54 protein-coding genes, 1 tRNA gene and 1 pseudogene (1 of these 56 only partly in view) are annotated in these 56319 nt (G+C 67.5%); 31 read left to right on the top strand and 25 right to left on the bottom strand.

The window, feature by feature from the left end:
• Positions 1 to 155, top strand: a pseudogene (locus CAL25_RS24485) (hydrolase); the annotation flags it as partial.
• Between the two features lie 111 nt (positions 156 to 266).
• Entirely contained in the window at positions 267 to 521 is a 255-nt protein-coding gene (locus CAL25_RS22695; protein WP_094804301.1) for a hypothetical protein, read from the top strand.
• Here CAL25_RS22695 and CAL25_RS22700 read toward each other — a convergent pair whose 3' ends face one another.
• Entirely contained in the window at positions 522 to 1328 is an 807-nt protein-coding gene (locus CAL25_RS22700; protein WP_094804303.1) for a putative hydro-lyase, read from the bottom strand.
• A 406-nt stretch (positions 1329 to 1734) separates the two neighbouring features.
• Positions 1735 to 3642 carry a molecular chaperone HtpG gene (htpG, locus tag CAL25_RS22705; protein WP_094804304.1) on the bottom strand — a complete coding sequence of 636 codons (1908 nt, stop codon included), beginning with the start codon at positions 3640 to 3642 and terminating at the stop codon, positions 1735 to 1737.
• Between the two features lie 212 nt (positions 3643 to 3854).
• On the opposite strand from htpG, the gene CAL25_RS22710 reads away from it, so the two are divergent.
• Positions 3855 to 5243 carry a uracil-xanthine permease family protein gene (locus CAL25_RS22710; protein WP_094804306.1) on the top strand — a complete coding sequence of 463 codons (1389 nt, stop codon included), beginning with the start codon at positions 3855 to 3857 and terminating at the stop codon, positions 5241 to 5243.
• 222 nt (positions 5244 to 5465) lie between these two features.
• Positions 5466 to 5550, top strand: a tRNA-Leu gene (locus CAL25_RS22715).
• Positions 5551 to 5741: 191 nt separating this feature from the next.
• Here the strand turns inward: CAL25_RS22715 and CAL25_RS22720 are convergent.
• Positions 5742 to 6530 carry a FadR/GntR family transcriptional regulator gene (locus CAL25_RS22720; RefSeq protein ID WP_094804308.1) on the bottom strand — a complete coding sequence of 263 codons (789 nt, stop codon included), beginning with the start codon at positions 6528 to 6530 and terminating at the stop codon, positions 5742 to 5744.
• 167 nt (positions 6531 to 6697) lie between these two features.
• On the opposite strand from CAL25_RS22720, the gene CAL25_RS22725 reads away from it, so the two are divergent.
• The 7 genes from CAL25_RS22725 (at position 6698) to CAL25_RS22755 (ending at position 12893) form a co-directional block, all read left to right on the top strand.
• Positions 6698 to 7486, top strand: a complete 789-nt coding sequence (locus CAL25_RS22725; RefSeq protein ID WP_094804310.1) for an SDR family oxidoreductase — start codon at positions 6698 to 6700, stop codon at positions 7484 to 7486.
• Positions 7487 to 7625: 139 nt separating this feature from the next.
• Complete coding sequence (locus CAL25_RS22730) at positions 7626 to 8588, top strand: Bug family tripartite tricarboxylate transporter substrate binding protein (protein ID WP_094804312.1); 963 nt, start codon at positions 7626 to 7628, stop codon at positions 8586 to 8588.
• Between the two features lie 133 nt (positions 8589 to 8721).
• Positions 8722 to 9348 (top strand): glutathione S-transferase family protein, encoded by a 627-nt coding sequence (locus CAL25_RS22735; protein WP_094804313.1) that lies wholly within the window; start codon positions 8722 to 8724, stop codon positions 9346 to 9348.
• Positions 9345 to 10898, top strand: coding sequence for an acetolactate synthase large subunit (locus CAL25_RS22740; RefSeq protein WP_249279209.1), 1554 nt, complete (start codon positions 9345 to 9347; stop codon positions 10896 to 10898). Before CAL25_RS22735 ends, CAL25_RS22740 begins: the two co-directional genes overlap by 4 nt.
• Before the next feature lie 33 nt (positions 10899 to 10931).
• On the top strand, positions 10932 to 12038 hold the full coding sequence (locus CAL25_RS22745; protein ID WP_094804316.1) for an enolase C-terminal domain-like protein: 1107 nt from the start codon (positions 10932 to 10934) through the stop codon (positions 12036 to 12038).
• Between the two features lie 206 nt (positions 12039 to 12244).
• Positions 12245 to 12418 (top strand): type II toxin-antitoxin system HicA family toxin, encoded by a 174-nt coding sequence (locus CAL25_RS22750; RefSeq protein WP_094804427.1) that lies wholly within the window; start codon positions 12245 to 12247, stop codon positions 12416 to 12418.
• Positions 12419 to 12476: 58 nt separating this feature from the next.
• Positions 12477 to 12893, top strand: a complete 417-nt coding sequence (locus CAL25_RS22755) for a type II toxin-antitoxin system HicB family antitoxin (RefSeq protein WP_094804318.1) — start codon at positions 12477 to 12479, stop codon at positions 12891 to 12893.
• 299 nt (positions 12894 to 13192) lie between these two features.
• Here CAL25_RS22755 and CAL25_RS22760 read toward each other — a convergent pair whose 3' ends face one another.
• The 11 genes from CAL25_RS22760 to CAL25_RS22810 all read right to left on the bottom strand — a co-directional run bounded on the left by CAL25_RS22760 (position 13193) and on the right by CAL25_RS22810 (position 22739).
• Positions 13193 to 14185, bottom strand: a complete 993-nt coding sequence (locus CAL25_RS22760; protein WP_170948582.1) for a Bug family tripartite tricarboxylate transporter substrate binding protein — start codon at positions 14183 to 14185, stop codon at positions 13193 to 13195.
• Positions 14186 to 14269: 84 nt separating this feature from the next.
• Positions 14270 to 15067, bottom strand: coding sequence for a 4-hydroxy-2-oxoheptanedioate aldolase (gene hpaI, locus CAL25_RS22765; protein WP_094804431.1), 798 nt, complete (start codon positions 15065 to 15067; stop codon positions 14270 to 14272).
• A gap of 5 nt (positions 15068 to 15072) precedes the next feature.
• Positions 15073 to 15879: a 2-oxo-hept-4-ene-1,7-dioate hydratase gene (gene hpaH, locus CAL25_RS22770; protein ID WP_094804320.1), complete on the bottom strand. Its 807-nt coding sequence runs from the start codon at positions 15877 to 15879 to the stop codon at positions 15073 to 15075.
• Positions 15880 to 15905: 26 nt separating this feature from the next.
• Positions 15906 to 16334 carry a nuclear transport factor 2 family protein gene (locus CAL25_RS22775; RefSeq protein WP_094804322.1) on the bottom strand — a complete coding sequence of 143 codons (429 nt, stop codon included), beginning with the start codon at positions 16332 to 16334 and terminating at the stop codon, positions 15906 to 15908.
• On the bottom strand, positions 16331 to 17581 hold the full coding sequence (locus CAL25_RS22780) for an FAD-dependent oxidoreductase (RefSeq protein ID WP_094804324.1): 1251 nt from the start codon (positions 17579 to 17581) through the stop codon (positions 16331 to 16333). The genes CAL25_RS22775 and CAL25_RS22780 overlap by 4 nt, the downstream gene beginning before the upstream one ends.
• Complete coding sequence (locus tag CAL25_RS22785; RefSeq protein ID WP_094804433.1) at positions 17578 to 17904, bottom strand: non-heme iron oxygenase ferredoxin subunit; 327 nt, start codon at positions 17902 to 17904, stop codon at positions 17578 to 17580. Before CAL25_RS22785 ends, CAL25_RS22780 begins: the two co-directional genes overlap by 4 nt.
• Positions 17905 to 17909: 5 nt before the next feature.
• On the bottom strand, positions 17910 to 19199 hold the full coding sequence (locus CAL25_RS22790) for an aromatic ring-hydroxylating dioxygenase subunit alpha (RefSeq protein ID WP_249279210.1): 1290 nt from the start codon (positions 19197 to 19199) through the stop codon (positions 17910 to 17912).
• 13 nt (positions 19200 to 19212) lie between these two features.
• Positions 19213 to 19704 (bottom strand): aromatic-ring-hydroxylating dioxygenase subunit beta, encoded by a 492-nt coding sequence (locus tag CAL25_RS22795; RefSeq protein WP_094804326.1) that lies wholly within the window; start codon positions 19702 to 19704, stop codon positions 19213 to 19215.
• Between the two features lie 25 nt (positions 19705 to 19729).
• The gene (locus tag CAL25_RS22800) at positions 19730 to 20830 is read right to left on the bottom strand and encodes a cupin domain-containing protein (protein WP_094804328.1); all 1101 of its coding nucleotides are present in this window, start codon (positions 20828 to 20830) and stop codon (positions 19730 to 19732) included.
• Positions 20831 to 20883: 53 nt separating this feature from the next.
• Positions 20884 to 21885 carry an ornithine cyclodeaminase family protein gene (locus tag CAL25_RS22805; RefSeq protein ID WP_094804330.1) on the bottom strand — a complete coding sequence of 334 codons (1002 nt, stop codon included), beginning with the start codon at positions 21883 to 21885 and terminating at the stop codon, positions 20884 to 20886.
• Positions 21885 to 22739, bottom strand: a complete 855-nt coding sequence (locus CAL25_RS22810) for a fumarylacetoacetate hydrolase family protein (RefSeq protein ID WP_094804332.1) — start codon at positions 22737 to 22739, stop codon at positions 21885 to 21887. The genes CAL25_RS22805 and CAL25_RS22810 overlap by 1 nt, the downstream gene beginning before the upstream one ends.
• Before the next feature lie 215 nt (positions 22740 to 22954).
• Here CAL25_RS22810 and CAL25_RS22815 point away from each other — a divergent pair, with 215 nt between their 5' ends.
• Positions 22955 to 23713, top strand: coding sequence for a GntR family transcriptional regulator (locus CAL25_RS22815; RefSeq protein WP_094804334.1), 759 nt, complete (start codon positions 22955 to 22957; stop codon positions 23711 to 23713).
• A gap of 48 nt (positions 23714 to 23761) precedes the next feature.
• On the opposite strand, the gene CAL25_RS22820 is transcribed toward CAL25_RS22815, so the two are convergent.
• On the bottom strand, positions 23762 to 24646 hold the full coding sequence (locus CAL25_RS22820) for a LysR substrate-binding domain-containing protein (RefSeq protein WP_094804336.1): 885 nt from the start codon (positions 24644 to 24646) through the stop codon (positions 23762 to 23764).
• A gap of 121 nt (positions 24647 to 24767) precedes the next feature.
• Between CAL25_RS22820 and CAL25_RS22825 the strand changes: the two genes are divergently transcribed.
• Positions 24768 to 25772, top strand: a complete 1005-nt coding sequence (locus CAL25_RS22825; protein ID WP_094804338.1) for a tripartite tricarboxylate transporter substrate binding protein — start codon at positions 24768 to 24770, stop codon at positions 25770 to 25772.
• 20 nt (positions 25773 to 25792) lie between these two features.
• Positions 25793 to 27163, top strand: coding sequence for an amidase (locus CAL25_RS22830; RefSeq protein WP_094804340.1), 1371 nt, complete (start codon positions 25793 to 25795; stop codon positions 27161 to 27163).
• Between the two features lie 76 nt (positions 27164 to 27239).
• Here the strand turns inward: CAL25_RS22830 and CAL25_RS22835 are convergent, their stop codons facing one another.
• On the bottom strand, positions 27240 to 28262 hold the full coding sequence (locus CAL25_RS22835) for a LacI family DNA-binding transcriptional regulator (RefSeq protein ID WP_094804342.1): 1023 nt from the start codon (positions 28260 to 28262) through the stop codon (positions 27240 to 27242).
• Between the two features lie 224 nt (positions 28263 to 28486).
• On the opposite strand from CAL25_RS22835, the gene CAL25_RS22840 reads away from it, so the two are divergent.
• The 10 genes from CAL25_RS22840 to CAL25_RS22885 all read left to right on the top strand — a co-directional run bounded on the left by CAL25_RS22840 (position 28487) and on the right by CAL25_RS22885 (position 39492).
• Complete coding sequence (locus CAL25_RS22840; protein ID WP_094804344.1) at positions 28487 to 29578, top strand: Gfo/Idh/MocA family protein; 1092 nt, start codon at positions 28487 to 28489, stop codon at positions 29576 to 29578.
• A 30-nt stretch (positions 29579 to 29608) separates the two neighbouring features.
• The gene (locus tag CAL25_RS22845) at positions 29609 to 30523 is read left to right on the top strand and encodes a sugar phosphate isomerase/epimerase family protein (RefSeq protein WP_094804346.1); all 915 of its coding nucleotides are present in this window, start codon (positions 29609 to 29611) and stop codon (positions 30521 to 30523) included.
• A 122-nt stretch (positions 30524 to 30645) separates the two neighbouring features.
• Positions 30646 to 31824, top strand: a complete 1179-nt coding sequence (locus CAL25_RS22850; RefSeq protein ID WP_094804348.1) for an aldose 1-epimerase family protein — start codon at positions 30646 to 30648, stop codon at positions 31822 to 31824.
• Complete coding sequence (locus CAL25_RS22855) at positions 31821 to 32582, top strand: SDR family NAD(P)-dependent oxidoreductase (RefSeq protein WP_094804350.1); 762 nt, start codon at positions 31821 to 31823, stop codon at positions 32580 to 32582. Before CAL25_RS22850 ends, CAL25_RS22855 begins: the two co-directional genes overlap by 4 nt.
• Positions 32583 to 32612: 30 nt before the next feature.
• Positions 32613 to 33809 carry a CaiB/BaiF CoA transferase family protein gene (locus tag CAL25_RS22860; protein ID WP_094804352.1) on the top strand — a complete coding sequence of 399 codons (1197 nt, stop codon included), beginning with the start codon at positions 32613 to 32615 and terminating at the stop codon, positions 33807 to 33809.
• Positions 33806 to 34954, top strand: a complete 1149-nt coding sequence (locus CAL25_RS22865) for a hypothetical protein (protein ID WP_212590932.1) — start codon at positions 33806 to 33808, stop codon at positions 34952 to 34954. Before CAL25_RS22860 ends, CAL25_RS22865 begins: the two co-directional genes overlap by 4 nt.
• Positions 34955 to 34963: 9 nt before the next feature.
• Positions 34964 to 35734: an enoyl-CoA hydratase/isomerase family protein gene (locus CAL25_RS22870; protein WP_094804354.1), complete on the top strand. Its 771-nt coding sequence runs from the start codon at positions 34964 to 34966 to the stop codon at positions 35732 to 35734.
• Between the two features lie 206 nt (positions 35735 to 35940).
• Positions 35941 to 38010 carry a PIG-L family deacetylase gene (locus CAL25_RS22875; protein WP_094804439.1) on the top strand — a complete coding sequence of 690 codons (2070 nt, stop codon included), beginning with the start codon at positions 35941 to 35943 and terminating at the stop codon, positions 38008 to 38010.
• A 113-nt stretch (positions 38011 to 38123) separates the two neighbouring features.
• Entirely contained in the window at positions 38124 to 38366 is a 243-nt protein-coding gene (locus tag CAL25_RS22880) for a hypothetical protein (protein WP_249279211.1), read from the top strand.
• Positions 38367 to 38475: 109 nt separating this feature from the next.
• Positions 38476 to 39492, top strand: a complete 1017-nt coding sequence (locus tag CAL25_RS22885; RefSeq protein ID WP_094804358.1) for an amino acid ABC transporter substrate-binding protein — start codon at positions 38476 to 38478, stop codon at positions 39490 to 39492.
• Between the two features lie 109 nt (positions 39493 to 39601).
• Here the strand turns inward: CAL25_RS22885 and CAL25_RS22890 are convergent, their stop codons facing one another.
• Genes CAL25_RS22890 through CAL25_RS22900 form a run of 3 tightly spaced genes read right to left on the bottom strand, consistent with a single transcriptional unit; the run spans position 39602 to position 40525 of the window.
• On the bottom strand, positions 39602 to 39985 hold the full coding sequence (locus CAL25_RS22890; RefSeq protein WP_249279212.1) for a helix-turn-helix domain-containing protein: 384 nt from the start codon (positions 39983 to 39985) through the stop codon (positions 39602 to 39604).
• A 22-nt stretch (positions 39986 to 40007) separates the two neighbouring features.
• Positions 40008 to 40244, bottom strand: a complete 237-nt coding sequence (locus CAL25_RS22895) for a hypothetical protein (RefSeq protein WP_094804362.1) — start codon at positions 40242 to 40244, stop codon at positions 40008 to 40010.
• 2 nt (positions 40245 to 40246) lie between these two features.
• Positions 40247 to 40525 (bottom strand): hypothetical protein, encoded by a 279-nt coding sequence (locus CAL25_RS22900; RefSeq protein WP_094804364.1) that lies wholly within the window; start codon positions 40523 to 40525, stop codon positions 40247 to 40249.
• A gap of 377 nt (positions 40526 to 40902) precedes the next feature.
• On the opposite strand from CAL25_RS22900, the gene CAL25_RS22905 reads away from it, so the two are divergent.
• On the top strand, positions 40903 to 41133 hold the full coding sequence (locus tag CAL25_RS22905; RefSeq protein ID WP_094804366.1) for an Arm DNA-binding domain-containing protein: 231 nt from the start codon (positions 40903 to 40905) through the stop codon (positions 41131 to 41133).
• A gap of 281 nt (positions 41134 to 41414) precedes the next feature.
• Here CAL25_RS22905 and CAL25_RS22910 read toward each other — a convergent pair whose 3' ends face one another.
• The 5 genes from CAL25_RS22910 to CAL25_RS22930 form a co-directional block, all read right to left on the bottom strand.
• Positions 41415 to 41894: a YbjN domain-containing protein gene (locus CAL25_RS22910; RefSeq protein WP_094804368.1), complete on the bottom strand. Its 480-nt coding sequence runs from the start codon at positions 41892 to 41894 to the stop codon at positions 41415 to 41417.
• Positions 41895 to 42125: 231 nt separating this feature from the next.
• Positions 42126 to 43409, bottom strand: a complete 1284-nt coding sequence (kch, locus tag CAL25_RS22915) for a voltage-gated potassium channel protein (protein ID WP_094804370.1) — start codon at positions 43407 to 43409, stop codon at positions 42126 to 42128.
• A gap of 63 nt (positions 43410 to 43472) precedes the next feature.
• Positions 43473 to 44240, bottom strand: a complete 768-nt coding sequence (locus CAL25_RS22920; protein WP_094804372.1) for a phytanoyl-CoA dioxygenase family protein — start codon at positions 44238 to 44240, stop codon at positions 43473 to 43475.
• A gap of 136 nt (positions 44241 to 44376) precedes the next feature.
• On the bottom strand, positions 44377 to 45501 hold the full coding sequence (locus tag CAL25_RS22925) for an AI-2E family transporter (protein WP_094804373.1): 1125 nt from the start codon (positions 45499 to 45501) through the stop codon (positions 44377 to 44379).
• Between the two features lie 113 nt (positions 45502 to 45614).
• Entirely contained in the window at positions 45615 to 46643 is a 1029-nt protein-coding gene (locus CAL25_RS22930; protein ID WP_094804375.1) for a LysR family transcriptional regulator, read from the bottom strand.
• Positions 46644 to 46879: 236 nt separating this feature from the next.
• Between CAL25_RS22930 and CAL25_RS22935 the strand changes: the two genes are divergently transcribed.
• The 6 genes from CAL25_RS22935 to CAL25_RS22960 all read left to right on the top strand — a co-directional run bounded on the left by CAL25_RS22935 (position 46880) and on the right by CAL25_RS22960 (position 55612).
• Positions 46880 to 48073, top strand: coding sequence for an efflux RND transporter periplasmic adaptor subunit (locus tag CAL25_RS22935; protein ID WP_094804377.1), 1194 nt, complete (start codon positions 46880 to 46882; stop codon positions 48071 to 48073).
• A 33-nt stretch (positions 48074 to 48106) separates the two neighbouring features.
• Positions 48107 to 51301, top strand: coding sequence for an efflux RND transporter permease subunit (locus CAL25_RS22940; protein ID WP_094804379.1), 3195 nt, complete (start codon positions 48107 to 48109; stop codon positions 51299 to 51301).
• Between the two features lie 16 nt (positions 51302 to 51317).
• Positions 51318 to 52895 carry an efflux transporter outer membrane subunit gene (locus tag CAL25_RS22945; RefSeq protein ID WP_094804381.1) on the top strand — a complete coding sequence of 526 codons (1578 nt, stop codon included), beginning with the start codon at positions 51318 to 51320 and terminating at the stop codon, positions 52893 to 52895.
• A gap of 135 nt (positions 52896 to 53030) precedes the next feature.
• Positions 53031 to 53564 (top strand): RNA 2',3'-cyclic phosphodiesterase, encoded by a 534-nt coding sequence (gene thpR / locus CAL25_RS22950; protein ID WP_094804383.1) that lies wholly within the window; start codon positions 53031 to 53033, stop codon positions 53562 to 53564.
• Positions 53565 to 53628: 64 nt separating this feature from the next.
• The gene (locus tag CAL25_RS22955; protein WP_094804385.1) at positions 53629 to 54189 is read left to right on the top strand and encodes a 5'-3'-deoxyribonucleotidase; all 561 of its coding nucleotides are present in this window, start codon (positions 53629 to 53631) and stop codon (positions 54187 to 54189) included.
• Positions 54190 to 54274: 85 nt separating this feature from the next.
• Complete coding sequence (locus tag CAL25_RS22960; protein ID WP_094804387.1) at positions 54275 to 55612, top strand: NAD(P)H-dependent oxidoreductase; 1338 nt, start codon at positions 54275 to 54277, stop codon at positions 55610 to 55612.
• 81 nt (positions 55613 to 55693) lie between these two features.
• On the opposite strand, the gene CAL25_RS22965 is transcribed toward CAL25_RS22960, so the two are convergent.
• A protein-coding gene (locus CAL25_RS22965; protein WP_094804389.1) for an argininosuccinate lyase crosses the window boundary here: on the bottom strand, positions 55694 to 56319 show its 3' portion. The gene runs 898 nt beyond the window's last position; only the last 626 of its 1524 coding nucleotides appear in the window; its start codon lies off the right edge, out of view — the gene reads right to left on this strand; its stop codon occupies positions 55694 to 55696.

Here is a 56319-nt window from a genome sequence, read left to right on the forward strand (position 1 = left end):
CCCAGCTAATGACCTGGTTCGGCGTGGCCTGCGAGCTGCACCGCGACTGGCGCAACGACATCGAGGGTCTGGGCACGCTGTTCGCCAACCACATCCCCGACTACCGCAACCTGATGGCCAGCTACTCGGCGATCCAGGCCGCCAGCAAGAAGTAAACGATGACGAGCATGGCCCGCGCGACGCGCCGGGCCATGACGATGCAGTTTTTAATCGGGCGGCGTTGTGCCTCGCGCCACCGCCGTCCGCCAGACACCCCGGACCCCGCCATGAGCACGCATTCGATCACCGCCGACGCCCTGGACCTGCCCAGCCATCCCTGGCTGGCGCGCGCGGTCCGTTACCTCGAAACGACGGGGCCGCTTGTGATCGCCGCGATGCTGTTGCTCGGGCTGATGTACACCCCGTTGCCGACGCCGTCCAGCGACACGCCGCAGCCGGCCGTCGCCAAGCGCGCCCCGGCCATCGAGGCGGCGCTGGCGCCCGAACTCATGATGGTGGTTTCGTTGCGCGCGCAACCCTGACTACAGGATCGCCATGCGGCTGTTCTGCAGATCCGTGACCAGCATGTGGCCGGGCGCGTGCGTGATGCAGAACTCCGGCCGTACCGCGGCGACCACCGACTGCGGCGTGACGCCGCAGGCCCAGAACACCGGCATCTCGCCGGGCCGGATCTCGACGGCATCGCCGTAGTCGGGCTGGTTGATATCCGCGATGCCGATCAAGGACGGATCGCCCAGGTGCACCGGCGCGCCGTGCACCGACGGAAAGCGCGACGTCACCTGCACCGCGCGGATCGCGTCTGCCGCCTTGAGCGGCCGCATCGACACCACCAACGGACCGCCGAACACGCCGGCACGGGCCGTCTGAATATTGGTGCGATACATCGGCACGTTGCTGCCCTGCTCGATATGCCGCACCGGCAAACCGTTGTCGAGCATGGCTTCTTCGAACGAAAACGAGCAGCCGATCAGAAACGACACCAGGTCGTCGCGCCAGTACTCGCTCACGTCGGTGGGCTCGGCCACCAGCTCACCATCCTTCCACACCCGATAACGCGGAATGTCCTTGCGGATATCGATGTCGTGGCCCAGCGTGGGAAGCGCGGGATCGCCCGGCTCCGACATGGCCAGCAGCGGACACGGCTTGGGGTTGAGCTGACAGAAGTGCAGAAAATCCGCGGCCAGCGCGCGCGGCAGGATGGCGAGGTTGGCCTGCACCTGGCCCGGCGCGAGATTGGCCGTGGGGCCGGTGAGCTTGCCCGACCGGGCATCGAGCCGTGCCTGGTACGCCAGGGCGGCTCCGTTTCGTGCATGCGCTTGCGTGGACATCGAATTCCCTTGTGAATGCCTGGCCGGCAGTCCGACCGCGATATCAGGCATTGCACCGCAGCCGCGCGCGCGGCGTCCAATCACAAGTTCCGATAGACCCCGATCAAAATTTCTTATTGCGGGTTTGCCCTAGGTCGCGGGGCCGCCCGTAGCGGGGGCCGCCCGTAGCGGGGGCCGCCCATCGCGGCGACACGCCTGCTCCGAAGCGCTCACAGACAGGAGATAGAAGGGTCGCGCGAAGCGCGAACTCGACCCGGCGATGAACGGCTGCCCGAGAGGCCTCGCGCCGACCGCAATGGCGCGCCCCCAATGCAAAACGCCTGCCCCGCTCCGCCCGGCATCAGGGCCGGGCGGGCGGAACAGGCGTTTTCCGGACGCGCCCGCTCGCGCGGGCGCAGTCAGTGCATTACACCTTCAGCAGCAGCGCGTTCAGGCGCTTCACGAAGGCGGCCGGATCGGCGATCTGCGCGCCTTCGGCGAGCAGGGCCTGATCGAGCAGCAGCTGGGCCCAGGCGCCGAAGTCTTCGTCGCTGGTGTCGCGGATGCGCGCGATCAGCGCATGCTCGGGATTGATCTCGAGCACGGGCTTCAGATCGGGCGCTTCCTGGCCGGCCGCCTTGAGCATGCGCAGGAGGTGCGGGCTGAGTTCGTTCTGGCCCACCACCACGCATGCCGGCGAGTCCACCAGACGCAGCGTGACGCGCACTTCCTTGACCTGACCTTCGAGCGTCTGCTGCAGACGTTCGACCAGCGGCTTGAACTGCTCGGTCACTTCGGCCTGATGCTTCTTTTCTTCGTCGTCGGCCAGCGCTTCGAGGTCGAGGCCGCCCTTGGCCACCGACACCAGCGACCTGCCGTCGAACTCGCGCAGGTGCGAGAGCATCCACTCGTCGACACGATCCCACAGCAGCAGCACTTCGATGCCCTTCTTGCGGAAGATCTCGAGATGCGGGCTGTTGGCCGCGGCGGAGTGGCTGTCGGCGGTGACGTAGTAGATCTTGTCCTGGCCTTCTTTCATGCGGCCGAGGTAGTCGGCGAACGACACTGTCTGCGCCGCGCCCTCGCCCTGCGTGGACGCAAAACGCAGCAGCTTGGCGATGCGCTCGCGGTTGGCCGGGTCTTCGCCCGCACCTTCCTTGAGCACCTGACCGAACTCGGTCCAGAACGCGGCGTAGTCATCCTGGCGGTTTTCGGCCAGATCCTCGAGCAGCGACAGCACACGCTTGGCCGAGCCCTCGCGGATCGCGCGCACGTCGCGGCTTTCCTGGAGGATCTCGCGCGAGACGTTGAGCGGCAGGTCGGCCGAGTCGATCACCCCGCGCACGAAGCGCAGGTACGACGGCAGCAGCTGCTCGGCATCGTCCATGATGAAAACGCGGCGCACATACAGCTTGACGCCACGGCGCGCATCGCGGTCCCACATATCGAAGGGCGCGTGCTTGGGCACATACAGCAGCTGCGTATATTCGCTGCGGCCTTCGACGCGGTTGTGGGTCCAGGCGAGCGGATCGTCGTAATCGTGCGAGACGGTCTTGTAGAACTCGCGGTACTGCTCTTCGGTCACGTCGCTCTTGGCGCGCGTCCAGAGCGCATTGGCCTGATTGACGGTTTCGTATTCGTCGCGCGCGACCTGCTCGCCCTTCTCGGCATCCCATTCTTCCTTGACCATGCGGATCGGCAGCGAGATGTGGTCGGAGTAGCGGCGCAGGATCTCGCGCAGCTTCCAGCCATTGAGCAGCTCGTCTTCGTCGGCACGCAGATGCAGCGTGACCGAGGTGCCGCGGGTGGTCTTGCCGGAGGCGCCGATCGAGAACTCGCCCTGGCCGTCGGACTCCCAGCGGATGGCCGCATCGGCCGGCGCACCCGCGCGCAGGCTCTCGACCGTGACCTTGTCTGCCACGATGAACGAGGAATAGAAGCCCACGCCGAACTGACCGATCAGCTGCGCGTCTTTTTGCTTGTCGCCGGTGAGCTGCGAGAAGAACTCTTTGGTGCCCGAGCGCGCGATCGTACCGAGGTTGGCGATCGCTTCGTCACGCGACAGGCCGATGCCGTTGTCGGTGATGGTGATCGTGCGGGCGGCCTTGTCGTAATCGACGCGGATGGCGAGCTCGCTGTCGCCGGCCAGCAGCCCCGGCTCGTCGATCGCCTCGAAGCGCAGCTTGTCGCAGGCGTCGGACGCGTTGGACACCAGCTCCCGCAAGAAGATCTCCTTGTTGCTGTAGAGCGAGTGGATCATCAGGTGCAGCAGCTGCTTCACCTCGGCCTGAAAGCCCAGGGTTTCGGATGCGGAAGGCGTGGCGGTTTGGCTCATGGTTCGAAGTGGCTAGGTAAATGAATGGGAGCCCCGAGGGCGACCCCGTCATCGGCCGGCGAGGCGTTCTGCCCCGCACAGCCGCCGGTAAACCCTAGGCATGTGGGGGTCTTGCCACGGTTTTCAAGGCCGGTGAGCGGCTTTATGACTGACTCCCGGCTGACACCGCTAAAATGCCGCACTTTTCCCGTACCCCTGCCGGCCCTCCGCCCATGCAACCCTCCTCCCTGACCCAACCCCTGCCCTCCGGCACGCCCGAGGCAGACGCCCGCCACGACCTGGTCTACGGCCACGACGATCGCCCGGCGCCCCCGGTGGCCTTCATTGCCGCCCTGCAACACCTGCTGGCCATCCTGGTGCCCATCGTCACCCCCGGCCTGCTGATCTGCCAGGCCCTGGGCGTGAGCAGCCGCGACACCACCCTGATCGTGTCCATGTCGCTGGTCATCTCTGGCATCGCCACCTACGTGCAGTGCAAGCGCTTCGGCCCGCTGGGCGCGGGGCTGCTGATCGTGCAGGGCACGAGCTTCAACTTCGTGGGTCCGCTGATCGCCGGCGGCTCGGTCATGGTGAAGCAGGGCACGCCGGTCGAGGCCGTCATGGCCGCGATCTTCGGCGTCGTCATCGCCGGCTCGTTCATCGAGATGGGCGTGAGCCGCATCCTGCCGTTCGTGAAGCGCCTGATTTCGCCGCTCGTGACCGGCATCGTCGTGCTGCTGATCGGCCTCACCCTGATCAAGGTCGGCCTCATCAGCATGGGCGGCGGCTACTCGGCCATGGGCAACGGCACCTTCGCCAGCGCGGAGAACCTGACCCTGTCCGGCCTGGTGCTCGGCACCATCATCCTGCTGAACCGCGTGCCAGTCGTGTGGGTGCGCAGCACCGCGCTCGTGCTGGCGCTGGCCGTGGGCTACATCGCCGCCGCCTTCATGGGCCGCCTGGACTTCACCGGCGCCCGCGAAGCCGCCCTGTTCCAGATCCCCACCCCGCTGCACTTCGGCCTGGGCTTCTCGTGGGCGCTGTTCGTGCCGATGCTGATCATCTATCTGGTCACCTCGCTCGAGGCCATCGGCGACGTCACCGCCACCAGCAAGGTCTCGAAGCAGCCCGTCGACGGCCCGCTGTGGATGCAGCGCATCAAGGGCGGCGTGCTGGTCAACGGCGCGAACTCGCTGCTGGCCGGTATCTTCAACACCTTCCCGAGCTCGGTCTTCGCCCAGAACAACGGCGTGATCCAGCTCACCGGCATCGCCAGCCGCCACGTCGGCGTCTGGATCGCCGGCATGCTGATCCTGCTGGGCCTGTTCCCGGCCGTGGCCGGCCTGCTGCAGGCCGTGCCCGAGCCCGTGCTGGGCGGCGCCGCCATGGTGATGTTCGGCGCGGTCGCCGCATCCGGCATCAACATCCTGGCCGGCGTCCAGCTCGACCGCCGCGCGCTACTCATCATCGCCGTGTCCCTGGCCCTGGGCCTGGGCGTCTCGCAAGTGCCGCAGATCCTGTCGCACCTGCCCGACGCGGTGAAGAACGTGTTCGAATCCGGCGTCGCCACCGGCGGCATCGCCGCCCTGGTGATGAACTGGTTCCTGCCCGAGAAGAAGTAAGGGCGGACGGCGCCAACCATTCCCGTGGACGGCGCGGCGCCTATGCCTGAGAAATAGTGGAAGTTGAGCGGCGCCGCTTCGTCGCGCCGCTCGACGCCTCGGGGCGCGGACCCTCCTCCGGCCTGCGCCCCGCACCTCGCCTGACAATCTTCTCCAGACCGCATATAATCGCGGTCTTCTCTTCTACCGCGATACGTCATCCGGACGCATCCGCGACCCTCGGCCCGAGTGGTGAAATTGGTAGACGCAGGGGACTCAAAATCCCCCGCCGCAAGGCGTGCCGGTTCGATTCCGGCCTCGGGCACCACCCTCCGCTTTCCCTGATTCTGCTTCCCTGCGCCGTCTCGTCGGCACGGCTGGCTTCCTGCGCGCGCGTCTGTTGCGTACGCAAGAACGGTTCGGAGGACTGCGCGTGCGCCTCTCCTCCCTCCCTGTCACCACGCGGCGGCCATTGGCTATCTCGATCTACGAAGGCTGGACCCGCGAATCAAACGCCCCTCACTTGCGCGGTGGCTTGCTGGCCGGCAGGAAGCTCTCGTCCAACGTGCGCATGCGCGAGTTGTAGATGTGGTCGCGCATCGCCTCGCGGGCCTCTTCGGGGTCCTGATCTTTGATGGCCTGAAAAATGCGCGCGTGCTCTTGCTGCACGCGCTCGCCGCGGGTCACGGCGCTGGCCAGGGCCAGGCTGCGCATGACGCGCATGTAGTCGAAGATCTGCTGCGATAACGACTGCAGCATGGTGACGAACAGGTCGTTGCCACAGGCTGCCGCGATCGCCTGATGGAAGCGGAAGTCGGCTTCGTTGCCCACCTGGCGTGCCTCGAAGGCGGCCTGCATGTCGTGAAGGGCTGCGGCCATGCTTTGCAAATCTTCATCGGTACGGCGCTGGGCCGCCATATAAGCCGCGTCGCCCTCCAGCGCACTGCGCAACTCCATGCATCGCACGAGCTCCGCGAGCCCGCCGATCGGCGCGAGGCGAACCAGTTCCGGGCTCGGACGCTTGCGGACATAGGAGCCGGCGCCCCGCTGCGACACGATGATGCCGTCGGCCTGCAGTCGAAACAGCGCTTCGCGCACCACGGGTCGCGATACACCGAAGGCCGCACAGAGGTCGTGCTCGGACGGCAACCGGCTTTCCTCCGGGTACTTGCCGTAGGTGATCTGCTGCAGCAGGCGGTCGTAGAGCTGGTCGGCAAGTCGCGGCGGACGCTGCGCGCGCAGGTCTTCCGTGTCGGAAGCCAGCGGCGCGGCGACGGGCGCGGTACGTTTCGCTTGGGTTCTGGGCATAGAAAATTCCGGAAACAGGTGCCAGTGTAAGTCCTCATACCGCCCCGGCCGCACGGCGGGGACGGCTGAGCGGAGTCCGTTAAAACACTAGTTGCCTTACAACTTAACAATCGTGTAATTTTAGCCAAACCACGCGCATACGCGCCGACGAAGATGAAGGAGACAGCATGGACTTGGGTATCGCTGGCAAATGGGCCCTGGTATGCGGGGGAAGCAAGGGCCTGGGCTGGGGATGCGCCCAGGCGCTCGCGAGCGAAGGCGTGAATGTCGTGCTCACGGCACGCGATGGCGTGCGGCTCGAGCAGGCGGCGAACGCGTTGCGCGCCGTCGCACCCCGCGCCGAGGTGCGGACAGCGGTCGGCGACATCACGACGCCGGAAGGCCGCCGAGCCGCGCTGGATGCCGCGCCGCGCGTGGACATTCTGATCAACAACGCGGGGGGACCGCCGGCCGGCGACATGCGCGCCTGGGCGCGCGACGACTGGATCCGCGCGCTCGACGCGAACATGCTCGCGCCCATCGCACTCATCCGCGAGACGGTCGACGCCATGGCCGAGCGCAATTACGGACGGGTGATCAACATCACATCGTCGGCGGTCAAAGCCCCCATCGCCGCGCTCGGCCTGTCCAACGGCGCGCGCACCGGGCTCACCGGTTTCGTGGCGGGACTGGCACGCCAGCCCGCGCTGGCCGGCCGCAATGTCACGTTCAACAACCTCCTGCCGGGCACCTTCGACACCGATCGTCTGCGCGCCAATCTCGCCGTCATGGCGGAGCGCGCCCAGCAGCCGCTGGACGATTACACCGGCATGCGTCGTCGCGCCATCCCGACGCAGCGCTTCGGCACGCCCGACGAGTTCGGCGCCCTGTGCGCGTTTCTGTGCAGCGTCCACGCCGGCTACATCACGGGGCAGAACCTGCTGCTCGATGGCGGCGCCTACCCCGGCACGTTCTAGACCTGGACACGCAAGGCGTGCAGTCCGACGTCTTCCGGCATGCCGCGCGCGCACTCACATGTCATCGCGAATGTGAGTACGGCGGCGGGATGCAGTTCATCGCTGTGAGTCGTACCTATAAAAACCATGGAGACAAACAATGTTGAAGATTCGGATACGGACGGCCTGCCTCGCGCTCGGCCTCTCCCTCGCCGTGCTCCCGAGCACGCACGCCTCGGCACCCGTGCGGATTGTCGTGCCCTACAACCCCGGCGGCGGTTCCGACCTGTTCGGCCGGCTCTTCGCCCCGGGCCTGGGCAAGGCGCTCAAGGAAACGGTCATCGTGGAAAACCGCTCGGGCGCGGGCGGCATCATCGGCACCGAGACCGTGGCGCGCTCCACGCCCGACCAGAAGATGCTGCTGGTGTCCGACTCGGCCGTCTACACGATCGTGCCGTCGCTCTACCAATCCCTTAACTACGGCGTCAAGGATCTGACGCCGGTCGCCAATCTCGCGACCTTCGGCAATGTGCTCGTGGTGCCCGCCAACTCGCGCTTCAAGACGTTTTCCGACGTGCTGGATGCCGCGAGGAAATCTCCCGGCTCGCTGACCATCGGGTCGTCGGGCACCGGCGGCATCACCCATCTTGCCGCCGAGAAACTCATGAAGGAAGCCGGCATAAAGCTGATGCACGTGCCGTACAAGGGTAGCGGGCCGGCCATCACCGATACGGTCGGGGGCCACCTCGACATGGTGTTCACCGGGCTGCCATCGGTGCTCGAGTTGCTGCGCAGCGGCAAGCTGCGCGCGCTGGCCATCGCCACGCCACAGCGCTCTCCCTACGCGCCGGACATCCCGACGATCAGCGAGTCCGGCGTGCCGGGCTTCACGGCAATGATCTCGCAGGGCTTGTTCGCACCGGCCAACGCAACGCCCCAAACCATCAAGCAGCTCAACCAGGCGGTGCAGGACTTCATGCGTCAGCCCACCACGCAGGAAACGCTGCGCAAGATGATGGTCGAGCCGGTCTACCAAAGCGCCGACGAATACAAGCAATGGCTCGACAAGGAGGCGGGCGACTGGTCCGCCCTCATCAAGCAGTCGAACGTGAAAGTGGAATGACCACGGCGCGGCGCGCCTGGCCAGCAGTGCCTGAGCCGGCCGCGCCTCGCCCGCGGCGCCTAGCCGGCCGCACCTAGCCGGCCGCACCTGGCCGGCGGCGAACTTCCCAGTCTCAACACGAGAGGTAATTGCAGTGATAGATCTGTATGCATGGCGCACCACGAACGGGCTGCGCGCCACGATCGCCCTGGCTGAATCCGGCCTGCCCCACCGTGTGATTCCCATCGACGTGGGCGCGGGGGCCCACAAGACGGACGAGTACCGGCGCATCAACCCGGCAAGCCAGATCCCCGCGCTGGTCGACCCCGCCGGACCCGGTGGCAAGCCGCTGGTGCTGGCGCAATCAGGCGCCATCGTTCTTTATACCTGCCAGAAAGCCGGCCGCTTCGTCCCTGGCGACGACGCCGGCCGTGCGCTCGCGATGCAGTGGGCGTGGCAAGCGGGCACCGACGTCGGCGGCACGAGCGCCGCCATGAACCAGGTGGAAGTCGTGTCGCCTGAAAAGGTCCCCGCGCACATCGACCTGTTCCGCAAGCGCTTTCTACGGTATTTCGGCGTGGTCGAGCAGCATCTGGCCGGACGCGATTACCTGGCCGGCGAGCTGAGCTACGCAGACTTCGTGCTCTACCCCAACTACGCGCTGCGCGCCGACGCGCTCGACCCCGTGGCGTTCCCGGCGTTGACGGCATGGGCTGGTCGGCTGGCGGCGCGCCCCGGCGTGATCGAAGGGATGCGTCTGTACACGGAGAAGCGGGGATGAGGCAGGCTTCGATGAACGGCGCCCAGGCGCTGGTGCAGACGCTCGTGGACGCGGGCGTGACGACCTGCTTCGCCAATCCCGGCACCTCGGAGATGCACTTTGTCTCCGCGCTGGATCGCGTGCCCGGCATGCGGTGCGTGCTGGGCCTGGCCGAAACGGTGGTGACCGGTTGCGCCGACGGCTATGGCCGCATGATGGGCACGCCCGCTGCTACCCTGCTGCATTGCGGGCCAGGCCTGACGAATGGCCTGGCGAATCTGCACAACGCCAAGCGTGCCTACACGCCGGTGGTGAACATCGTGGGTGACCACGCGACCTACCATGCGCGCTACGACACGCCGCTCACCTCGGACGTGGCGACGCTGGCCGCGCCGATGTCCTGCTGGGTTCGCGTGTCGCGCCATGCCCGCGATGTGTCCGACGATGCCGTCGAGGCCGTGCGGCAATCGACGACGGCCCCCGGCGGCGTGGCGACGCTGGTCCTGCCCGCCGACACGGCCTGGACCGAATCGGATGGTCCCCGGCCGCCGTTGCCCGCGCCGACACCGGTGCGCGCCGACATGGCCCGCATCGACGACGCCGCCCGCTCGCTGCGCGGCGGCGCGCCGGCACTGATCCTGCTCGGGACGAGCGCGCTGAGCGAGGCCGGTTTGCACGCCGCCTGGCGAGTCGCCGGCGCAACCGGGGCCGCGCTCCGAACGACCACTTTCGTCGCGCGCATGCCCCGCGGGCGCGGCCGTCCGCCGATCGACCGCCTGCCTTATGCCGTCGACCAGGCGCTCACCACGCTCGCCCCATTTCCGGTGGTGATTCTGGCCGGCGCGACGCCTCCGGCCGCCTTCTTTGCCTACCCCGACAAGCCGAGCGACCTGTGCACCCCAGGCACACGGATCATCTCGCTGGCCAGCGTCGGAGAGGATGCCGAGCGCGCGCTGCAAGATCTCGCCGATGCCCTGCAGGCACCGCAGCGCGAGACCCCTCCCTCACCGGTCGAAACGTCTCTGCCCACCGGCGCCTTCACGCCGCAGGGCTTCGGGCAGGTCCTCGCCCGCCTGATGCCCGAACACGCCATCGTCATGGAAGACGCCGTGACGTCGGGCCGCGGGCTGTTCGTGCCGACGTTCGATGCAGCGCCCCACGACTGGCTGCAGAACACTGGCGGCGCCATCGGCGGCGGCATGCCGACGGCGACCGGGGCAGCGATCGCGTGCCCCACACGCCGCGTGATCTGCCTGCAGGCCGATGGCGCGGGCATGTATTCGCTGCAGGCCCTCTGGACCCAGGCGCGCGAGCGACTCAACGTCGTGACCATCGTGTTCTCGAATCGCGCGTACCGGATCCTGCAAGGTGAACTGAAGGCGGTGGGGGCCACGCCAGGGCCCGCGTCGCAAGCGCTTTTCAGCCTGGACGATCCGCCGCTCGATTGGGTCCGCCTGGCCGAAGGCATGGGCGTGCCGGCCACGCGCACCGACACGATGGAAGGCCTGGCGCAGGCACTCGCACGCGGCGTGCGCGCGGATGGCCCGTTTCTCATCGAATTGCAATGTTGAACAGGCGGCCCGCCGCCTACACGTGGAGTGCTCATGAAGATCGATAACGTTACCGTCACCCTGTTTGCCTGGGACGACATTCCGCCCACCAGCTACGCGGCGCACACGGGAAAGTTCGCGGGCGCGAGCAAACTGGGCCTGCTTTCCATCCAGACCGATACCGGCGTAACGGGACACGCCTTCCTCGGCTCCGCCTACTATCCGGCGGACCTCGACGCCCCGAATCTAATCAAGTACCTGAAGCCCATTCTGATGGGGCAGGACCCACTGGATCGCGAGCGGCTGTTCCAGGCGATGTGGCGGCGCTCACGCACCACGACCGTCCGCACGATCGGCGCGTGCGACGTGGCGCTGTGGGACATCGCCGGCAAGGTCGCGGGCTTGCCCATTCATCGCCTGATCGGCAGCTACCGCGACAAGATCAAGGCCTACGCGAGCTCGATGATCCTCGACTCGCCGGAAGAGTATGCGGACGAGGCGCTGCATTATCAGTCTCGCAACTGGGCCGCCTACAAAATCCATCCGCCCCATCCCTGGCAGGAGGACATCCGCGTCTGCGAGGCCGTGCGCAAGGCGGTGGGCGACGACTACCTGCTGATGCTCGACGCAGCCTGGGCCTACCAGTACCCCGAGGCGGTCCGCGTGGGGCGCGCCATCCAGGACCTCGACTACTACTGGTACGAAGACCCGTTGCAGGACTCCGATCTCTACAACTACGTGAAGCTGAAGCAGCAACTGCATATTCCGATCATGGCGACGGAGGCCCCGGCCGCGGTCCTCGATGCGTACGTGCCCTGGATCCAGCAAAGCGCCACCGACTTCCTGCGCGGGGATGTGCCACTCAAGGGCGGCATCACGAACATGCTGAAGACCGCGCACCTGGCCGAGGCGTTCCGCATGAACTATGAGATCCACCACGGCGGCAACTCGCTGAACAACGTGGCACAACTGCATGTCGCCATGGCGCTCAAGAACACCGAATTCTTCGAGGTGCTGCTGCCCGGTGGCGCGCAGAAGTACGGTCTGATCGAAGACATCGAGCCCGACGCCGACGGCTACGTGCATGCACCCACCGAACCGGGCTTGGGCGCACGGATCGATTTCGAGCTGATCGAACGCAAGCGCGTGGCCGTGCTGTAGCAAGGCCGGCCACGCTGGTCCCTGTTGGGGGCAGCGTGGCCGGGGCAACAGTGCCACACTCCGTGCCCAACGCCGCTGGCCAGACGCTAAGGTGGCGACCCGACCTGATCGATCGTCCTGGGGTGCCCACGGAATGTCATCATTTTTGTTGACTAACAGCGTTCCGCTTGATTACGCTATTTCTGCTCGTCACTGCCAAGTTCGTGATGAAGCAGAGTGAGTTCGTGAGGTGGCTGCGCGCTCAAGGAGCGGCGTTCAGGCATGGCTCGCGCCACCTGAAGGTGTACCTCAATGGCAGACAGACCACCCTGCCGAGGCACCCCAGCCACGAAATCGGGGAATCCCTCCGACTGCGAATTCTTAAGCAACTTGGTCTGTGAAGACTGACAGGCGTCTCTCTTTCGCCGACTGCGTCGACCCGAGCCAGGAGCCACCTTCATGCTGCAATTCCCCGCCCTGATCGAAACCGATGGCACCGGGTTCACAGTGTCGTTTCGTGATATTCCTGAAGCTCTCACCGGCGCCGCGACGCACGAAGAAGCGTTGGAGATGGCAGCGGACGCCTTGCTGACGGCGATGGATTTCTACTTCGAGGATGAGCGTGCGGTGCCTGCACCGTCGAAGGCTCGGGTGGACGAAGTGCTGATCAGCTTGCCGGCGAGTGTGCAGGCGAAGATTCTTGTGCTCAATGAGTTGGTCGCGCAGGGGGTCACGCAGGCAGAGCTGGCGCGCCGGATGGGCCTGCCTCGGCAAGAGGTGAGCCGTCTCGTGGATCTGCATCACACGACCAAAATCGATACGCTGGATCGCGCGCTGGAAGTGTTGGGCAAGCAGATGGATATCACGCTCGCCTGAGTGCGCGTCTTCGTCCTGGGCGTCCAGGGCTTCGATCTTGGCGAGCAGGGTCTTGCGCGGGTCCATCTTGTGTCCTTGCAGGGCGTGGTGCGGACGACGGCCAGGACGAGCGGCTGAGCGTCCGGCCGAGGCAGGATGCGCACCGTACGTTCCGGACGATGGCGTCCGACCTCGTTCGCATGGGCCGCCATGATAACTGTCGTGCCGCGCCCGCGACGTGCGCGTGGCGCGCCGCGGACTTCCTCGCAAAGCCAAAGCGGCACAGCCCCCCGCAGGCGCTGTGCCGCCCCTCACCCCACTCAGTCGATCACCGCACCCGCCGTGCGCACGACCTTGCCAAGGCGCTCGTATTCCTGGTTGGAGAATGCGCGCAGTTCTTCCCGGGTGGTGGGCGCGGGCTGTGCGCCGCGGGCTTCGAGCTGGGCGCGCATCTCGGGCTCGGCCATCGCCTTGTGGACCGCGGCGTTCAGGCGGTCCAGCACTTTGGCGGGCGTGCCCTTGGGTGCGTAGAGCGCGTCCCAGGCGAAGAAGGCGTAGCCCGGCACGCCGGCTTCGGCCACGGTGGGCACGTCCGGCAGCGACGCCACGCGCTCGGCCGTCGTGACGGCGAGCGCGCGCAGGCGCTGCGCCTTGATCTGCGGCGCCACGTTAGGCATCACGTCGATCAGCAGCGACAGGCGTCCGCCCATCAAATCGGTCATGGCCGCCGCGCCGCCCTTGTAGGGTACGTGCACGATGTTCACGCCGGCCATCTGCTTGAGCTGCTCGCAGGCCAGATGCGAGGTCGTGCCGTTGCCGGCGGAACCACAGGTGAGCATGCCGGGCTTGTCGCGCGCGGCGTCCAGCAGATCCTTCAGCGAGCGATAGGGATCGGCGGGGTTGACCACCACGGCCGCCGCGATCGTGGTCAGGCGCGAGATCGGCTCGAAGTCATCGCGGGAGAAGCCGGTGGTCTTGTAGAGCCAGTGGTTGATGGCTTGCGTGCCGTTGGTGGCGTAGGCCAGCGTGTAGCCATTGGGCTCGGCACGGGACGCGGTGGCGCTGCCGATGTTACCGCCCGCGCCGGGGCGGTTCTCGACGATGATGGTCTGGCCCAGGTCGCGCATGAGCGGTTCGCTCACCAGCCGCGCCAGGGTGTCCGCGCCGCCGCCCGCCGGGAACGGCACGATCAGATTGATCGGGCGACTGGGCCAGGTTTCGGTGCCCGCGGCGCTTACCGCGGGGCCGCTCATGCCGATACAGGCGGCGATGCCCGCGACCCAGAGCGCCGCGGGTGAATTGACGATACGCATGATGTTGTCTCCTCGAGTGAACCATTGGCCTTGTCCCGGCCTTCCGGTAAGTAAAGCGCCGGCGGGCTCCCGCCGGCACGAATGTCAGTAGACGCCCGCCGCGCCACTGGTGGCCGCACGTCCATGACGTGCAGCCAGATCGGTTGCCGCGCGCGCCAGCAACGTCGCGTCCACGCCGACGGCCGTGAACACGCTGCCGCGTGCGATGTAGTGTTCTGCCAGGATCGGATCGCTCACCAGGATTCCGGCCGCCTTGCCGTGGCTGCGGATACGCGCCAGCGCCGCATCGATCACGGTCTGCATCGCGGGATCGGCCGGCCGGCCGCGATAGCCGTAATCCGCGGCCAGGTCGGCCGGGCCGATGAAGACGCCGTCCACGCCGTCGACGGCGCAGATCGCGTCGAGAGCCTCGATGCCGCGGCGCGTCTCGACCTGCACGAGGGTGCACATGGTGTCGTTGGCCTCGTCCAGATAGGCAGGCAGGCGATTCCAGCGCGAGGCTCGCGCCAGCGCGCTGCCCACGCCACGAATGCCTTCGGGCGGATAACGCATGGCGGCCACTGCCGCCGCGGCCTCCTCGGCACTCTGGATCATCGGCACGAGCAGCGTGCGCGCACCGACATCCAGCAAACGCTTGATCTCGACGGGATCGTTCCAGGCGGGCCGCACGACGGGCTCGACCGGGTAGGCCGCCAACACCTGCAACTGCGCGAGGATCGAATCGAGCGTGTTGGGTGCATGTTCGCCATCGATCAGCAGCCAGTCGAAGCCGGCGCCGGCCACGACCTCGGTGGCATACCCACTGGCCAGGCCCAGCCACAGGCCCACTTGAGATTCGCCGCGCGCCAGCGCCGCCTTGAACGCATTCGGAGGGGTTTTCATGGTCATCACTCGAAGCGGCAGCTCACGGCGCCCAGGGTGCCGTAGTCGACGTGGAACACATCGCCGCGCTCCGCATACACGGGTCGCGTGAACGAGCCGCTCAGCACGATCTGATCGCGTTCGAGGGCAACGTCGTGCTCGGCCAGGCGATTCGCGAGCCACACCACACCGTTCGCGGGATGGTTCAGCACGCCCGCCGCCAGGCCGGTTTCTTCGATGACGGCATTGCGCGACAGGATCGCGCCGACCCAGCGCAGATCGAGTTCGTTGACGCGCACCGGGCGCCCGCCCATCACCACGCCGGCATTCGCGGCGTTGTCGGCGATCGTGTCGAACACCTTGCGCGGGCGACGCGTGTCGGGATCGATCTGGTGCGATCGGGCATCGATGATTTCCAGCGCCGGAATCACATAGCGCACCGCGTCCAGCACGTCGAAGAGCGTGACGCCGGGACCGCGCAGCGGCTTGTCGAGAATGAACGCGAGCTCCACCTCGAGGCGCGGCACGATGAAACGATCACGCGCGATGGACGCGCCATCGGCGAACAGCATGTCGTCGAGCAGCGCGCCGAAGTCGGGCTCGTCGATCTGCGACGACAGCTGCATGGCGCGCGAGGTCAGGCCGATCTTGTGGCCGACCAGACGCCGGCCCTCCGCCAGCTTGAGGTCGACCCAGCGGCGCTGAACGGCATAGCCATCAGCGATGTCCATGTCGGGATGGTCGAGCGAAACCTGACGGATCTGGGTGCGCGTGCGCTCTGCCTCATGCAGGCGGCGTGCGATGTCTTCGATGATAGGAACGGCTAGAGCCATGAAAGACCTCGAGAGTTTGGTAGGTGTCAGTGCGTGGCGGGTTCGGGCGGCAGATGGCGCCGGCTGGTCTTCTGCGCCAGCCGCCACCCCGCCGGCGTCTCGATCCACTCGTCGGTGCAGGACCGGATCGACACGAGACGCGGCGTGGCGTCCGCGCCGGGCGCCGTACGGCTTTCGTAGGCGAGCAGGTAGAACTGCACGCGCACCCGCCCCTCCTGCGCCGGCTCTGCTTGCAGGTTGGTCACGATGTGTGCGGTTTCGCGCGCCGGATCGCGCTCGGCCAATGCGGCGGCCACGGCCTGGGGGCCGACCAGTGCCTGCCCCTGCCGGTGCCAGACACCGTCGGCGGCCATCAGCGCGGCAACCTCGTCGTGGCGGCGCTGGTCCAGCGCGCTAAAGAACGCCAACACATGGCGGCAGGCGGCGTCGCGGTGCGAGAGAGAAGAATCGTTCATGCGGCAAGCTCCGGGTTGCGCGGCGCGAGTGGCGCCACCGCGTCAGGCGCGTCAATGCAGTCTTCATAATCCGCGGGGGCCGCGGCACCTTGCTCCACGAGCTTGCGCGCAACGCGGAAGTCACGGCCGGCATCGATGCCGACGGCGGCCACCACCGCGCCGGCCGCGTCCAGGCCGAGGTAGAGACGACCGGTGGCTCCCGCAGGACGCATGACGGTCCGGCGCGCCAGCGCAGGAAAGCCCGCGATCTGGATCATGTGCTCGTATTGCTCGGACCACACCAGCGGCACGGGTGCATAGCTGACCGGCTCCCCCAGCATGGCGCGTGCGGCGGCGGCGCCCTGGTCCTGGGCGTTCTGCCACGACTCGAGCCGCAGCCCTTCGGGCACACGGGGATGGGCCTGCACGGCGACGTCGCCCGCCGCATAGATATGCGGATCGGAGCTGCGACACGTCGCGTCGACAAGCACCCCGCGCGCGCACGCGAGCCCGGCCTCGCGCGCCAGGTCATCGTTGGGTTGCATGCCCACGCCCAGCAACACGAGATCGGCGGGCACCTGCGTGCCGTCGGCCAGCCGGACCCGCCCGCCCTGTGCATCTTCTTCGAGCGCCGTGACGCCCTGGCCGATGCGCACGGTCACCCCGGCCGCCTCGTGGCGGTCGAGCAGAAACGCAGACACGGGCGCCATGACGCTGCGCGCGCAGAAGCGCGGCGCGGCCTCGATCACCGTCACGGTGCACCCCAGCGTGCGTGCGGTGGCGGCGAGCTCCAGCCCGATCCAGCCGCCACCGATGATGACGAGGCGGGGCTGGCCGGCCAGCGCCGCGCGCAGCGCCAGCGCATCGTCGAGCGTGCGCAGGGTCCGCACCCGCGCGCTGTCGAACCCCGGCAACGGCGGGCGGCATGGGCTGCCGCCGGTGGCCAGCAGCAGCTTGTCATAGCCGATCGCGGCGCCATCGGCGAACCGCAATTCGCGCGCCGCTGCGTCCAGCGCGACGGCGGCCCGCCCGGCCAGAAATTCGACGTCGAGCGCCTGCATGTCCGCCATGCTGAGCAGCGTGGTCTCGGCGGCCTCGGTCGCGCCCGTGATCAGGCCCTTGGACAGGGGCGGTCGTTCGTAAGGCGCATGCGCCTCGGCGCCGCACAACACGATGCGGCCGGCATGACCGCCATCGCGCAAGGTGCGCGCGGCCCAGGCGCCGGCCTGCCCCGCGCCCACGATCACGAAAGTGCCGGCGGCGTTCATGCCTCGTCGGCCCGCAGATACACCGTGCCCTCTTCCACGCGGATTTCGTAGCAACGCAGATCGGTGGTGACGGGCGGGCATTGCGGCTTGCCGGTGGCGATGTCGAACACGCCCTGATGCAGCGGGCACTCGATCGTGCCGTCTTCGACCCAACCTTCGGCGAGGCTGGCATTGCCGTGCGGACACTTGTCCTGCGTGGCACAGACCTGCCCATCGAGCTCATACAGGCACACGGCCTCGCCCTCGTGCATCACGCGCAGCGTGTGCGTGTCGGGCGAAATGTCCTTGACCAGTGCCACCGGTTTCCAGATAGCGGTATCCATCATGATCAGAATCCCATCGCCTCGCGGTAATACTGATAGAACGAACGGATCAGCACCTCGGTCACCATGTAGTCGGCCGGCTCGGTGTCGCGTCCGCCCATCTCGACGATGCCGCGCGCGCCGGGGTAGCCGGTCACGCCGATCTGGCACTGCGTGAGCATCTCGCTGTCGTCCATCGAGACAAAGCCCGCCGGGCCCAACAGGTTGGCGTGCTTCAGGCGCAGCCGCGTCATCTCTTCGTCATCGTCTTCGTAGCCGTAGTACGTGAAGACGAGCTCGTGCTCGGTGGGGCTGCGCGGAATCACGTGGCGGGTCTTAAGCGAGTTCGCCTGGATGCCGAACTGCGCGGCGGGAAACACCCATGCGCCGCCGACGCGGCCGCGGTTGAACTCGGCCCGCGGCGTAACCGTTTCCAGGTCCAGCAGCTCGAGGTCGTTACGGAACCGGCTCATCTCCGAGGTGGCTTCGGTGACCTTCTTGCCTTCGTTGTGCGACACCATCACGCTGTGCGCGCCGCCGCCGGTCGGAATGCACTCCGACTTGGAGTCGGCACGCCACAGGCCAAAGGTGATGTAGAAGGTGTGCAGCAGCGTGGCGTGGTACGGATCCTTCAGGTTCTCGAGGTACATCTTCCAGTTGCTGGGAATCAGCTGACGGCTATAGCCCAGCAGCTTGAGCTTCTTGCCCGGCAACATGTGATCGATCTCCGCCAGCACCTCGGGGCCGCAGAAATCCTCGAAGCTCGGCGCCTCGTCGGAGAACGTGGCCCAGATCGAGCCGCCGCGATTCACGCTGCGCAGCTTGCGGATGCCGTTCTGCTTAGGGTCGAAATCGCGCGGCATGCCGCCCTTGCCCATCGCGCCGCGGCGAAACGGCACGCCTTGCAGATTGCCGTTGAGGTCATAGTTCCACTGGTGATAGGGGCAGGTGAAGTCCGCGACCTTGCCGGTGTTCTGCCAGCAGATCTGCGCGCCGCGGTGGGCACAGCGGTTTTCGAGCACGGCGATCTCGCCGCTCTCGGTGCGCACCATGATCACCGGACTGGTGCCGATCCAGTTGCGCTTGTAGCAGCCCACCTCGGGCACTTCGCATTCCAGGCCCACGTAGTTCCAGGTCTTGCCGTTGAAGAAGATATCCATCTCCTTCTGGAACACGGCGGGATCGGTATAGACCCAATTCGGAATCCGGGTATGGCCCTCCTGGGGCCAGCGCCGTTCGATGTGGATGGGCTGTTCCGCGCGCGCCTCGGCGTGATCGGTACAGGCGTGCTGGGCGTCGTTGTGTGTGCAGGTCATGGCGATTCCGGAATCAAACGGGCACGATGAGCGAAGTGCGCACCCGGTAGTTGTCATAGACGCAGTCGCGGTGCGCGAGGCGCCAGCCGGCGTCGGTTTCGCGCCAGGTGTCGAGATAGCGGCCGACCATGTTCAGACTCGGCTCGCGATCGGACAGCGATTCCATGATGGCGAAGTTGGCCTGCGCCCGGACCTCGTTGCCCGCGCGTTCGCGCACCATCACGCCACTGATGAAGTGGCGCAGCGAGCGCGGCTCGAACATCGTGGTTTCGCGCAACGCTGTGACACGGTCCTTGAGCATGTTCTTGTTCATGCAATAGATGAGGCCGAGCGGCAGGCCGGCATCATGGTTTTCGCGCGATAAGACGCGGTAGTGGCAGTCTTCGGTAAAGAAGGCAGGCCAGGCTTCGAGGTCGCCCTCGTCCAGGCAGTGCCCGTAGTCTTCGTACAGATCGCGCAGTTCGGCGCGCAGCGCGCGGGCGCGGAGATCGTCGGCGTTCGGCATGTCGGTCGGAATCCTTGGTGTCAGGTCAGCGCGCCGCGGCGAGTTGGGCGCGGTTGCTCTCGAAGCCGCTCTGGCTGCCCAGCGCGAGGATCGGCTCTTGCATCCGCTCCTGCCAGATCAGCGACTCCATCGCGATCTGCAGCGGGTGATCCTGCACGGTCAGCGAAGACGTCGTGCTGTTCTTGGTGTGGTGCGAGTGCATGGCCCAGCCCGGCGCCGACAGCAGCAGATCGCCCGCCTTCCAGTCGAGCCGCACGCCATTGACCTTGCTGTAGCCCTCGCCGCGCAGGTAGTAATTGATGGCCGAAGAACTGTGCCGGTGCGGGACGTGGTGGTTGTCCGGCGGCGAGCTCGAGATCGTGGCAAAGAAGCTGTGCGTGGTGCCGATGCGGCGCTCTGTCGCCGGGTTGTAGAGCACGAACAGGCGGCGTCCGTTGTAGCCCTTGGCGATGTCTTCCACCGACGGCAGATGCTCGGCCACGCTGGCATAGGGCCAGTGCAGCGCGCGCGAGGCCAGCACGTCGATGTCGATCAGCCACTCGTAGCCCAGCAGGCGCGCTCCATCGGCGCCCACCGGCACGTCGAGCGCCAGGTCGCGCGCACGGGCCGCGCCCGGCGCCGGCCCTTCGCGCCGCGTGGTGTTCGCGTCGGAGGGCGGCACGGCGCCTTCGAACTCTTCCACGAAGTGGACCTCGAGCTTCTCGAGCAGCGGGGCGTTGGAATACGACAGGCGCACCCACGGCGTCTTGCCCTCGTTGCGGTACTGATGGATCTGCATCGAGGGCGTGTTCCACACGTCCCATTTGCCAATCGAGAAAGACCGGCCGTCGACCGTGGCCACGCCCTCCCCGCTGATACAGATCTCCAGCATGTTGGAGTTCTTGCGCAGGTTGAGCGTGCTCTCGCCGGGATTGAGCACATTGATGGTCACGTCGGTGCCCGGGGCGAGGCCCAGGCCGGGCGCGGTGGCCTCGGGGTGCACGATCAGGCTCGCGCGCCGGCCGTTGTCGGGCCGCGGCGCGTCGATCAGGCGCTCGATCTCGCTATCGATCTCTTCCTTGGTGATCACCACCGAAGGCCACATATTCTGTTGGCGAGGCGCGGCCCCGCTCACGTTCACGAACATCTCGTTCTCCTCGTCTTCGGCGGCGCACCGCCGGCTATTTCCACGCCGCCGCCTCAATGCGCCAGCAACAGGTTTTCCCGGGTTTGCGGGGCGAGCTTCACGCCCAGGTCGCGCTCGCGGGCGGCCTCGTAGACCACGCGCGCCAGCGCGAGGTCGGACAGTCCCATGCCCATGCCCTTGAAGAGCGTCATGCGAGCCCCCTCGGGGCGGTGATGGACGCCGCCTTGCGCAAGCAGGTCCGACAGCACGGTGACGCCGGTCCAGGGCTCGGGGCCGGTGCCGAAGCGCTCGCGCAATTCGCGCGAGCCGCGCCGGGCGTTCTCGATGTCGTCGACCGCCACGAGATCCGCGCGCTCGAACACATCTGGCATGAACTCCGCGCGTGCCGGCAGGATGGCGCCGACGGCGTTGAGGTGCAGGCAGTCGCGCAGCTGCGACGCGCCCACGAAAGGAGACTCCGCACGGGTGATCAGGGTCACGATGTCGGCCCCCTCCAGCGCGGCATCCAGGCTGCCGGCGGCCTCGACCTCGAAGTCGTATCGCTCACGCGCCTGGCGCACGAATGCTTCGCGCTTCTCGGGCGTGGGGCTGAACACACGCACCGTCTGGGGCGAGCGAACGGCGGCGAGTGCGGCCAGTTGCGTGACCGCCTGCGGCCCCGTGCCGATGAGCGCCGCATGACGCGAAGTCGCGGGTGCCAGCAGGCGCGTGGCCAGACCGGTGATGGCAGCCGTGCGCAACATGCCCAGTGCGCGCGCTTCGATCACGGCGAGCAGCGTGCCGCGGGTCGCATCGAACAGAGTGAACACAGATCCGCCGCCCTGCTTGGTATGCACCCAGGTCTTGAAACCGCAGAGCCCGCCCTCGCCCGTCATCACGGAGCCGAGCGCATGCATCGAACTGCCTTCGCCCCACGTGGCGAGCGCCTTGGGCACGTTGCGGGCCTGCCCCAGGCCTTGCTGCGTCAGGGTGTCGGCCAGGGCGTCGATCGCGCGCGGCATGTCCAGCACGCCCACCACGTCGGCCTCGGAGAGATATCGCATCGCCGGGTTCATCATTGCTCCTCCCGCCGCGGCGGTTCATCCATGACGGCGTGGCTGAGTCGGCCCACGCCGGTGATATCGACCTCGAACACATCGCCGTCGCGCAGGAACCGCGGCGGCAGGCGCGTGGCGCCCACGCCTTCGGGCGTGCCCGTGGCGATCACATCGCCGGGTGCCAGGGCGGTAAAGCTGCTGATGTAGGCGATCAGCGCCGGGATCGAGAAGATCAGGTCGGAGACGCTACCGTCCTGCATCGGCTCGCCATTGAGGAACGAGCGCACGCGCAGGCGGGCGGGGTCGGCGATCTCGTCGGCCGTGACGAGCCACGGGCCGAGCGCGCCGGAGCGTTCGAAGTTCTTGCCCGGCGTGACCTGCGCGCTGTGTTTTTGAAAGTCGCGCACGGAGTTTTCGGCCATACAGGTGTAGGCGCCAACATGCGACATCGCATCGCGCTCGGCGATGTGCCGGCCGCCCCGTCCGATCACGACGGCGAGTTCGGCCTCGAAATCGAGTCGCTCCGAGACGTGCGGCCGCCAGGCCGCCGCACCATGTCCGACGAAGCTGTCCGCATAGCGCGGGAAGATCGACGGGTGAGCAGGCAGCTCACGCCCGGCTTCGCGCACATGCTTGCCGTAGTTCAGGCCCACGCACAGGATCTTGCTACAGGACTCGACCGGCGGTAGCCATGCCAGGTCGGCGATTGCCAATGTCGGCGCGGGAGCGCGGGCGGCTTCGGCCAGGGCCTCGTGCCCCGCCCCGAGTGCGCCCGCCAGATCGGGCCAACGGTCCGTCATCAAGCGGATCTCGTCGCCTTCGCGTATGCCCCAGGCAGGCTTGCCTTCGAGCAAGAAGCGCTGAAGCTTCATGGGTTGTCTCCTCGAACCATCGAATTCGCGGCACGCAAAAAAACAATCATTTCGCTTTATTGCATGCAATGCCGTCGCTGTTTTGTGCTTTCCGGCTATTTTTCCGCAGTATTGCATGCAATGGAAGCGTCGCGCAAGCAAATTTGGCGGCCAAAGCGGTCTCATTGCATGCAATGGCGGGCTACACTAACGAGGCAAAAAGAACCGGACCCACCATGGCTGCCCAAATCGACAAAGTGATCTCAGAGCTACGCGACATGATTCTGTCGGGCGAGCTCGCGCCCGGCGAACGTGTCGTGGAACTGCAGTTTTCGGCCCGCCTGGGCGTGTCGCGCACGCCGCTGCGTATCGCACTGACCGAGCTGGAAAAAGAAGGCTTGGTCGAGCGCCTGCCGTCCCGCGGATTCCGGGTGCGTGCCTTTACGGTGGACGAAATCGGCGACGCCGTTGAAGTGCGCGGCGTGCTCGAGGGCCTGGCGGCGCGCCTGCTGGCCGAGCGCGGCGCCTCACCCGAGGTGCTGACGCAATTGACCGAGACCGTGGCCGAGGGCCGCAGCCTGCTTGCACCGGCCGAACGCGATCCGAATGTGCTGGTGGATGCGAGAGCCTGGGGCAGGATCAACCAGCGCTTTCACGAGATCCTGTGCCAGGCGGCGGGCAATCGGGCGCTCTTGTCGGTGCTCGAACACAACAACAAAACGCCGTTGGCCGGCCCTGCCGCGCTGACCTTGCCCTCGACGCCCTCGGTGCTCGAGACGCCCTATGTGCTGCGGGCCCAGGCCGACCACGAAGACCTGTTGCGCGCCATCATGCGGCGCGAATCCAGCCGTGCGGAGAGCCTGATGCGCGAGCACGCCTATCGCAGCCGCGAAAACAAGCGCGTGATGCTCGAGTCGATCAAGACGGGCCGGCACGGCCTGGCGCTGGCTGCGGTGCCCGCACCGACGCCCGCCGAAGAAGCCGCGGCGAGCTGAGCCGCGCGCCGCTCAGGCCGATTGCCAAGCGCCGCAGCCGGCGCCCCTTCAAATCCCGAACGACGCCACCCAGCCGCGGAACGTGTCCAGTTCTTTCGAACGGTGCTGGTAATCGGTGTCGGGCAGCACGAAGTAGTAGCTCACGTCGCCCAGGTCCACACACAGATCGAACGGCGCCACGAGCTTGCCTTCGGCGAGTTCCTTTTCCACCAGGGGCTTTTGCGCGATGGCGACGCCGTAGCCGGCCAGCGCGGCCTCGTAGGCGAGTGCCGACGATTCGTATTGCAGGCCATGCGACACGTCCACGCGTGTCGCGCCGGCGGCGCGCAGCCAGATCTCCCAGTAATCGGGCCGGGCCAGCGTGTGCAGCAGCACCTCGTTCATCAGGTCGCGCGGCTTGCGCAGGCGCGCCGCCTTCTCGGGCGTGCAGACAGGCGTGAGCTCGTTGACCATCACCTTGTAGCTCTTCCAGCCTTTCCAGCGGCCATCGCCCAGGCAGATCGCCGCATCCACGGCCTCGGACTTGAAGTCGGGCGGCGCCACCGAGGTGTGCAGCTTGACGTCGACACCCGGAAAGCGACGATGGAAGCTCGACAGGCGCGGCAGCAGCCAGCGCATGGCGATGCTGTGCGGCGCCTTGATCACGAAGGGGCGACGGCGCTTGAGCGATGCGGTCAGCGCCGTGCTGGCGCGATGCAGGCCGGCGAAGTGCTGCGCGACCTCGTCGTGATAGGCGCGGCCGGCATCGGTGAGCACGATGCGACGGTGCTGGCGCTCGAACAGCCGGGTGCCGAAATGCTGCTCGAGCTGCCGGATCTGACGACTCACGGCAGCCGGCGTCACGCACAGCTCGGCGGCGGCCTCGGTGACGCTGCCCAGTCTGCCCACCACGTCGAAGCAGCGCAGGGCATTGAGTGGAGGTAAGGAATCCATGGCGCAACTCGCTTAACAAAAACTCAACTGAATGACGATGGAAATTGCTTGAGCCGGCGCTTGCGGCGTCCCACTATCCCCGTACCGCCGTGCCAGGCGGAAGACAAAAAGGGGAAGTGCCATGTTCACGATCATTACCCGGCAGCTCAGGGTCGCTTCGGTATTGCTGGCGACCAGTCTGAGTCTATTCCAAACCACGCCCGCGGCAGCCGCTGGCGCCGTTGGGGGCTTCCCGGATAAGCCGGTCAGCATCATCGTGCCCACGACGCCGGGCGGCACGGCCGACATCCTCGCCCGCCTCATCGGCCCCAAGCTGGCCGAGAAGTGGAAGCAGCCCGTGGTCGTCGAGAACAAACCCGGAGCCGGCACCCTGATTGGGTCCGAATTTGTGGCGCGCGCCAAGCCCGATGGCTACACGCTGATGCTGAGTTTCAACGAGCTGGCCACGCTGCCCGCGCTCAACAAGGACGTGAAGCTCAACGTCGACTCGCTCACGCGCGTGGGCCAGATCGGCAGCCTGCCGGTGCTGGTGCTCACCAACCCCAAGATCACGTCGAACAATCTGCAGGAACTGATCGCCCTCTTCAAGGCCAATCCCGGCAAGTACACATACTCGTCGAACGGCGCGGGCTCGTCGCTGCAGCTCTTCACCGAGCTGTTCAAGCGCGAGGCAGGCGTGGACGTGCTGCACATCCCGTATCGCGGCGCGCTCGAGGCCTCGATGGCGGCGATCGCCGGCGAGGTCGATCTGCTGGTGCAGTTCGCCTCGGGCAACGTGCTCAATCACGTGAAGGCCGGCAAGCTGAAGGCCTATGCGGTGGCATCCGACAAGCGCCTGGAGGGGCTGCCGGACGTGCCGACCGCCGCCGAGGCCGGCCTGCCGGGCCTGCGCCTGCAAGCCTGGTACGGGCTGTTCGCGCCGGCCGGCACGCCCGACGCGCTGGTGCAGAAGATCAATAAAGACCTCAACGATGCCCTGGCCCTGCCCGACATTCAGGAACGCCTGAAGGGCATCAACCTGCAGCCCACACCCAGCACGCCCGCCGACTTCGATCGCTTCTTCCGCGCGGAGTCCGAGCGCTGGGCCGCGCTGATCAAGGCCGCGGGCATCCAGAGCAACCAATGACACCCGACCGGAGCGACACCTTGGCCTACGATCCCGCCTCCCACCCGACCGTGACGTTTCATGAGGCCACGCCGGCCTTCGCGAGCGGCAAGGATACGCCGCGGGACTATCTCGAACGCTGCCTTGCGACGATCGAGGCCCGCGAGCCGCAGCTCAAAGGCTGGGTGGTGCTCAATCCCGAAGGCGCGCGCGCCGCGGCCGATGCGTCGGCGCGGCGCTACCGCGAGGGGCGCCCGCTGTCGCCGATCGATGGCATGCCCATCGGCGTCAAGGACCTGATCGAAACGAAGGACATGCCCACGCAAATGGGCTGCCGCGCGTTCGACGGCAACTTCCCGAAGAACGACAGCGCCTCGATTCGCGCGCTGCGCGAGGCGGGCGCCATCATCCTGGGCAAGACCGTGACCACCGCGCTCGGCTTCCTCGACCCTGGCCCGACCACCAACGCCTTCGACCCCGCGCGCACGCCGGGTGGGTCGTCCAGCGGCTCGGCCGCGGTGGTCGGCGCGAACATGGTGCCCGTGGCGCTGGGCTCGCAGCTGGTGGGATCGATCCTGCGGCCCGCGAGCTTCAACGGCAACTGGGCAATCAAACCGACCGTGGGCGCGATCAACCGCGGCGAGCGTCTGGGCCTGAGCCAGGCGCATCTGGGTGTGCATGCGAACTCGGCGATCGATATGTGGCACACCGCCATCGAGATCGCACGGCGCGTGGGCGGCGACCCCGGCCAGCCCGGCCTGCAAGGCCCGGACGACACGCCCACCGCACGGCAACCGCGTTGCCTCGCCGTGCTCGAAACCGAGGGCTGGGCGCGCGCCGAGCCGGCCGCCCGCGCCGCCTTCGACGCCTTCGCCGAACAGGTCGAACGCGCCGGCGTGCGGCTGCTGCGTCGCAAGGACAATCCCATGGTCGAGCTGCTCGATCAGGCCGTGGCCGACGCGGCCGGTCTGTCGTTGCGGCTCATTTCCTGGGAACAACGCTGGTCGCTGGAAAACCTGGTCGAAAAGCACCCCGACACGCTCGGGCCCAGCCTGGTGCGGCAGCTGGAGAGCGGCCGCGCAATGACGCTGGAGGCTTACCGCGAATGCCTGCAGCTGCGCGAGCATGCGCGCTTGCGGCTGGCGGCGCTGGCCGCGCAATGCGACGGCTTGATCTCGCTGAATGCGTGCGGCGCGGCGCCGCTGATCGAGGCGATCAAGGACTCGCGCTATCCCACCGGCGATGTCTCGTTTGCCTGCGCCTCGTCGCTGCTCGGCGCGCCGGCGATCAACGTGCCGGCCCTGTCGCTCGACGGCCTGCCGCTCGGCGTGCAGGTGCTGGGTTTCGCGCAGCGCGATGCCGATGTGGTGAGCATCGGGCGTTGGGTGCGCGATCTGGTGGTCAGGGGCTGAGGCCAGCGCGGCTGCGCGGCCGCATCAGGCAGGCCGCGCCCCGCGCCGATGATCCAGCCTTCGGCGCGGCCGTGCATCACGGCTCCGGAATGTTTTCCCGGAAGATCACCTGCAGGCGCGGCAGGTAGCTCGGCTCGGGCGCACCCTTCACCGCGGCCACCAGCAGCTTGACGATCTCGCGCGCCTCGACGCGCGGGTTCTGGTCGATCACGGCGTCCATGGTGCGATCGAGCAGCAGGCGGCGCGTGGCCTCGGTGAGGTCGTGGCCCACGAACACGATGCGAGGTGCCGGACGCGCCTCACCCGGGCGCGCTTCTTTCAGCGCCCGTGCGATGCCCTGGTTGCCCGCGCCGATGTTGTAGATGGCGTGCGGCGGCTCCTTGCGCAGCAGGTCTTGCGTGACGGCAAACGCGCGGTCGCGGTCGTCGCCGATCTCGAGAATGTGCGCGATGCGCAGGTGCGGAAACTCTTCGCTCAGCAACGAGCGAAAGCCCATCTCACGCTCTTCGTGGCCGCGATACGCCAGCGACCCGACGAACACCGCGACCTTCTGCTCGGTATGCTGCGGCAGGAACCGCCCGAGCAGCAGCGCGGCCAGCCGGCCTGCCGCGCGGTTGTCGATGCCCACGTAACCCAGCCGCGCCGAGATCGGGATATCCGACACCAGCGTACTCACATGCACGCCGCTGTCGCGCAGCGCCATGATGGCGTCGCGCACCTGCGGATGGTCCAGCCCTACCAGGCCCACGGCCTGCGTCTGCTCGCGCAGCTCGTAGAGCTTCTGCGCGAGCTTGTTGGCGTCGAACCCTTCGATCAGATGCAGGCGGGCCCGCACATCCGGCCGCGTCGCCGCTTCTTCGAGCAGGTGCTGGCCCAGCGCGGTCATGAAGCTGTTGGTGCCGGCGGGTAAAACGAAATCGACCCGCACGTCCTGGCTGGCCGCGTCGGCCCCCTGGATGAAATAACCCAGGCGATTGGCAATGACCAGCACGCGATCGCGCGTCTTGCCGCGCACGCCGTCGCGGTCGTTCAGCACCCGATCGACCGTGGCCGTGGACACGCCCGCTTCGCGGGCAATGAGGGAAATGGTGGGGCGCATGCGGAACCGGGCTCTCAGGACACCATCAAGACGATGGCAGCGAAGCCATCATAAACCATCATTTGCCATCATTCGGGATCAAAAAGGTAACGCACGGCCGCTATGAGCGCGAGCCGCCTTTACCTCTGATTGTTCTGATGTGATTATCGCGGCTCAATAACATCAAACACCCCACGGCAGGATGCCAGGCAGTCGAGGGCATACCGGGCCGGCAGGAGGAGCATATGTCGCACCCTACCCTGGTGCCGGACCCGCCGGTTCGGGAACGGCGCTTTCGCATCGGCTGCATCGGCGCGGGCATGATCATGGCCGAGTGCCATCTGGCCGCCTACCAGCAGGCCGGCTTCACGGTGGCGGCGATCGCGTCGCGCACGCGCAGCAAGGCCGCCGAGGTCGCCGAGCGCTATGGCATCCCGCGCGTGCACGAAGACCCGCTGGCCCTGATCGCCGATCCGCAGATCGAGATCGTGGACATCGCGTATCCGCCGGACCTCCAGCCGGCCTTGATCCGCGCCGCCCTGCGCGCCCCGCACGTGCGCGGCGTGCTGGCGCAGAAGCCGCTCGCCCTGTCGCTCGACGAGGCTCGGGCCCTGCGCGACGAGGCGCGTGCCGCCGGCAAGATCCTGTCGGTGAACCAGAACATGCGCTACGACCAGTCGATGCGCACGCTCAAGCAACTGCTCGATCAGGGCGTGCTGGGCACGCCCGTGTTCGCGCAGATCGACATGCACGCGATCCCGCACTGGCAGGATTTTCTGCGCGACTACGACCGGCTGACGCTCTCGAACATGAGCGTGCATCACCTGGATGCGCTGCGATACCTGTTCGGTGAACCCACCGAGGTCACCAGCATCACGCGCCCCGATCCGCGCACCGAGTTCGCGCATCAGGATGGCCTGGTGTGCACCACCCTGCGCTTTGGCAGTGGCCTGCTCGCGCTCTCGCTCGAAGACGTGTGGTCGGGCCCGCGCGCCGAGGGCTATCCCGATGATCAGCACATCCGCTGGCGCGTGGAAGGCACCGAGGGCGTGGCGCGCGGCACGATCGGCTGGCCCACCGGCGAGCCGTCGACCCTGAGCTACGCCTCGCGCGCGGCCAACGGCCACACCGATGGACGATGGGTGACCCCGACGTGGGACACGATGTGGTTTCCGCATGCCTTCATCGGCGTGATGGAGCAGTTGCAGTACGCGCTGGCCAGCGGCACCGAGCCTGCGTTGAGCGTGACCGACAACGTACGCACGATGGCGCTGGTCGAGGCCGCGTATACGTCCATCGCCGAAGGCCGCACAGTACGGCTGCCGGCTGTTGAATAACCAGACAAAAAACAGACGGAGACAACCATCATGATCCAGACCGGAATCTTCTCGGGCTACTTTCCCTATGAGCTGGAGCGCACCGCCAAGGTGATCCGCTCGCACGGTTTCAACACCGTGCAGCTCGACCTGCATTTCAAGGACATGGAGCTCGGCCCGGGCCAGCTGACCGCGCAGAAGTGCACCCAGATCCGCGACACCTTCCGCAATTACAACCTGCCGGTGTCCTGCATCTCGGCCTACACCAACATCGTTCACCCCGACCCCGCCGAGCGTCAGCGTCGTAACGGCTACCTCAAGGAAATCCTGACGCACGCCCGTCAGCTGGGCTCGCCCTATGTGATCTCGGAAACCGGCACCTTCGCCACCGACAGCGACTGGGTGCATCACCCGAAGAACAAGACGGAAGAAGGCTGGGACCAGTGCCGCGCGGTGATCGCCGAGCTGTCGCAGCACGCCTACGACCATGGCGCGGTGTTCCTGCTCGAGACCTACGTGAACAACGTGGTGGGGTCGGTCGAGGAGACGCTGCGCATGTTTGCCGAAGTGGATCACCCGGGCCTGGGCCTGCTGATGGATCCGACGAACTACTTCGAGGCGCACAACATCGATCAGATGGACCGCACGCTGAATCAGGTGTTCGACGCGCTCTCCGACAAGATCTGCATCGCGCATGCCAAGGACGTGAAGCGCTCGGGCGACGACAAGTCGGAGAAGCACAGCGACATCGGCGACGAAGGCGCGGCCGAGAGCCACACCTTCCGCGGCGTGGGCGAGATCGAACTGCCGGCGCCGGGCCTGGGCGCGCTCAATTACGACCTGTACCTGCAGCGCCTGGCGAAGAAGCATCCCAACATCCCCATCATCATCGAACACCTGACCGAAGACGACGTGCCGCGCGCCAAGAACTTTCTGGACGAACGGCTGCGCGCCAACGGCCTGTAGGCCGCCGGCACGCTCGAAGGCGCGCGGCGCGGCAACGATCGAGGCCCGCGGCGCGCCTGCCCACACGATTCTGAACACCGACACCGGCAGACGCGCGAGCGCGCATCGGCCAGGGAGAACTCATGCCTGACATTTACGGGACCTGGATGACGCGCCGCGACGTAGAGGCGCGCGCCGGACAGCTTGCGCAGTTTGCCGGCGTACGCCTGATGACGCTCGACGACGGGCTGGAACGTGGCATCCGCATGCTGGAGTTCCGCAGCGGCACGGGCCTGCGTTTTACGGTGCTGGTGGATCGCGCGATGGACATCGCGGACTGCGAATACCGCGGCTTCGCCATGGGCTGGCAATCGCCTGCCGGCTTTCGCCATCCCGGTCTGCACGACTACGAAGGCGAAGGCGGGCTGGGCTGGATGCGGTCGTTCTCGGGCCTCATGATCACCTGCGGCCTGGACCATATTCTGTTCATGTACGACGCCCCGACCGACAACTACGTGTATGGGCCGCGCAAGACGGCGAAGCAATCCATCCATGGCCGCGTCGGCACCATCCCCGCGCGCCTGACCGGCTACGGCGAGCGCTGGGACGGTGACCGCTGTGTCTTGTGGGCCGAGGGCGTGGTGAGCCAGGGCACCGTGTTCGGCGAGCATCTCGAGCTGCATCGCCGCATCGAAATCGAGGTGGGCAGCAACGACATCAGGCTGTCGGATCGCGTGGTGAACCGCGGCTTTTACCGCACGCCGCACATGCTCTGCTATCACATCAATCTGGGCTACCCGGTGCTCGACGAGGGCTCGCGCTATCTCGCGCCGATCCGCGACGTGGTGTGGGCCGCGCACGAGCAGGACTATCGCAAGCAGGGCGTGGGCTATCGCCGCATGCCGGCGCCGCAGCTGGGGTTTCATGAGCAGGTGTGGCAGCACGAGATGGCCGCCGCCGACGATGGCAGCGTACCGGTGGCGCTGGTGAACGACGCGCTCGGTCTGGGCATGCAGGTCAGCACCTACAAGCACCAGTTCCCGTGTCAGTACCAGTGGCAGAACCTGCAATCGGGCCAGTACGCGATGGGCATCGAACCCTCGACCAATCATGTGCTGGGCCAGGGCGCGGCGCGCGAGCGCAACGAGCTGATCTGGCTCGAACACGGTGACGAGCGCCGCTACGACACCACGTTCAGCGTGCTGGGCTCGGCCGCCGAGATCGCGGCCTGCGAGGCGCGCATCCGTGCCATCGCGGATCAGCCCCAGACCGACTATCCGCCGTTGTCGGGCCGCTTCGCGCCCATCGCGGGGCGGACATGAGCACGCGCTTCTCGCTGCAAGACCGCCGCGTGCTGTACACCGGCGCGGCCGGCGGCTTCGGCGTGGACACCACGCTGACCCTGCTCGAGGCGGGCGCCCGCGTGATCGCGCTCGACAACCACGCCGGCCATATCGATCGCCTGCAGAGCGCCGTGCCGGCGCGGCTCGCCGACCGGCTGCAGATCCTGCAGGCCGACCTGGCCGACGCGGCCGCGCTGGCCTCGCACCTGGAACGACTGACGGCCGAGGGCGTGATCGACGTGGTCATCAACAACGCGGCGATCTATCCCTCGCGCCCGTTCGAGGAGTACAGCGACGCCGAGCTGGCGCGCGTGCACCGCGTCAACGTGGAGGCCGCCGTGCAGATCGTGCGCGCGGCGCTGCCGGGCATGCGCGCCCAGCACTGGGGCCGCGTCATCAACATCTCGTCGATCACGCTGTCGGGCGGTTGGGAAAACCTGCTGCCCTACGTGCAGTCGAAGGGCGCGATGGTGGGCGCCACGCGCGCCTTCGCCCGCGAGTTCGGCAAATGGGGGATCACGGTCAACGCGATCTCGCCGGGCGCCTTTCCCACCGACGCCGAGAAGATCCATCCCGACCCCGAGGGCTACAACCGCATGGTGCTCGAGCGCCAGTCGGTGAAGCGACGTGGCCACGCGGGCGATATCGCCGCGGCCATCGTGTTCCTCGCCTCGGAGGAGGCAGGTTTTATTTCCGGACAGACGCTGGCCGTGGACGGCGGCTGGGTCATGCATTGAGGCGCATCGGCGCACGCAAAGGGTAGAAGCATGAGTATTCTTTCTGGCTACAAGGTTCTCGACTGCTCGATCGCCATGGCGGGGCCGTTTGCGGCGCAGCGCCTCGGAGACCTGGGCGCCGACGTGATCAAGATCGAGCCGCCCACCGGCGAATGGCAGCGCCACGCGCCCGCGGGCGGCATCACGGGCAACAAGATCAACGTGTCGTTTCTCTCGTTGAATCGCAACAAGCGCTCGCTGGCGATCGACCTGAAGAGCGCGGGCGGCAAGGAGATCATCCAGAAGCTCGCGGCACAGGCGGATGTGTTCATTCAGAACTACCGGCCGGGCGTGGCGGGCCGCCTGGGCGTCGACTACGAAACCCTGTCGGCGCTGAACCCTCGCCTCATCTATGTGTCGATGTCGGGCTTCGGCGAAGATGGACCGTACGCCACCCGACCCGGACAAGACCTGCTGCTGCAGGCGATGTCGGGTGCGATGCTGTCGTCGGGACGCGCCGGCGAGGCGCCGCGCGCGGCGGGCCAATATGTGGTCGACGCCGTCACCGCCTACTGCGCCTTCGAGGGCGTGCTGGCCGCGCTGCTGCACCGCGAACGCACCGGCGAAGGCCAGAAGGTCGAGGTCAACATGCTGGACGCGATCACCACGATCCAGATGCAGGAGCTGTCGGTGTTCACCGTGGGGCGCAAGCCGCAGGTGCGCAGCGCCGAGCCGCACGCCCACGTCTACATCCGTGCGCCCTACGGCACCTTCGCCACGAGCGACGGCTACCTGGCGCTCGCCATGCCCGACATGAACGTGCTGGCCCGCGTGACCGAGGAGCCGCGTCTGGCGGCGTACACCGGCGAACGCGACGGCTGGGAAAAGCGCGACGAGATCTATGCCCTGGTGCGCGACACGCTGGCAAAGGCCTCGACCGCCGATTGGTTCGCCAAGCTCGACGCGGCCGGCATCTGGTGCAGCCCGGTCTACGGCTATGCCGATCTCGTGGAGGATCCGCAGATCGCGCACAACGGCACCTTCGTCGAGTACGAGCACCCGACCGAAGGCCGCATCAAGACGCCGGGCTTTCCGATCCGTTTTTCCCGGACACCGAGCCAGGTGGTGCGCGGCGCGCCGCTCACCGGCCAGCACACCGACGAGGTCCTGCGCGACTTCGGCTTCAGCGCCGACGAGATCGACGCGCATGCGGCCTCGGGCGCAGTGCTGCGGGGAGCCGCCGAATGAGCGAGCGCGCCCTGCCCTATCGCGGCCTGACGTGGGATCATCCGCGCGGTTTCAACGCCCTGCATGCGGCCACCACGCACACGCCGCTGGTGCAGTGGGACAAGCAATCGCTCGAAGGCTTCGAGTCGGCGCCCATCGCGGAGCTCTGCGCCCGCTATGACCTGGTCGTGCTCGACCACCCGCATCTCGGCGAGGCCCTGGCGCACGATTGCCTGCAGCCGCTCGACACCGTGTTCGCACCCGAGGATCTGGCGCGCATCGCGCGCGACAGCATCGGGCTGTCGTACGACAGCTATCGCATGGCCGATCGTCAATGGGCCCTGCCGCTGGACGCCGCCACGCAGGTGATGGCCACGCGCGCCGACCGGCTCGACGGCCCCGTGCCGCGCACCTGGCGCGAGGTGCTGCCGCTGTCTCGGCGCAGTGGCTCGGTCGCGCTGAGCTGGGGCGGACCGCATCCGTTCCTGTCGCTGCTCTCGATCGCGGCCGCCATCGCGCCCGATACCGACCTGCGCCCGCACGGCGCCTGGCACGACGAGGCCACGCTGGTCGAGGCCTGCGAGCTGCTCACGGAGCTGGCCCGGCTCACGCCGGCGCAGGCCCTGGCCTACAACCCGATTGCCCTGCTCGGCCACATGAGCGCGCGCGACGACATCACGCTCTGCCCGCTGGTCTACGGCTACGTGAACTACGCGACGTCCGCGGTGGCGAAGCCGCTGACCTTCCGCGACGCGCCCGCGGCCGATGCGGGCCGGCCCGGCTCGATCCTCGGCGGCACCGGCATCGCGATATCGCGCCGCTGCATCGTGGGGCCCGAGCTGCGCGCGCATCTATTGTGGTTGCTGGCTGCCGACACGCAGAGCCGCTTCATCCCGCAGCACGAAGGCCAGCCCAGCCATCGCGGCAGCTGGGCCGATGCGAGCGTGAACGCGGCCAGCGGCAACTTCTACGCCAACACCGCGCGCACGCTCGAAGCCGCGTCGATCCGGCCACGGCACGATGGCTATATCGCCTTCCAGAGCGAGGCCTCGCAATTCCTGCGCGACGGCGTGGCCGCGCGCACCCCGTCACAGACGCTGGCGCGCGGTCTGACCGAGCGCTTTCAGGCCAGCCTGGCCGCCGCCCCCCAGCCCACCGCAGCATAAGGATTCAGCGTGAGCGCACTCGTCAATCTCAGTATCGATGGCCATGTCGCCATCATCGAACTCAATCGCCCCGAGAAGCTGAACGCGATGACGCCCGAAATGGCGGACCTGCTGATCGCGGCCGTGGAGCAGTGCAACACCGATTCGCAGGTGCGTGCGGTGATCCTGACCGGCGCGGGCCCCAAGGCCTTCTGCGCCGGCTCGGACATCACCGAGCTCGACCGCTACGCCACGCCGTGGGACTTTCGCAACCGGCTCGACTACTGCGACTGCGTGCGCATGCTGAAAAAGCCGACCATCGCGGCGATCAACGGCTACACCTTCGGCGGCGGCCTGGAGATGGCGTTGGCTTGCGATATCCGCATCGCCTCCGACAATGCGCGCCTGGGCGCGCCCGAGATCAAGCTGGGCTGGATCGGCGGCGGCGGCATGACGGCGCAGCTCGTGCATGCGATCGGCCCGAGCAACGCCGCGCTGATGGTGCTCACGGGCGACCCGATACGCGCCGAGCAGGCGCTGGCCTGGGGCTTGGTGAGCGAGGTCGTGCCGCAGGAGCAACTGCGCGAACGCGCGCAGGCGCTCGCCGCCACCATCGCGTCCCGCGCCCCCATCGCGGCCGAGACCGCGCGCGTGAATCTGCGCGCCGCGCTGTCGATGCCGCTCGAAAAGGCCGTGGAGTACGAACGCGATCTGCAGGCCATCTGCTTCGCGACGGCCGACGCCAAAGAAGGCCGCAAGGCGTTCGAAGAAAAGCGCGCGCCGAAGTTCGAGCGCCGCTGAGTCGGGTGAAACGTGAGGGGCGGCCGTAGCTGGCCGCCCGCTGTTGGCCGCCCACTGTTGGCCGCGCGCCGTTGGCCGCCCGCCGTTGGCCGCCCCCATCAGCTGAACCCCTCCTGAACGCACGGAAGCGTCATGGCGCGCCGGTATACTTTCCGGGCCTGTGACTTCCTGGCGCGCCGCCCGAGGCCGCGCGCCGCATGCACGCCATGCCCGCCATCTCCGTTCTGCTTCGCCCCCTGCTTTTGGTCTTCGCCTGCCTGACGGCGGGCCTCGTTCACGCCGCTCCGCCGTCATTGGCACAATGCCACGGCATCAAGGATCTGGCGTTCGTCGCCCACCTCGACGACGACCTGCTCTTCATGAACCCGGACATCGCGGCCAACATCGAGGCGGGCGGCTGCGTGCGCCTCGTGTACCTGACCGCGAGCGACGCGGGAGAAGGCGAAGGCTACATGCTGGGCCGCGAGCGCGGTGTGCGCGCGGCCTATGCCTATATGGCGAAGAAGCCCGATCAATGGCGCGAAGGCGCGGGCATCGTGGGTGGCCGCACGATCGCGCGCTTCACGCTGCAGGACAATCCGCGCGTGCAGCTCTGGCACATGCGGCTCAAGGATCCCTGGCTCGGCAAAGGCTGGGGCAGCCTCACCCCGCTCAGTCGCACCGAGTCCGAACCGGGCCAGACCGCGGACACGCTCGGGCCCTACTCCGAGACCTACACGCGCGATGAGCTGGTGCAGACGCTCGCCGCGATCATTCGCGATTACGGCCCCACCACCGTACGCCATCTCGACGACAACATGGTCGTGCCGTACACGCAGCTCTGCTGGCGTTGCGCGGGACACGGCCATCCGGACCACATCGCCAGCGCGCGGCTGGTGCGCGAGGCCATGGTGCACGCGCCCGGCAACTACGCCGAGACCGGCTACATCGATTACCCCAGCCAGGAGCGCGCCAGCAATCTCACCGAGGCCGAGATCGCGAGCAAGTCGGTGATCTTCCAGCACTACGCCTGGAACGACTACCACTACTGCGCCGGCCCCACGGGCTGCCAGGAACCCGCCGGCCCGGCGGCCGCGTGGGTGCAGCGCGCCTACTACGTCTCGCGCCAGGACATGACGCCGCAGCTCTATCCCGACGGCCGCGGCGGCATGGTCGTGTTCGCGGCGGGCGAGACCAACGCCGCCATCAACGAGTGGTTGCCGGGTCAGCAGCGCTGGCAGAGCCTGGGCGGACGCACCACCGGACCGCTCGTGTCGTTCGCCCATGCCGACGGCACCGCCGGCCTGATCGCGCGCGATCCGCTGGGCGGTCTGTGGGCCAACAAGCAGCGCCATGACGGCACGTGGCAAGGCTGGCAGGCGCTCGGCACGCTGCGCGCCACGCAGATCCCCGCCGTCGCACTGCGCGGCGACGCGGCCGCGGTGGCGCTGGGCTACGACGGTCAGTTGCATTGGTCGGCGCCGACCGGCATCGATGGCAGCTGGGGCCCCTGGCAGGCCCTGCCTCCCCTCGAAAACGCCACCGGCAGCCCGGCGATCGCGCGCAGCGCCGATGGCCGCTACGTGGTGTTCGCGCTCGACAGCACCGGCGACCTCCACTACACGCGCCAGCTTCATCCGCGCACCGACCGCGAGACCGGCTGGCAAGCCTGGCTGCCGGTGGCCGCGCCTACCGCGGCGGGCGGCCTGGTCGCCATCCGCAACGGTTCCGACCGGATCGAGCTCTACATGCGCGAGCGCGGCAGCAACCACCTGCTGCGCCTGAAGCAGACCTCCGGCCCGCGCGACCTCGCGCTCGCCTGGGGCCCGGCTGCCGATCTCGGCGTAACGTTCATCGGCCGTCCCGCCGTGGCCGCCGATGAAAAAGGCAACGTGACCCTCGCCGTGCTCGAGCGCGCCGGCGGTCCGCTCTGGCTGGTCGAACACGGCAAGCCGGTGGCGCTCGGCGCCACGGCCGCCTCGCCCCCCGCGCTCAGCGTGGTCAACGGCACGCTGTATGTCGTCGCACGCAGCGCGGGCGGCCCGCAACGCTATCAGGTGCTGTCGCGCCGCAATGGCGCCTGGGGCCAGACACTCACGCTCGGCGAGATGCCCGCCACGGGCGGCGGCCCGTTCGCCGCGCTCGCCGCCCGCCCGGCCGACGTGCCCAACCTCGGCGCCAACAGCGTCAACCGCGCGCTCGTCGTGCGGCCCACACCCGGCGCCACCGACGCCCTCACCGTAGAACGCATGCCGACCCAGGCCTCGCGGCCGGCGACGGCGAACGTGGCGAAGTAGCCGGACGGAAATCGGCGCCCGCGCAGCGCGTGCAAGGGTCGAGACGCGTGGCCTGATGGCCACGCGCTTGGCTCCCCCGCCTGCCGCGCCTGCGCCGCTCGGGCGCGACACGCTTGCGCGACGCGCAAAACAGCACGTTGGCGCTGGAAAGCCGATTCGACCTCGCCTACAACGCAGCGCATGCGCTGAGCCTGGCCGCGCTGCGTTGGCGAGGCTTTCGCGCCAGCCAGCGCTATATCGTTTTCCAGCTGCTGCCGGACACGCTCGATCTGGGGCCGGCCGTGTGGCGTGTTCTCGACCAGAAGCAAAGGTTCACGGCCCGATTGAGGCGCGTTGATTCCGCCGTACGAATTTAAAGGGAATTCCCCCATTCTCGCGGTGTCGGACGCTGGTACCATGCCGCGCACGGATCCGCCCGTCGGCGGACCCATTCCCATACTTGGCGTGGAGCCACGCGGAGACTCGATGAAAGCCCTGAACCTGGTAGCGGCCGGCGCCGCTCTGCTCGTATCGTCCTGGACGGCGCATGCCGGTCCGACCTTCGACAACGTCAAGAACAAAGGCTTTGTGCAATGCGGCGTGTCCACGGGCGTTGCCGGCTTCTCGGTGAACGACAGCAAGGGCGGCTGGATCGGCCTCGACGTCGACCTGTGCCGCGCCATCGCGATCACCATGTTCGGTGATGCGTCCAAGTCCAAGATCATGGCCGTGAGCGCGCTGCAGCGCTTTACCGCCCTGCAGTCGGGCGAAGTCGACGTGCTGCCGCGCAACACGACGCTCTCGCTCACGCGCGACACCACGCTCGGCTTGATCGGCGTGGGCGTGAACTACTACGACAGCCAGGGCATCATGGTGAACAAGTCGCTCAACGTGAAGAGCGCCAAGGAGCTCAACGGCGCCACCGTATGCGTGCAGCCGGGCACCACCACCGAACTCAACCTGGCCGACTGGTTCCGCGCCGAGAACATCGCCTTCAAGCCGGTGGTCGTTGAACGCCTGGACGAAGTGATCCGCGCCTTTGCGATGGGCCGTTGCGACGCCTTTACCGGCGACAAGTCGCAGCTCGCCGCCGCCCGCACCACGCTCGAGAATCCCGAGCAGTACGTGATCATGCCCGAGAACTTCTCCAAGGAGCCGCTCGGCCCGATGGTGCGTCAGGGCGACGAGAAGTGGTTCAACGTGGTGCGCTGGACGCTGAACGCCATGCTCGAAGCCGAGGAATATGGCATCACCTCGAAGAACGTCGACGAGATGCTCAAGAGCAACAACCCCAACGTGCAGCGTCTGCTGGGCGTGACGCCGGGCATGGGCAAGAATCTCGGCGTGGACGACAAGTGGGCCTACAACATCATCAAGAACATCGGCAATTACGGCGAGAGCTTCGAGAAGAACCTCGGCATGACCAGCCCAATGAAACTCGCCCGCGGCCTGAACGCTTCGTACAAGGATGGCGGCCTGATGTACGGCTGGCCGGTGCGCTGAGCGAGGCACAAGCCGCGACAGCGGGTTAACGGCAAACGGGCGCACGATGCGCCCGTTTTTCTTTGCGCGGCCCGCCGATCGGGGAGCGCAGGGAACACAACAGTCGGTGTCAGCGCGATCTGGAGGTCACGCGAGGATCCAGCCCCGCGCGAATCGCCAGCGACACCAACATGTCGAGGCTGAAGCGATCCCACTTGTTGCGGATCAGGTCGGAGATGCGCGGCTGGCTGACACCGAGCGCCGCGGCGGCCTGGGCCTGAGTCCAGCGCCGCGCCTCGATACATTCGCGCAGGTTACCCATGAGCTCCGCCCGAAGCGCCAGCAAGGCGGCCTCCTCGGCGGAAAAGCCCAGGTCGGCAAAAACATTGCCACTGGATTCAATGATCGTTGTACTCATCGCGTTTAAAAAGGGGAAGGTCGACGGGTGGCCATGCCCCTTTCCAGAGGGATTCGCGGCCGGCGCATCATCGCCATTTACCGCGCCGCGCGCCACAGCGAGTCCGGGCCTCGTGCTCTTATGCGCGGCGCCCGAAAGCCGTGAGTTGGTAGTGGGCGTCGATCAGGTCTTCGACATCGGCCTCGTCACCATCGGCGCTGACGGGAGCGGCGACGGCTGCTTGCGCCGCGCAGGCGTAGCGCGCATGGGTGCCGCCGGCCTGGAAGCCGCTCAGCTCATTGGCCTGCACCACAGCGCCGACGCTGCAGGCGATCAGGCCCAGGCAGATCATGATGGCTGCAACAGGATGGGCCATGATTACTCTCCGGCGGCGACCAGCACACCCTGGGCCATCAACAGCGTGTCGCGCAGGCCGTAGTACGGCTTGGCGGCCTGCTCGCACAGCTCCGCTTTCAGGGAGGACACCGGCGTGCCGGTGGCGGCCGCCGATTGCGAGGCGGCCGGCGCGACGGCGACGGGCTCATCGGCATGCGCATCGGGCAAGGCGATCAGGGCCAGCAGGGCGGCGCCGAGCGCGAGCGCGACTCCCTCGGGGATCTTGATGGCGCGGGCGCGGACAAAAGCGCGGGATTTCATAGACTTCTCCTTAGTTCATTTTTTGTACGATAGCTTCTGACTAATCAATAGTGCCATTGAATTGATTCAATGAATTGAATAGCTTTTTTCTTTGAGGCTATGGACCGCCCTGCGTTGATCGCTGCCCGGTGTTTGAGGCTGTTATCGGTCACCGGGGGGTGAACCTTCCCAAGTTCACGACGTTCGTTGCAGGGTCCGGCGCTGTTGCTATGGCAAGCCGCGTTCCCGGCGCGGCCCGACAAGGCGCCGGCCAAGTCGTGGAACTAGCGTAGCCAGCCGGCGTGACACCGGGGCATCAAGTTGTAAGGGAAGGCAAAGACCGAGGGGTCGGCGGCGGGATATAGTGAGAGCCCGCAGGGACATCGAGACGAAACGCAATGAGTACTGGCTTCGAGGGCGTGCGGCCCGCATCCGAATCATCGATCGAGATCGGTTTCGTCTACCGTGGCGAACACTGCATCGAACGGCTGCGGATCAGGCCCACCGCGGCAAATCTGAAGCGGGCGGCGCAGCAGCGTGCCGACATTCTCGCGTCGATCGCGCGCGGCGACTTCGACTACGCGGCGCATTTTCCGAACTCGCGCCGCAAGGCCTCGCCGCCGGGCTGAGGCCGATCGCCGAGGCCCGATCGAGGCGGAAATCGCGCCCGCGGGCCCGGCAAGCAAATGCTACAAGGTACGACTCGAGACCGCGAAATTGCGCACTTTTTGCTCAGCCGGACGGATTCCCAGCGGTAAATCGGGGATCCGAGCGGCTTGGGAACAGGCGCAAACAGGATCGACGCCGTGTAAATCTGACCCAGGGCAGGGCCCCGGATCGCCGCGGCCATGCCGCGCGTGGCGAACGAACGCGGCCGCATCGGGCCGCGCCCGCCCCCAGACCTTACCGATCAGGCGTTCACCGCCTCGCCATTCGCCAGCGGGGCGGCCGTCGCGCCCGCGCCTTCGGCTTGCTGCATGAACTGGCGCAGGAACAGCACCAGCTCCTGCAGCAGGCGGTCCCACAGCTCGGTATTGGCGCGCAGATGATTTTCGGTGACGCCACCCGCCAGGATCACATCCATCTCGAGCACGAGGAAATTGCCCTGCACGCTCAGGCGGGCGAAGCGCTTGCCCGCATTCCAGCTATCCGCGAGACCCGCCGGCAGATCGCCCTGCACGCGCAGCGCGCAGCTGAAGGTGTAGTCGACGAATTCACCCTGGGTCTGGGCCGGATTGCCGAAGCGCAGCGAGAAACCGATGCCCTGCGAGGCACTCAGCAGTTGGGACAGACCGTTCTGTTCGGACACGGTGACGCGATAGCCCTGCTCTTGCAGAAGGGCCTGCACGCGGGGCAAGGTGACGGCTTGGATGATGGTGGCTTCGGTCATGTATTTCCCGTGGAAGAGTGGATCGGCGCTCAGGCGTTGGACGGGTATGACGGCCTGGCGGCAGGTGCCGAACCGTTTCCCGCCGCATAGCTTATCGCCCATTCGCCGTGCCCGCTCGGCCTATATACGGCCGATCTCTGCCCTATAGCGTCCTGCTGCGCCCCGTCCGCGGCTCGACCTGCCTCTGTCGGAAGCACCCCCGCGCGCCCAGCCGGCCGGAATCCGCGCCGTTCAGGTCTGCGGCGCCGCATCCTGCGACGCCGTCTGCGCGAAGAACAGGTCCGTCACGAGCCGATGGTCGATGGGCTCGCCGGTGAGCGTGCGCGCCAGCAGCTCGCTGCCGAGCAACTGCAGCGAGAACACCATGTCGGGTTGCACGCGGCGCATCTTCTGCAGATGCTTGCTGGCGCTGACCATCGCCACCGTCTTGGTGTCCGGGCCGGCCACTTCCTTGGCGGCCAGCACGATGAAGGCGTTGTCGGCATCGTCGTCGCGCAGCGCGAGAATGAAGCGCGCACGCGCGGCGCCGGCAGTGGCCAGGACCGTCGCGCTGGAAGGATCGTCGATGATGAGGTCGGCATCCGCCGGAAATTCATGCGGCACGCCGGGCGGCACGATCACCGTCACCGGGAAATCGCGGCCGCGCATGCCCTGATACACGCTTTGTGCCAGCGGCGTGGCACCGGCGATGATCACATGGTTCTTGCGCATGGCGTGTGAAATCCGGCCTCGGACCAATCGTTTGAGACTGCCCCCGATGATGGGGCCGATCACCGCGCTGACCGCGGTGGCGAACACCGTGATGCCCAGGATGATGATGGACACCGTGAAAAAGCGCGCCGCGGTCGAGTGCGGCACGATGTCGCCATAGCCGACCGTGGCCATGGTCACCACCGCAAAATAGAGGGCTTGCGGCAGATCGGTCAAGGCGGGCACGAACTCCGCGCCGAGATACAACGCCCCGAACACCGCGTAGAGCAGTAGCGACCCCACGCTGACCAGCGCGAAGAGACTGCCCGCCGCCAGGCTGGCGCGGTCGAACTGGCGCCAGGACGCGCACAGCAGCACGACCACCAGCAGCGTGTAGCTCAACAGCGCGGCGCGATGCAGGCCGGCGGCGCCCAGATACACGAACAGCGCCACGGTGAGCAGCAGCGCGAGCGAGAATGCCCACGCGACCCGCGCCCGCAGCAGCAACCCTACCGCCATCAGCAGCACGCCCGCGCCCAACACCAGGCGGGGCAACTCGAGGACCCCGATGGCGTCGATGGTGTCGCGCCAGGTGTCCAGCGCCGCCCAGACGCTAGCCTCGCCGGAGCCGGCGCGGCGCAGCAGCGGCGCCACGAACAGCGCGCCGTTGATCGCGACCAGCAGCGCCACGACAGCATGGGCGCCCGCCGCGAGACGGGCGCGCCAGCCGGCCGGCGCCGCTGGCGCGGACGATGAAGCCCCGGTGAGGGGCGGTGCGGCGGACGGTGCGGCGGGCGGCACCGCGGGAGGTACGGCGGGGTTCATGCGACGCTCCTCTCGAAACCGCGGCGCGTCCGGACACGCCGGACCATGACCTGGCGCAACCGCTCAGCGCAGCGGCACACCCGGCGCGCTGGCCGAACGGGTGCCCGGCAAGGGATGGATATGCTCGGGATGATACGTGTGGACCAGCGACATCTTGACGCTGCCGGTGGCGTTCTGCTGCGCCGCGTGCAGCGTGCGGCAATGAAAGAACACCACGTCGCCCGGCGCCAGCTCGGGGCAGACCGCGCGCGCGATCCACTCCTGGTTGGCAGGCAGATCGGCACGGAAGAACTTGTGTTCGTCGAAGCACTCGGGGCCGAACGCCGCGCGATGCGAACCCGGGATGAAGTACAGCGCGCCGTTGTCGGCGAACTCGCGGCCCAGCGCCAGCCAACAGGACACGAGATCGGTGTCGGAAAACGACCAGTAGCGGATGTCCTGGTGCCAGCCGGTCAGGCTGCCGAAGGCGGGGTGCTTGGTCATCACGCAGTTGTGATGCACCGTCGAGAGCACCGGCGTGTCGCCTTCGTAGTAGTTGCGCAGCAAGGCGGCGATGCGGGGATCCGTGGCCCAGGCCTGGAACATCGGGCCGCGGCCGTAGGCGTTGAGCAGCCGGCGTACCGTGAGGCCGCCTTCGGATTCGCGCGAGGTCGGCGCGCCCGGGTATTGCAGGTCGGCTTCGTATTCGATGGGGGCCACCGCGTGTTCGAGGTCGTGCTGCGCGGCGGCGAGCAGATCGAGGCGTTGCGGGGGAGACGCAAAGTTGCGCACGATCACGAAACCCTGCTCACGCAAGGTGGCGACCAGCTCGGCAACCGAAGGCGCAGACATCTTATTCCTCTCTACGGGCAAAGGTGGCGGCGCGCAACGCCGCGCGGCCACGGCGTCATCGGCCGGCGGGTCACAGTGCGGTACCCCGGCGCGAGGACGCACTAGCATACTCCTTTGACGGGAAGATGCGCCGCGCTCAGCGGTGCGTGTCGGCCTCGGCGGCAGCGAGCTCGCGCGTGCGTTCGTCGGGCAGACGATCGTGGTCGCGCTGGGTCTCGACGTTATGTACCCACTCGCGCCAGATCGCCACCAGCAGCGCCATCAGCACCGGACCCACGAAGAGCCCCACGATGCCCATGGTCTTGACGCCGCCGACCAGGCCGAAGAAGGTCGGCAGGAACGGCAGCTTGACCGGCCCGCCCACCAGGCGCGGACGCAGGGTCTTGTCGACGATGAAGAGTTCGATCGTGCCCCACAGAAACAGGCCGATGCCCTCGACCACCTGATTGGAGCCCACGAGATACAGCGACACCAGCGTGAACGAGAGCGGCGCGCCGCCCGGGATCAGCGCCATGAAGCCGGTGATCGCGCCCAGCAGCACCGGCGACGGCACGCCCACCACCCAATAGGCCAGACCCAGCACGACGCCTTCGCCCAACGCGATCAAGGTCATGCCCGTCACGGTGGAGCTGACCGTGGCCGGCACCACGCGCGAGAAACGCTGCCAGCGCGCGGGCAGGATGCGTTCGCCCAGGATGTCGAGCTGGCCCACCATGCGGTTGCCGTCTTTGTAGACGAAGAACAGCGTGATCAGCATGAAGAGCACGGTCAGCAGGAGCTGGAACACATTGCCCGTGGCCGACAGCACCATGCGGTAGATGTTGCCCAGATGCTGGCCGGAGACCATCTCGACCAGGGCGCCCAGCGCGTGGGGCTCGCCCAGATACGTCTGCCAATAGATGGAGAGGCGCTCGCCCACCACGGGCAGCGAGCTGATCCAGAGCGGTACCGCTACGCCATGCTTGTTGGCGGCCAGCGCCCAGCCGACGAAATTGCTCGCTTCCTGGATGGCGTACGACAGCGCGAACGACAGCGGCACGATCAGCACGAGGATCACCGTCAGCAGCGCCAGCGTGGCCGCCATGATGTTGCGGCCGCCACAGAAATTCAGGAGTCGCCGATAGAGCGGCCAGGTGGCCAGCCCGATGATGAGCGCCGCGAGCGCCGGCACCAGAAAGCCCGACAGGAAATAAATACCTGCCAACAGCACCAGGAGCAACAGCCAGCGGGCAATCAGGAATGCGGGTAGTACAGGCTGCATGGGCGGGGCGGCTCACTCGAAAGTCGGTGGGAACTCCCGCAATATACCCACTTTTGCAGACAGGTTTTCCGCCCCTCGCATGAATGGGGCGGCGTGGCGCCGCCCCTTGCCGCTTACATCACGAACTCGGGTGCTTCCAGGGGCACCCGGTGACGCGTGGCCTGGGCCGCCTCGGGCGAGAGCTCGGGCTGCTGCACGGCCATGCCGCAGGCGCCGTAATCGGCGTCGTTTTCGTCGCGGCCGCTCAAGAGCGGGCAGCGCGCGAACAGCTCGGCCACCCAGTCGGAAAACACGCGCACCTTGGGCGACAGCTGGCGGCTCTGCAGATACAGCAGCGAAATCGGCACCGGCGAGGGCTTCCATTGCGGCAGCACCTCGACCAGCTCGCCCGATTGCAGATGCGGCAGCGCAATGTAGCGCGCGGTCTGGATCAGGCCGAAGCCCTGCACGCCGCACGCGACGTGCGCGCTCAGGTCGTTGACCGACACGATGCCCGGCACGTCGACCGTCTGCTCCTTGCCGTCGACCACGAAGTCCCAGCTGCAGTTGCGGCCGCCCGTCCCGAAGTAATGCACGGCGTAATGGCGCTCGAGGTCGGCCAGCGTGTGCGGCACGCCTTCACGCTCGAGATAGGAAGGCGCGGCGCAGGTCAGGGTCTGGAAGGTGCCGATGCGGCGCGCGACCAGGCTGGAATCCTCCAGCGGCCCCGAACGGATCACGCAGTCGACCGCCTCCTGCACCAGATCGACGCGGCGTTCGCCCATGCCGATCACCAGCTCCACGTCGGGGTAGCGCTGGTGGAACTCGCAGAGCGCGGGAATCAGCACCAGGCGCCCGATACAAGCCGGCACGTCGATGCGCAGACGCCCCTGCGGGCGCAACGCGGCGTCCTGGAAGCAGGCTTCGGTCTCCTCGACCTCGGCCAGGATGCGGGTGGAATGTTTGTAGTAGGCCGCGCCATCGGGCGTGAGGCTGATACGGCGGGTGGTGCGGTTGAGCAGACGCACGCCCAGGTGCCGTTCCAGGTTCTGGATGATGGTGGTCACCGTGGTGCGCGGCAGCGCCAGGATGTCGGCGGCCCGGGTGAAGCTATTGGCTTCGACCACCCGCACAAACACCTGCATGGCTTGAAATCGGTCCATGGTCCTGTGTCCTGAATGACAGACGTGTGCGCAGCATAACCCGGAATCGGTCCGAATTGTACGGCTGGAACGAACAGTATTGCCGAAATAGGATTGTTTATTCTAACCGTCAAAAGGCACAGAATTCGGCCATCTGTATCGGCCAGACCGGATTTTCACCCCCCGCCTTGCGCACCCTCCCCGCGCAGACAGCCGGCCTCTCCCCGATCCCCCCTATCTGCATCCAAGGAAGAACCATGACGGTTTCGCGCCATCGTATCGCCGTATTGTCGCTCGCCGCCGCCCTCGTCGCCGGCGCCGGCTTTTATCTGTGGAACCCCGGCCCGCACGGCGGCGCCACCGCCCAGGCCCAGGGCGCGCCCAGCGCGCCGCCGGTCGACGTGGCCCCCGCCTTCACGCGCTCCATCGTCGACTGGCAGCGCTATTCCGGCCGCCTCGAGGCGATCGACCGGGTCGATATCCGCCCTCTCGTCTCCGGCACGCTCACGCAGGTCCATTTCAAGGACGGCCAGCTGGTCAAAAAGGGTGACGTATTGTTCACGATCGACCCGCGTCCGTACGCCGCCGAGGTCGACCGCGCCCAGGCCGCGCTGGCCGCCGCCCGCGCCCGCGTCTCGTACACCGCCTCCGACCTGGCCCGCGGTCAGCGTCTGATCACCGAAAACGCCATCGCCAAGCGCGACCTCGAAGAAAAACAGAATGCCGCGCGCGAAGCCGCCGCCAATCTGCAGGGCGCGCAGGCCGCGCTCGAGTCGGCCAAGCTCAATCTGGGCTACACGCGCATCGAGGCACCGGTCGACGGCCGCGTCTCGCGCGCCGAGGTCACGGTGGGCAACGTGGTCAACGCGGGCGCCCAGTCGGTGGCGCTGACCACCCTGGTGTCGGTGGCCGAGATGTACGCCTCGTTCGACGTGGACGAACAAACCTTCCTCAAGTACGTGAACCCGGCTCGCGCCGCGGGCACCGACGTGCCGGTGCAACTCGGCCTGGCCAACGAAGACGCGTACTCCCGTGAGGGCCGCGTGCAATCGATCGACAACCGCCTGGATACCACCTCGGGCACGATCCGCGTGCGTGCGGTGTTCGCCAACACCGATGGCAGCCTGCTGCCCGGCCTCTATGCCCGCGTGCGGCTGGGCGGGGGTGCACCGCGCGACGCCGTCCTGGTCGACGAGCGTGCGGTCGGCACGGACCAGAACAAGCGTTACGTGCTGGTCGTGGACGACAAGAACCAGGCGGCCTACCGCGAAGTGACGCTGGGCGCGAATGTCGGCCCGCTGCGCGTCGTCGAAAAGGGCCTCGAGGCGGGCGAACGCATCGTGGTCAATGGTCTGCAGCGCGTGCGCCCTGGCGAGCAGGTCTCGCCCAACCTGGTGTCGATGGATACCGCGCCCGCGGCCGTCAAGACCGCGCAGGCCACGCTGCAATAAGAAAAAGCGGACGTACTTCCGTACGGAACAACAATGAACATCTCCAAATTCTTCATCGACCGCCCCATTTTCGCGGGCGTGTTATCGGTGCTGGTCTTGCTGGGCGGGCTCCTGGCCATGTTCCAGCTTCCCATCTCCGAATACCCCGAGGTGGTGCCGCCATCGGTGGTGGTGCGGGCTCAGTATCCCGGCGCCAACCCCAAGGTGATCGCCGAAACCGTGGCCTCGCCGCTCGAAGAGGCGATCAACGGCGTCGAGGACATGCTGTACATGCAGTCGCAGGCCAATAGCGACGGCAACCTCACGCTCACGATCAACTTCAAGCTCGGGATCGACCCCGACAAGGCGCAGCAGCTGGTGCAGAACCGCGTGTCGCAGGCGTTACCGCGCCTGCCGCCCGACGTGCAGCGCCTGGGCGTCACGACCGCCAAGAGCTCGCCCACGCTGACCCTCGTGGTGCATCTGATCTCGCCCAACGATCGCTACGACATCACCTATCTGCGCAACTATTCCATCATCAACGTGAAGGATCGCCTCGCACGCATCAACGGCGTGGGCGAGGTCACGGTGTGGGGCGCCGGTAACTACTCGATGCGCGTATGGCTCGATCCGCAGAAGATCGCGCAGCGCGGCATGACCGCGACCGAAGTGGTCAATGCGATCCGCGAACAGAACGTGCAGGTCGCGGCCGGCGTGATCGGCGCCTCGCCCACGGTGGGCGACGTGCCGCTGCAGCTCAACGTGAATGCGCGCGGCCGCCTGCAGACCGAAGAAGAGTTTCGCGACATCATCCTGAAGACCTCGCCCGACGGCGGCGTGACGCATCTGTCGGACGTGGCCCGCGTGGAGCTCGACGCCCAGGAGTACGGGCTGCGTTCGCTGCTCGACAACAAGCCGGCGGTGGGCATGGGCATCATGCAGTCGCCCGGCTCGAACGCGCTCGACGTGGCGACGCAGGTGCGCGCCGCGATGCAGGAGCTGTCGCAGGACTTCCCGCCCGGCGTGGAATACCGCATCGAATACGACCCGACCCAGTTCGTGAAGTCCAGTATCGAGGCCGTGGTGCACACGCTGCTGGAAGCCATCGCGCTCGTCGTGCTGGTCGTGATTCTGTTCCTGCAGACCTGGCGCGCGTCGATCATTCCGCTGCTCGCGGTGCCGGTGTCCATCATCGGGACCTTCGCGTTCCTGCTGATGTTCGGCTATTCCATCAACGCGCTGTCGCTGTTCGGCATGGTGCTGGCCATCGGCATCGTGGTGGACGATGCGATCGTGGTGGTGGAAAACGTCGAACGCAATATCGCGGCCGGCCTCAGTCCCCGCGACGCCACCTATCGCGCCATGCGCGAGGTGAGCGGCCCCATCATCGCGATTGCGCTCACGCTGTGCGCGGTGTTCGTGCCGCTGGCCTTCATGACCGGCCTGTCGGGCCAGTTCTACAAGCAGTTCGCCATGACCATCGCCATTTCGACGGTGATCTCGGCCTTCAACTCGCTCACGCTCTCGCCCGCGCTGTCGGCACTGCTGCTCAAGGGCCACGGCGAGAAGCCCGACTGGCTGACGCGTGGCATGAACAAAGTGTTCGGCCGCTTCTTTGCCTGGTTCAACCGGATGTTCTCGCGCGGTTCCGACCGCTACGCCACCGGCGTGACGGGCGTGATCCGCCGCAAGAGCTCGGCCATGCTGGTCTACGCCGTGCTGCTGGGCGCGACCGTGGGCATCTCGTATCTGGTGCCCGGCGGCTTCGTGCCCGCGCAGGACAAGCAATACCTGATCGGCTTTGCGCAACTGCCCAACGGCGCCTCGCTCGACCGTACCGAGTCGGTGATCCGCCGCATGTCGGAAATCGCGCTGAACGAGCCCGGCGTGCAGAGCGCCATCGCCTTCCCCGGCCTGTCGATCAACGGCTTCACCAATAGCTCGAGCGCCGGCATCGTGTTCGTCACGCTCAAGCCCTTCGGCGAACGCAAGGATGCGGCCCTGTCGGGCGACGCCATCGCGGCGAGCCTGAATCAGAAGTTCGGCAGCATCAAGGACTCGTTCGTGGCCGTGTTCCCGCCCCCGCCGGTGCTGGGGCTGGGCACGCTCGGCGGCTTCAAGCTGCAGATCGAGGATCGGGCCGCGCTCGGTTACGAAGCGCTGGACCAGGCCACCCAGGCCTTCCTCGCCAAGGCCGCGCAGACGCCCGAACTCGGCCCGGGCTTCTCGAACTTCCAGATCAACGTGCCGCAGCTCGACGTGGATCTCGACCGCGTCAAGGCCAAGCAGCTCGGCGTGCCGGTGACCGAAGTCTTCGACACCATGCAGATTTATCTGGGCTCGATGTATGTGAACGACTTCAATCGCTTCGGCCGCGTGTTCCAGGTGCGTGCCCAGGCCGATGCGCAGTTCCGTTCGCATCCCGAAGACATCCTGCAACTCAAGACGCGCAACGCAGCCGGCGAGATGGTGCCGCTGTCGTCGCTGGTCAAGGTCAACCAGACCTTCGGGCCCGAGCAGGTGGTGCGCTACAACGGCTATACGGCCGCCGACATCAACGGCGGACCCGCGCCCGGCTATTCCACCAACCAGGCTCAGGCAGCCGCCGAACGCGTGGCCGCCGAAACGCTGCCGCGTGGCATGAAGTTCGAGTGGACCGACCTGACCTACCAGCAGATCCTGGCCGGTAACGCCGGTGTGTGGGTGTTCCCGATCAGCGTGCTGCTCGTGTTCCTGGTGCTGGCCGCGCTGTACGAAAGCCTGACGCTGCCGCTGGCCGTGATCCTGATCGTGCCCATGAGCGTGCTCGCCGCGCTGGCCGGGGTGTACCTGACCGGCAACGACAACAACATCTTCACGCAGATCGGCCTGATGGTGCTGGTGGGGCTATCCGCGAAGAACGCGATCCTGATCGTGGAGTTCGCCCGCGAGCTCGAAATGCAGGGCGCCACGCCGCGCGAGGCCGCCATCGAGGCCAGCCGCCTGCGCCTGCGCCCCATCCTGATGACGTCCATCGCGTTCATCATGGGTGTGGTGCCGCTGGTGCTCGCCACCGGCGCCGGCGCCGAGATGCGCTACGCCATGGGTGTGGCCGTGTTCTTCGGCATGCTGGGCGTGACGCTGTTCGGCCTGTTCCTGACGCCGGTGTTCTACGTGGTGCTGCGCAACCTGAGCAAGCGCAAGCTGCATTCGGCCTCGCAACACGAGGGTCCGCTGCACGTGTCCCACGAACCCGGCCACAGCCATTGATTCCCGGAGTCTGACCATGAAACAACGCTATGTGCGTGGCTCCGCCCTCTTGTTCTCCCTGCTGGTTCTGGCGGGGTGCGCGGTAGGACCGGACTACGAAAAACCCGCGGTGGCCACGCCCGCCGCGTACAAAGAAGCGGGCGTCACCACGCCCGCCAACCTGCCCGCCCACGAAGCCGGCACCTGGAAGGCGGCCACGCCGTCCGAGGATGCGCTGCGCGGCGAATGGTGGAAGATCTTCGGCGACCCCGCGCTCGATGCGCTGGAAGCCGAGGCGCTGCAGGCCAACCAGAATCTGCAGGCCGCCGTCGCGCGTCTGCAGCAGGCCCGCGCGCTGCAACGCGATGCGCGGTCCGACTATTTCCCGCGCGTGGATGCGGGCTTCGGCCCCACCCGCCAACGGCCCTCCCCGGCCTCGCAGGGCCTGGCCGATGACGCGCCGTCGTCGGCCAACACCCTCTGGCGCGGACAGGCGTCGGTGGCCTACGAGGCGGATCTGTTCGGGCGCGTGTCGCGCAATGTCGAGGCCGCTAGCGCCGACGCCCAGGCGAGCGAAGCGCTGTATCGCTCGGTGCTGCTCGCGCTGCAGGCCGACGTGGCCCAGGCCTACTTTCAGGTGCGCGAGTTCGACGCCGAATCCCGGCTGTTCCGCCAGACCGTGAGCCTGCGTGAAGAGAGCCTGCAACTGATTCAGCGCCGCTACGACGCGGGCGACATCAGCGAGCTCGACCTGGCGCGCGCCAAGTCCGAGCTCGCGTCCGCGCAATCGCAGTCGCTGGGCGTGGATCGCCAGCGCGCGGTGGCCGAGCACGCGCTGGCCGTACTGCTGGGCAAGACGCCCGCCGAGTTCACGATGCCGGCGCTGCCGCTCGCCCCGGTGCTGGTGCAGATCCCCGCGGGCCTGCCGTCCACCTTGCTCGAGCGCCGTCCCGACATCGCCGCGGCCGAACGCGCCATGGCCGCCGCCAACGCCCGCATCGGCGTGGCCAAGTCGGCGTTCTTCCCGCGGCTGGATATCACCGGCGCGTTTGGCTACGAGTCGTCGTCGCTGGGCAATCTGTTCGAGTGGTCGTCGCGCACCTTCCTGCTGGGCCCGCTGGTGGGCGCGGCGCTGTCGGTGCCGATCTTCGATGGCGGCCGACGTCAGGCCGGCGTGGACCGCGCCCGCGCGGTCTACGAGGAAGACGTGGCGCAGTATCGCCAGACCGTGCTCAACGCCTTCCGCGAAGTCGAAGACAACCTCGCCAACCTGCGCATCCTCGCGGACCAGACGCGTGTGCAGGACAGCGCGGTGGATTCGGCCGCGCGCGCCGCACGCATCTCGCGCACGCAGTATCGCGAGGGCTCGATCAGCTATCTCGACGTGATCGAGGCCGACCGCACGGTGCTCACGCAGCAACGCGTGTCGGTGCAGTTGAGCGGCGAACGCGCCCGTTCCGCGGTGGCGCTGGTACGCGCCCTGGGTGGCGGCTGGGACACGCCGCTGCCCGGCGCCACGCCGCAGGCCCGCACCGGCGACACGCCGGCCGACACCCCGGCCGCCCGGCAACCGCAGGCGCAAGTCGCCGGCGACACCCGCCTCGCGCGACGCTGAGTGCGGCCGGCAAGGCGCGGCTGGCTAGGCGCGGCCGGCGAGGCGGGGCCGCCGAGGCGCGGCCGGCGAGGCGGGGCCGCCGAGGCGCGGCCGGCGAGGCGGGGCCGCCGAGGTGGGCAGGTTCATAATGCTTGCATGAACCCGCCCGCCGCCCGTCTCTTCTTTGCCCTGTGGCCCGCCCCCGAGGTGGCGCAGGCACTGGATACCGGCTGGACCGCAGCGGCCCACGCCCACTGCGGTGGGCGCCGGATGCGGCCCGACACCCTGCATCTCACCCTTGCCTTCCTGGGCGCCGTCGAGCCGGCGCGCATCGCGCCGCTGGCTGCCCTCACCGGCGCCTTGCACGTGCCGCCGGGAGAGATTCAGCTGAGTCAGTACGGCCGCTTCGAACGCGCCTCCGTGGTGTGGGCCGGCCCCGACGCCGCCGATGGCGCGCTCAACAGCCTGCACGACAAGCTCTGGCAGGCGCTCGGCGACCTGGGCTGGCCGGTGCCGGCTCAGCCGTTTCGTCCGCACGTCACGCTGTTGCGAGACACGCGCGTAGCGCCCCCTTCGCCGCCCACCCCGCTCGTGTGGCGCTACGACCGCTGTGTGCTCGTGCGTTCCGAGCCGGGGGGTGGCGCGCGGTATCACGTGATCGCCCAGAGCGGGTCTGGCATCCCGGACTGAACCGCCGGCCGCGCGCCGCGCCCCGTGGCACAATCCTGGCACCTCCTCTTTCGCAGCGGCCGCCATGCTGATTCTGCTCGATCAAGACGGCGTCCTCGCCGATTTCGAACACGCGTTCATCGCCGCCTGGCGTGAACGCCACCCCGACATCCCGCCGATCGCGTTCGAAGACCGCAAGTCGTTCCATATCCTCGAAGACTACCCGCCCGAGCTGCGCGCCAAGGCCGAGGCGATCTACACCGCGCCCGGCTTCATCCGCAACCTGCCGCCCGTGCCCGGCGCCATCGAGGCCTGGCGCGATCTGAATGCGCTCGGGCTGCAGGTGGGCATCTGCTCGTCGCCGCTGCGCCAGTTCGAAAACTGCGTGGCCGAAAAGTATCTCTGGATCGAACGCCACCTGGGCCGCGCCGCCACCGAGCGGCTCATCCTCACGCGCGACAAGACGCTCGTGAACGCCGACCTGCTGATCGACGACCGGCCCGCCATCTCGGGGCTGGTGCGCCCCGCCTGGCGCCATATTCTGTACGACGCACCCTACAACCGCCACGTGACCGACCGCCCGCGCCTGAACTGGCAGAACTGGCGCAACGTGCTGGCGGGCGAACTCTACCGGGCCGACGCCTGACCCCTCTGCCGGCGGTCATGATTTAGGGCTATCCTGAACGACACGGCGGCGCCTCACGCGCCCGCCAGATGGCCAGGAGCTTTTCATGAATCTGCATCGCCTGCTCAAGCAACGCGAGGCCGACGGCAAACCCTTGCGGGTGGCGCTGATCGGCACCGGCAAGTTCGCTTCCATGTTTCTGTCCCAGGCGCAGCGCACGGCGGGCCTGCGGCTGGTGGCGGTGGTCGACGACGATCCCGTCCATGCCCGCGGCGCGCTCACCCGGGCGGGCTGGCCGGCGCAGGCACTCAGCGCCGACAGCATCCACCAGGCCTACAAGAGCGGCAAAGTCTATTGCTGCGACGACGCTGCCGCCACCATCGCCGACCCCGACGTCGAGATCGTGATCGACGCCAGCGCCGGTGCCGCCGCCGGCATCGCCCACGCACAGGCCTGCGTCGAGCACGGCAAGCACATCATCATGGCCAATATGTCGGCCGACGCGCTCGTCGGGCCGTTGATGGCGCGGCGCGCGCGCGAGGCCGGCCTGGTGTACTCCCTGGCCTACGGCGACCAGCCCGCGCTGATCTGCGAGATGGTCGACTGGGCCCGCGCCAGCGGCTTCGAGGTGATCGCGGCAGGCAAGGGCACCAAGTACCTGCCCGAATTCCATACCTCCACGCCCGATACGGTCTGGCCGTACTACGGCTTCACCGACGAGATGGTCGCGGCGGGCGACTTCGACGCCCAGATGTTCAACAGCTTTCTCGACGGCACCAAGAGCGCGTTCGAGATGGCGAGCACCTGCAACGCCACCGGCCTCACGCCCTCGCCCTCGGGCCTGCACTTTCCCGCCTGCGGCACCGACGATCTCGCCCGCGTGCTGCGGCCGCGCGAAGACGGCGGCATGCTGCATCATCGCGGGCAGGTCGAAGTCGTGAGCTCGCTCGAGCGCGACGGCCGGCCGGTGTTTCGCGATCTGCGCTGGGGTGTGTATGTCACCGTGGCGGCCGACAGCGATTTCGTGCGCCGCTGCTTCAAGGAGTACGGCATGGTGACCGACCCGAGCGGCAATTACGCCGCCATGTACAAGCCTTATCACCTGATCGGCCTGGAGCTGGGCATGAGCGTGGCGAGCGTCGGGCTGCGCCGCGAGCCGACCGGCTCGCCCACGGCCTGGCATGCCGACGTGATCGCCACTGCCAAGCGCGACATGGAGGCCGGCCAGGAGATCGACGGCGAAGGCGGCTACACCGTTTATGGCAAGCTCATGCCGGCACGCCAGTCCGTGGCCGACGCCTACCTGCCGCTCGGCCTCGCGCAAGGTGTCACGCTCAAGCGCGCGGTGCGCCAGTCGCAGCCGATCCGCTGGAGCGACGTGGCCAGCGACGAAGAAAGCCGCGCGGCGCGCTATCGGCGCGAGATGGAGCAGATCTTCGGCTGACACCCGGGCAGCAACAACGACGGGACCCGCGGGTCCCGTTGTTGTTTTGCCCCGCCCGTCCGATCGGGCGGCAAGCCGGATTCAGCGCGCCTGAGCCAGCTTCGCGAACGCGTCGTCCAGCCGCTTCTGCGCCGCGTCCAGGCGCGCACGGGCGTCTTTGCTCCACTGGCGATCCGAGGCCAGGCGCGCCTCGGCGGCCTTCTGCATGCGCGCCACTTCCGCCGGCTGCGGGCCACCCAGGCCCAGGCTGGCGTTCACCATGTTGCGGGCCGACAGCGATTCGCGGAACTGCGCTTCGGTGAGCGGCAGCTTCGCGTTGTCGATGCCGAATGACTTCGCGGATTCCGTGTAGATGCGCTGCACCTGATCCATCGGCAGATCGGCCGGCTTGAGATCATTCGCGCGGCCATAGCTCACCAGCTCCGACGCGAAGTGATGCCCCACGCGGAACGGCACGTCGGCCTTGCGCTGCAGCTCATCGGCGAGCTCGGTGGTCGTGGAGTATTCGGCGTTGACCTCGGCCAGCGCGCGCTCGGGGTTGAGCACCAGGCCATCGAGCATCGCCGACAGCTTGCGGTACATGTCGGTGGCGCCGATCACGGCATCCTGTGCCTGTTCGCGCTTGTAGTCCGGCATGCCGGGCGTGACGTTGTGCGCCACCATCACGGCCGTGATGGCCTGGCCCACGGTATCGCTCGCCTGCAGAC

Origin of the sequence: Bordetella genomosp. 5 (genome assembly GCF_002261315.1) — a bacterium.
Classification (GTDB): domain Bacteria; phylum Pseudomonadota; class Gammaproteobacteria; order Burkholderiales; family Burkholderiaceae_B; genus Bordetella.

Bases quoted from the DNA above. Each gene is read 5' to 3' on its own strand.
- CAL25_RS22875 (WP_094804439.1), top strand. From the start codon at position 35,941: ATGCCCGCCATCTCCGTTCTGCTTCGCCCCCTGCTTTTGGTCTTCGCC.
- CAL25_RS22920 (WP_094804372.1), bottom strand. From the start codon at position 44,240: ATGTCTGCGCCTTCGGTTGCCGAGCTGGTCGCCACCTTGCGTGAGCAG.
- htpG (WP_094804304.1), bottom strand. From the start codon at position 3,642: ATGAGCCAAACCGCCACGCCTTCCGCATCCGAAACCCTGGGCTTTCAG.
- thpR (WP_094804383.1), top strand. From the start codon at position 53,031: ATGAACCCGCCCGCCGCCCGTCTCTTCTTTGCCCTGTGGCCCGCCCCC.
- CAL25_RS22730 (WP_094804312.1), top strand. From the start codon at position 7,626: ATGTTGAAGATTCGGATACGGACGGCCTGCCTCGCGCTCGGCCTCTCC.
- CAL25_RS22805 (WP_094804330.1), bottom strand. From the start codon at position 21,885: ATGAACCCGGCGATGCGATATCTCTCCGAGGCCGACGTGGTGGGCGTG.
- CAL25_RS22910 (WP_094804368.1), bottom strand. From the start codon at position 41,894: ATGACCGAAGCCACCATCATCCAAGCCGTCACCTTGCCCCGCGTGCAG.
- CAL25_RS22865 (WP_212590932.1), top strand. From the start codon at position 33,806: ATGAGCGAGCGCGCCCTGCCCTATCGCGGCCTGACGTGGGATCATCCG.
- CAL25_RS22860 (WP_094804352.1), top strand. From the start codon at position 32,613: ATGAGTATTCTTTCTGGCTACAAGGTTCTCGACTGCTCGATCGCCATG.
- CAL25_RS22780 (WP_094804324.1), bottom strand. From the start codon at position 17,581: ATGAACGCCGCCGGCACTTTCGTGATCGTGGGCGCGGGGCAGGCCGGC.
- CAL25_RS22925 (WP_094804373.1), bottom strand. From the start codon at position 45,501: ATGCAGCCTGTACTACCCGCATTCCTGATTGCCCGCTGGCTGTTGCTC.
- CAL25_RS22835 (WP_094804342.1), bottom strand. From the start codon at position 28,262: ATGCGCCCCACCATTTCCCTCATTGCCCGCGAAGCGGGCGTGTCCACG.
- CAL25_RS22900 (WP_094804364.1), bottom strand. From the start codon at position 40,525: ATGAAATCCCGCGCTTTTGTCCGCGCCCGCGCCATCAAGATCCCCGAG.
- CAL25_RS22885 (WP_094804358.1), top strand. From the start codon at position 38,476: ATGAAAGCCCTGAACCTGGTAGCGGCCGGCGCCGCTCTGCTCGTATCG.
- CAL25_RS22760 (WP_170948582.1), bottom strand. From the start codon at position 14,185: ATGCGTATCGTCAATTCACCCGCGGCGCTCTGGGTCGCGGGCATCGCC.
- CAL25_RS22930 (WP_094804375.1), bottom strand. From the start codon at position 46,643: ATGGACCGATTTCAAGCCATGCAGGTGTTTGTGCGGGTGGTCGAAGCC.
- hpaI (WP_094804431.1), bottom strand. From the start codon at position 15,067: ATGAAAACCCCTCCGAATGCGTTCAAGGCGGCGCTGGCGCGCGGCGAA.
- CAL25_RS22940 (WP_094804379.1), top strand. From the start codon at position 48,107: ATGAACATCTCCAAATTCTTCATCGACCGCCCCATTTTCGCGGGCGTG.
- CAL25_RS22725 (WP_094804310.1), top strand. From the start codon at position 6,698: ATGGACTTGGGTATCGCTGGCAAATGGGCCCTGGTATGCGGGGGAAGC.
- CAL25_RS22825 (WP_094804338.1), top strand. From the start codon at position 24,768: ATGTTCACGATCATTACCCGGCAGCTCAGGGTCGCTTCGGTATTGCTG.
- CAL25_RS22785 (WP_094804433.1), bottom strand. From the start codon at position 17,904: ATGGATACCGCTATCTGGAAACCGGTGGCACTGGTCAAGGACATTTCG.
- CAL25_RS22840 (WP_094804344.1), top strand. From the start codon at position 28,487: ATGTCGCACCCTACCCTGGTGCCGGACCCGCCGGTTCGGGAACGGCGC.
- CAL25_RS22710 (WP_094804306.1), top strand. From the start codon at position 3,855: ATGCAACCCTCCTCCCTGACCCAACCCCTGCCCTCCGGCACGCCCGAG.
- CAL25_RS22905 (WP_094804366.1), top strand. From the start codon at position 40,903: ATGAGTACTGGCTTCGAGGGCGTGCGGCCCGCATCCGAATCATCGATC.
- CAL25_RS22855 (WP_094804350.1), top strand. From the start codon at position 31,821: ATGAGCACGCGCTTCTCGCTGCAAGACCGCCGCGTGCTGTACACCGGC.
- CAL25_RS22740 (WP_249279209.1), top strand. From the start codon at position 9,345: ATGAGGCAGGCTTCGATGAACGGCGCCCAGGCGCTGGTGCAGACGCTC.
- CAL25_RS22700 (WP_094804303.1), bottom strand. From the start codon at position 1,328: ATGTCCACGCAAGCGCATGCACGAAACGGAGCCGCCCTGGCGTACCAG.
- hpaH (WP_094804320.1), bottom strand. From the start codon at position 15,879: ATGGCTCTAGCCGTTCCTATCATCGAAGACATCGCACGCCGCCTGCAT.
- CAL25_RS22935 (WP_094804377.1), top strand. From the start codon at position 46,880: ATGACGGTTTCGCGCCATCGTATCGCCGTATTGTCGCTCGCCGCCGCC.
- CAL25_RS22750 (WP_094804427.1), top strand. From the start codon at position 12,245: ATGAAGCAGAGTGAGTTCGTGAGGTGGCTGCGCGCTCAAGGAGCGGCG.
- kch (WP_094804370.1), bottom strand. From the start codon at position 43,409: ATGAACCCCGCCGTACCTCCCGCGGTGCCGCCCGCCGCACCGTCCGCC.
- CAL25_RS22775 (WP_094804322.1), bottom strand. From the start codon at position 16,334: ATGAACGATTCTTCTCTCTCGCACCGCGACGCCGCCTGCCGCCATGTG.
- CAL25_RS22845 (WP_094804346.1), top strand. From the start codon at position 29,609: ATGATCCAGACCGGAATCTTCTCGGGCTACTTTCCCTATGAGCTGGAG.
- CAL25_RS22820 (WP_094804336.1), bottom strand. From the start codon at position 24,646: ATGGATTCCTTACCTCCACTCAATGCCCTGCGCTGCTTCGACGTGGTG.
- CAL25_RS22810 (WP_094804332.1), bottom strand. From the start codon at position 22,739: ATGAAGCTTCAGCGCTTCTTGCTCGAAGGCAAGCCTGCCTGGGGCATA.
- CAL25_RS22755 (WP_094804318.1), top strand. From the start codon at position 12,477: ATGCTGCAATTCCCCGCCCTGATCGAAACCGATGGCACCGGGTTCACA.
- CAL25_RS22955 (WP_094804385.1), top strand. From the start codon at position 53,629: ATGCTGATTCTGCTCGATCAAGACGGCGTCCTCGCCGATTTCGAACAC.
- CAL25_RS22695 (WP_094804301.1), top strand. From the start codon at position 267: ATGAGCACGCATTCGATCACCGCCGACGCCCTGGACCTGCCCAGCCAT.
- CAL25_RS22720 (WP_094804308.1), bottom strand. From the start codon at position 6,530: ATGCCCAGAACCCAAGCGAAACGTACCGCGCCCGTCGCCGCGCCGCTG.
- CAL25_RS22800 (WP_094804328.1), bottom strand. From the start codon at position 20,830: ATGTTCGTGAACGTGAGCGGGGCCGCGCCTCGCCAACAGAATATGTGG.
- CAL25_RS22795 (WP_094804326.1), bottom strand. From the start codon at position 19,704: ATGCCGAACGCCGACGATCTCCGCGCCCGCGCGCTGCGCGCCGAACTG.
- CAL25_RS22790 (WP_249279210.1), bottom strand. From the start codon at position 19,199: ATGACCTGCACACACAACGACGCCCAGCACGCCTGTACCGATCACGCC.
- CAL25_RS22745 (WP_094804316.1), top strand. From the start codon at position 10,932: ATGAAGATCGATAACGTTACCGTCACCCTGTTTGCCTGGGACGACATT.
- CAL25_RS22895 (WP_094804362.1), bottom strand. From the start codon at position 40,244: ATGGCCCATCCTGTTGCAGCCATCATGATCTGCCTGGGCCTGATCGCC.
- CAL25_RS22815 (WP_094804334.1), top strand. From the start codon at position 22,955: ATGGCTGCCCAAATCGACAAAGTGATCTCAGAGCTACGCGACATGATT.
- CAL25_RS22945 (WP_094804381.1), top strand. From the start codon at position 51,318: ATGAAACAACGCTATGTGCGTGGCTCCGCCCTCTTGTTCTCCCTGCTG.
- CAL25_RS22850 (WP_094804348.1), top strand. From the start codon at position 30,646: ATGCCTGACATTTACGGGACCTGGATGACGCGCCGCGACGTAGAGGCG.
- CAL25_RS22960 (WP_094804387.1), top strand. From the start codon at position 54,275: ATGAATCTGCATCGCCTGCTCAAGCAACGCGAGGCCGACGGCAAACCC.